The sequence below is a fragment of the Actinorugispora endophytica genome, from assembly GCF_004363075.1.
GTDB lineage: Bacteria > Actinomycetota > Actinomycetes > Streptosporangiales > Streptosporangiaceae > Actinorugispora > Actinorugispora endophytica.
Map to the genome: position 1 here is coordinate 1 of NZ_SNYN01000019.1, position 57,671 is coordinate 57,671.

Annotated in this window: 50 protein-coding genes (1 of these 50 running past the window's edge); 28 read left to right on the top strand and 22 right to left on the bottom strand. The window is 71.3% G+C overall.

The features are described 5' to 3' along the window. Positions 1-184 precede the first annotated feature (184 nt). The 4 genes from EV190_RS17905 to EV190_RS17920 all read right to left on the bottom strand — a co-directional run bounded on the left by EV190_RS17905 (position 185) and on the right by EV190_RS17920 (position 3,403). Positions 185-709 (bottom strand): DUF6315 family protein, encoded by a 525-nt coding sequence (locus EV190_RS17905; protein WP_133742742.1) that lies wholly within the window; start codon positions 707-709, stop codon positions 185-187. Positions 710-897: 188 nt separating this feature from the next. Further along, positions 898-2,010 carry an AI-2E family transporter gene (locus EV190_RS17910; RefSeq protein ID WP_208113228.1) on the bottom strand — a complete coding sequence of 371 codons (1,113 nt, stop codon included), beginning with the start codon at positions 2,008-2,010 and terminating at the stop codon, positions 898-900. A 136-nt stretch (positions 2,011-2,146) separates the two neighbouring features. Further along, a complete protein-coding gene (locus EV190_RS17915; RefSeq protein WP_133742744.1) occupies positions 2,147-2,497 on the bottom strand; it encodes a hypothetical protein in 351 nt (116 codons plus the stop codon). Between the two features lie 135 nt (positions 2,498-2,632). Continuing rightward, positions 2,633-3,403 (bottom strand): glutamate racemase, encoded by a 771-nt coding sequence (locus EV190_RS17920; protein ID WP_133742745.1) that lies wholly within the window; start codon positions 3,401-3,403, stop codon positions 2,633-2,635. Positions 3,404-3,553: 150 nt separating this feature from the next. On the opposite strand from EV190_RS17920, the gene EV190_RS17925 reads away from it, so the two are divergent. From EV190_RS17925 to EV190_RS17945, 5 genes are all read left to right on the top strand, one after another. Next, positions 3,554-4,987, top strand: coding sequence for an FAD-binding oxidoreductase (locus tag EV190_RS17925; RefSeq protein ID WP_133742746.1), 1,434 nt, complete (start codon positions 3,554-3,556; stop codon positions 4,985-4,987). 13 nt (positions 4,988-5,000) lie between these two features. Continuing rightward, a complete protein-coding gene (locus EV190_RS17930) occupies positions 5,001-6,272 on the top strand; it encodes an SAM-dependent methyltransferase (RefSeq protein ID WP_133742747.1) in 1,272 nt (423 codons plus the stop codon). A gap of 83 nt (positions 6,273-6,355) precedes the next feature. After that, on the top strand, positions 6,356-6,808 hold the full coding sequence (locus EV190_RS17935; protein ID WP_133742748.1) for a hypothetical protein: 453 nt from the start codon (positions 6,356-6,358) through the stop codon (positions 6,806-6,808). A 94-nt stretch (positions 6,809-6,902) separates the two neighbouring features. Continuing rightward, a complete protein-coding gene (locus EV190_RS17940) occupies positions 6,903-8,159 on the top strand; it encodes a cytochrome P450 (RefSeq protein WP_133742749.1) in 1,257 nt (418 codons plus the stop codon). A gap of 528 nt (positions 8,160-8,687) precedes the next feature. Further along, positions 8,688-8,915, top strand: coding sequence for a hypothetical protein (locus tag EV190_RS17945; protein ID WP_133742750.1), 228 nt, complete (start codon positions 8,688-8,690; stop codon positions 8,913-8,915). Between the two features lie 13 nt (positions 8,916-8,928). On the opposite strand, the gene EV190_RS17950 is transcribed toward EV190_RS17945, so the two are convergent. The 3 genes from EV190_RS17950 to EV190_RS17960 form a co-directional block, all read right to left on the bottom strand. Further along, on the bottom strand, positions 8,929-9,414 hold the full coding sequence (locus EV190_RS17950) for a TspO/MBR family protein (RefSeq protein WP_133742751.1): 486 nt from the start codon (positions 9,412-9,414) through the stop codon (positions 8,929-8,931). Positions 9,415-9,547: 133 nt separating this feature from the next. Further along, positions 9,548-11,095: a long-chain-fatty-acid--CoA ligase gene (locus EV190_RS17955; RefSeq protein WP_133742752.1), complete on the bottom strand. Its 1,548-nt coding sequence runs from the start codon at positions 11,093-11,095 to the stop codon at positions 9,548-9,550. A gap of 76 nt (positions 11,096-11,171) precedes the next feature. Beyond that, positions 11,172-11,594: a DUF6406 domain-containing protein gene (locus tag EV190_RS17960; protein ID WP_133742753.1), complete on the bottom strand. Its 423-nt coding sequence runs from the start codon at positions 11,592-11,594 to the stop codon at positions 11,172-11,174. A gap of 462 nt (positions 11,595-12,056) precedes the next feature. Here EV190_RS17960 and leuS point away from each other — a divergent pair, with 462 nt between their 5' ends. The 4 genes from leuS (at position 12,057) to EV190_RS17980 (ending at position 17,223) form a co-directional block, all read left to right on the top strand. Further along, positions 12,057-14,552: a leucine--tRNA ligase gene (gene leuS, locus EV190_RS17965; RefSeq protein WP_133742754.1), complete on the top strand. Its 2,496-nt coding sequence runs from the start codon at positions 12,057-12,059 to the stop codon at positions 14,550-14,552. 95 nt (positions 14,553-14,647) lie between these two features. After that, on the top strand, positions 14,648-15,253 hold the full coding sequence (locus tag EV190_RS17970; RefSeq protein WP_133742755.1) for a hypothetical protein: 606 nt from the start codon (positions 14,648-14,650) through the stop codon (positions 15,251-15,253). Between the two features lie 334 nt (positions 15,254-15,587). After that, positions 15,588-16,241 (top strand): hypothetical protein, encoded by a 654-nt coding sequence (locus EV190_RS17975; RefSeq protein WP_133742756.1) that lies wholly within the window; start codon positions 15,588-15,590, stop codon positions 16,239-16,241. Positions 16,242-16,347: 106 nt separating this feature from the next. Next, positions 16,348-17,223, top strand: coding sequence for a hypothetical protein (locus EV190_RS17980; RefSeq protein WP_133742757.1), 876 nt, complete (start codon positions 16,348-16,350; stop codon positions 17,221-17,223). Between the two features lie 7 nt (positions 17,224-17,230). Here the strand turns inward: EV190_RS17980 and EV190_RS17985 are convergent, their stop codons facing one another. Together EV190_RS17985 and lexA are read right to left on the bottom strand one after the other, a co-directional pair. Continuing rightward, the gene (locus EV190_RS17985) at positions 17,231-18,283 is read right to left on the bottom strand and encodes an alpha/beta hydrolase family protein (RefSeq protein ID WP_133742758.1); all 1,053 of its coding nucleotides are present in this window, start codon (positions 18,281-18,283) and stop codon (positions 17,231-17,233) included. Positions 18,284-18,386: 103 nt separating this feature from the next. Continuing rightward, on the bottom strand, positions 18,387-19,154 hold the full coding sequence (lexA, locus tag EV190_RS17990; protein WP_133742759.1) for a transcriptional repressor LexA: 768 nt from the start codon (positions 19,152-19,154) through the stop codon (positions 18,387-18,389). Between the two features lie 257 nt (positions 19,155-19,411). Between lexA and EV190_RS17995 the strand changes: the two genes are divergently transcribed. The 7 genes from EV190_RS17995 to EV190_RS18025 all read left to right on the top strand — a co-directional run bounded on the left by EV190_RS17995 (position 19,412) and on the right by EV190_RS18025 (position 27,999). After that, on the top strand, positions 19,412-19,975 hold the full coding sequence (locus EV190_RS17995) for a LysM peptidoglycan-binding domain-containing protein (RefSeq protein WP_133742760.1): 564 nt from the start codon (positions 19,412-19,414) through the stop codon (positions 19,973-19,975). Positions 19,976-20,192: 217 nt separating this feature from the next. After that, positions 20,193-20,663 carry a transcriptional regulator NrdR gene (nrdR, locus tag EV190_RS18000; RefSeq protein WP_133742761.1) on the top strand — a complete coding sequence of 157 codons (471 nt, stop codon included), beginning with the start codon at positions 20,193-20,195 and terminating at the stop codon, positions 20,661-20,663. A 107-nt stretch (positions 20,664-20,770) separates the two neighbouring features. Then, on the top strand, positions 20,771-23,596 hold the full coding sequence (locus tag EV190_RS18005; RefSeq protein WP_133742762.1) for a vitamin B12-dependent ribonucleotide reductase: 2,826 nt from the start codon (positions 20,771-20,773) through the stop codon (positions 23,594-23,596). Positions 23,597-23,979: 383 nt separating this feature from the next. Further along, entirely contained in the window at positions 23,980-24,198 is a 219-nt protein-coding gene (locus tag EV190_RS24155) for a hypothetical protein (protein ID WP_243742649.1), read from the top strand. 275 nt (positions 24,199-24,473) lie between these two features. Beyond that, a complete protein-coding gene (locus EV190_RS24160) occupies positions 24,474-24,620 on the top strand; it encodes a hypothetical protein (RefSeq protein WP_243742650.1) in 147 nt (48 codons plus the stop codon). 223 nt (positions 24,621-24,843) lie between these two features. Beyond that, entirely contained in the window at positions 24,844-26,544 is a 1,701-nt protein-coding gene (locus EV190_RS18020) for an SPFH domain-containing protein (RefSeq protein ID WP_133742764.1), read from the top strand. Beyond that, a complete protein-coding gene (locus tag EV190_RS18025) occupies positions 26,545-27,999 on the top strand; it encodes an SPFH domain-containing protein (RefSeq protein ID WP_133742765.1) in 1,455 nt (484 codons plus the stop codon). A gap of 147 nt (positions 28,000-28,146) precedes the next feature. On the opposite strand, the gene EV190_RS18030 is transcribed toward EV190_RS18025, so the two are convergent. Then, positions 28,147-28,338: a hypothetical protein gene (locus EV190_RS18030; protein WP_133742766.1), complete on the bottom strand. Its 192-nt coding sequence runs from the start codon at positions 28,336-28,338 to the stop codon at positions 28,147-28,149. Between the two features lie 91 nt (positions 28,339-28,429). Further along, positions 28,430-29,119, bottom strand: a complete 690-nt coding sequence (locus EV190_RS18035; RefSeq protein WP_133742767.1) for a hypothetical protein — start codon at positions 29,117-29,119, stop codon at positions 28,430-28,432. 218 nt (positions 29,120-29,337) lie between these two features. Here EV190_RS18035 and EV190_RS18040 point away from each other — a divergent pair, with 218 nt between their 5' ends. The 4 genes from EV190_RS18040 (at position 29,338) to EV190_RS18055 (ending at position 34,288) form a co-directional block, all read left to right on the top strand. Beyond that, positions 29,338-30,027, top strand: coding sequence for a ribonuclease HII (locus EV190_RS18040; protein WP_133742768.1), 690 nt, complete (start codon positions 29,338-29,340; stop codon positions 30,025-30,027). A gap of 216 nt (positions 30,028-30,243) precedes the next feature. After that, a complete protein-coding gene (locus tag EV190_RS18045) occupies positions 30,244-32,646 on the top strand; it encodes an AAA family ATPase (protein ID WP_133742769.1) in 2,403 nt (800 codons plus the stop codon). A 104-nt stretch (positions 32,647-32,750) separates the two neighbouring features. Continuing rightward, complete coding sequence (locus EV190_RS18050; RefSeq protein ID WP_133742770.1) at positions 32,751-33,512, top strand: nucleotidyltransferase family protein; 762 nt, start codon at positions 32,751-32,753, stop codon at positions 33,510-33,512. Continuing rightward, the gene (locus tag EV190_RS18055) at positions 33,509-34,288 is read left to right on the top strand and encodes a tyrosine-protein phosphatase (protein WP_243742651.1); all 780 of its coding nucleotides are present in this window, start codon (positions 33,509-33,511) and stop codon (positions 34,286-34,288) included. The genes EV190_RS18050 and EV190_RS18055 overlap by 4 nt, the downstream gene beginning before the upstream one ends. A gap of 45 nt (positions 34,289-34,333) precedes the next feature. Here the strand turns inward: EV190_RS18055 and EV190_RS18060 are convergent, their stop codons facing one another. After that, positions 34,334-35,878 (bottom strand): hypothetical protein, encoded by a 1,545-nt coding sequence (locus EV190_RS18060; RefSeq protein WP_133742810.1) that lies wholly within the window; start codon positions 35,876-35,878, stop codon positions 34,334-34,336. A gap of 176 nt (positions 35,879-36,054) precedes the next feature. After that, positions 36,055-36,306, bottom strand: a complete 252-nt coding sequence (locus EV190_RS24165) for a hypothetical protein (RefSeq protein ID WP_133742771.1) — start codon at positions 36,304-36,306, stop codon at positions 36,055-36,057. A 673-nt stretch (positions 36,307-36,979) separates the two neighbouring features. Here EV190_RS24165 and EV190_RS18070 point away from each other — a divergent pair. The 4 genes from EV190_RS18070 to EV190_RS18085 all read left to right on the top strand — a co-directional run bounded on the left by EV190_RS18070 (position 36,980) and on the right by EV190_RS18085 (position 43,596). Further along, positions 36,980-39,058, top strand: coding sequence for a SpoIIE family protein phosphatase (locus tag EV190_RS18070; protein ID WP_133742772.1), 2,079 nt, complete (start codon positions 36,980-36,982; stop codon positions 39,056-39,058). A 393-nt stretch (positions 39,059-39,451) separates the two neighbouring features. Further along, positions 39,452-41,068: an RNA polymerase sigma factor gene (locus EV190_RS18075; protein ID WP_243742657.1), complete on the top strand. Its 1,617-nt coding sequence runs from the start codon at positions 39,452-39,454 to the stop codon at positions 41,066-41,068. A 475-nt stretch (positions 41,069-41,543) separates the two neighbouring features. Beyond that, complete coding sequence (locus tag EV190_RS18080) at positions 41,544-42,533, top strand: hypothetical protein (protein WP_133742774.1); 990 nt, start codon at positions 41,544-41,546, stop codon at positions 42,531-42,533. 58 nt (positions 42,534-42,591) lie between these two features. Then, positions 42,592-43,596, top strand: a complete 1,005-nt coding sequence (locus EV190_RS18085) for a hypothetical protein (RefSeq protein WP_243742652.1) — start codon at positions 42,592-42,594, stop codon at positions 43,594-43,596. A gap of 27 nt (positions 43,597-43,623) precedes the next feature. On the opposite strand, the gene EV190_RS18090 is transcribed toward EV190_RS18085, so the two are convergent. Beyond that, entirely contained in the window at positions 43,624-43,974 is a 351-nt protein-coding gene (locus tag EV190_RS18090) for a hypothetical protein (protein ID WP_133742775.1), read from the bottom strand. 40 nt (positions 43,975-44,014) lie between these two features. Then, positions 44,015-44,812, bottom strand: a complete 798-nt coding sequence (yaaA, locus tag EV190_RS18095) for a peroxide stress protein YaaA (protein WP_133742776.1) — start codon at positions 44,810-44,812, stop codon at positions 44,015-44,017. Positions 44,813-45,003: 191 nt separating this feature from the next. On the opposite strand from yaaA, the gene EV190_RS18100 reads away from it, so the two are divergent. Continuing rightward, entirely contained in the window at positions 45,004-45,705 is a 702-nt protein-coding gene (locus EV190_RS18100) for a GNAT family N-acetyltransferase (RefSeq protein ID WP_243742653.1), read from the top strand. 81 nt (positions 45,706-45,786) lie between these two features. On the opposite strand, the gene EV190_RS18105 is transcribed toward EV190_RS18100, so the two are convergent. Further along, on the bottom strand, positions 45,787-46,011 hold the full coding sequence (locus EV190_RS18105; RefSeq protein ID WP_133742778.1) for a DUF7455 domain-containing protein: 225 nt from the start codon (positions 46,009-46,011) through the stop codon (positions 45,787-45,789). 360 nt (positions 46,012-46,371) lie between these two features. On the opposite strand from EV190_RS18105, the gene EV190_RS18110 reads away from it, so the two are divergent. Then, on the top strand, positions 46,372-48,477 hold the full coding sequence (locus EV190_RS18110; RefSeq protein WP_133742779.1) for a DNA gyrase/topoisomerase IV subunit B: 2,106 nt from the start codon (positions 46,372-46,374) through the stop codon (positions 48,475-48,477). A gap of 69 nt (positions 48,478-48,546) precedes the next feature. Here the strand turns inward: EV190_RS18110 and EV190_RS18115 are convergent, their stop codons facing one another. Beyond that, the gene (locus EV190_RS18115) at positions 48,547-49,125 is read right to left on the bottom strand and encodes a MarR family winged helix-turn-helix transcriptional regulator (RefSeq protein ID WP_243742654.1); all 579 of its coding nucleotides are present in this window, start codon (positions 49,123-49,125) and stop codon (positions 48,547-48,549) included. Between the two features lie 86 nt (positions 49,126-49,211). After that, a complete protein-coding gene (gene fes, locus EV190_RS18120; protein ID WP_133742780.1) occupies positions 49,212-50,567 on the bottom strand; it encodes an enterochelin esterase in 1,356 nt (451 codons plus the stop codon). A 35-nt stretch (positions 50,568-50,602) separates the two neighbouring features. Between fes and fepB the strand changes: the two genes are divergently transcribed. After that, positions 50,603-51,595 carry a Fe2+-enterobactin ABC transporter substrate-binding protein gene (gene fepB, locus EV190_RS18125; protein ID WP_133742781.1) on the top strand — a complete coding sequence of 331 codons (993 nt, stop codon included), beginning with the start codon at positions 50,603-50,605 and terminating at the stop codon, positions 51,593-51,595. 27 nt (positions 51,596-51,622) lie between these two features. Here fepB and EV190_RS18130 read toward each other — a convergent pair whose 3' ends face one another. The 4 genes from EV190_RS18130 to EV190_RS18145 all read right to left on the bottom strand — a co-directional run bounded on the left by EV190_RS18130 (position 51,623) and on the right by EV190_RS18145 (position 56,329). After that, positions 51,623-52,741, bottom strand: a complete 1,119-nt coding sequence (locus EV190_RS18130) for a PLP-dependent cysteine synthase family protein (protein ID WP_133742782.1) — start codon at positions 52,739-52,741, stop codon at positions 51,623-51,625. Positions 52,742-52,823: 82 nt separating this feature from the next. Further along, entirely contained in the window at positions 52,824-53,150 is a 327-nt protein-coding gene (locus EV190_RS18135; RefSeq protein WP_133742783.1) for a tetratricopeptide repeat protein, read from the bottom strand. A gap of 88 nt (positions 53,151-53,238) precedes the next feature. After that, positions 53,239-53,742, bottom strand: a complete 504-nt coding sequence (locus EV190_RS18140) for a beta-class carbonic anhydrase (protein ID WP_208113225.1) — start codon at positions 53,740-53,742, stop codon at positions 53,239-53,241. A gap of 97 nt (positions 53,743-53,839) precedes the next feature. After that, entirely contained in the window at positions 53,840-56,329 is a 2,490-nt protein-coding gene (locus tag EV190_RS18145) for a DNA gyrase/topoisomerase IV subunit A (protein WP_133742784.1), read from the bottom strand. Positions 56,330-56,908: 579 nt separating this feature from the next. Here EV190_RS18145 and mbhE point away from each other — a divergent pair. Further along, positions 56,909-57,671, top strand: partial view of a hydrogen gas-evolving membrane-bound hydrogenase subunit E gene (gene mbhE, locus EV190_RS18150; RefSeq protein WP_133742785.1) — the 5' portion only. The gene runs 1,724 nt beyond the window's last position; the window shows 763 of its 2,487 coding nt (coding positions 1-763); its start codon is at positions 56,909-56,911; its stop codon lies beyond the right edge, outside the window.

The window sequence follows — 57,671 nt, forward strand, 5'->3', positions numbered from 1 at the left end:
GGCGCGGGGGGGGGGGGGGGGGGGGGGGGGGGGGGGGGGGCGCCCGCGGGGGGGGGGGGGGGGGGGGGGGGGGGCCCCCCCCCCCCCCCCCCGGGGGGGGGGGGGGGGGGGGGGGTTTGGGGGGGGGGGGGGGGGGGCCCCCCCCCGGGGGGCCCCCCCCCCCCACACCACCACCGGCGAGAGGTCAGCGCTTGGCCCTGAACCCGAACAGCCGGACCGCGTAGCCCGGGTTCTCGTTGTCGGCGGGCTGGATGTACCAGCGGTCGTCGTGGTCGCCGATGGACAACTCGTTCCACACCAGGTCGATGAGTTTGAGGCGGGCCACCACCGAGGCGTTGGGGTCCAGCACGATCGAGTAGGCCTGGTCGGACAGGCGCTGAGTGACCATGCCCACCGGCTGCCCGTTCCAGATCGCGGGGACCGGCGCGTGGCCGATCTCGACGCCGCACAGCCGCAGCTGCTCGACCTCCTCGTCCAGGGCCTCGGCGGCGAGCGCGTCGTCCAGGCGCAGGGCTTCCTCGAGCTCGTCGCGATCCTCGTCGGTCCGCATGTACGCGTGGTAGGTCCGGTGGCCGCAGGCGCGGCACAAGCGCCACACCACGCATCTGGCCAGGCCGTACGCGGACTGCGCCTCCCCGATTCCCCGGTAGGCGCTGACCTGGCGAATCGCTCCGCAGTCGCAGCACAGAGCGGTCAACTCCTGTTTCATCCTCACAATCCCCCTCCCACGTGTGAGTATGCGATGCGTACCCCCGCTTAGGGAACCGATTCGCCGAACCAGTTCCTACAAACTGTCCCCAGCAACGCCCAAAACTCTGCCCTCTTGTACCTTGTCTGTCCGTTTTGGTAGAAGCATGGCTTTGTGCTGAGCTAGGTTGCCGTCCGTCCGATTCGGGGTTATTTCCCATCGGTGTCGGAACCGGACTCCGGGACCGCGGCCGGGGCCGTGGGGACGTCCGGTTCCTCGTCCGTCTCGGGGTCGAGGTCGTCCAGGAGCGGGTGCTCCTCCACCTTGTAGCGCCTGATGTAAAGACTGAGGAAAGTCTGCAGGCTCGCCCCGACCGGAAGCGCGAGAAGGGCTCCCGGGGCGCCCAGGATCGCCGCCCCCGCCAGCACCGAGGCGAAGGCCACGGCGGGGTGCATGTCCAGGGTCTTGGCGGTGATGCGCGGCTGCAGCACGTAGTTCTCGAACTGCTGGTAGACGGTGATGAAGACCAGGATCCACAGCGCCGGCCACGGCCCCTCGATGAGCGCGACCAGCACGGGGAGCGCGCCGCCGATGTAGGTGCCCACGGTGGGGATGAACTGCGACAGCACCCCCACCCACAGGGCGAGGGCGAACGCGAACGGCACGTCCAGCACGGTCAGCGCCACGTAGTGCGCCGCGGCGCAGATCAGCGCCAGCAGCGCGCGCGAGTAGATGTAGCCGCCCGTCTTGTGGATGGCGATCTCCCAGGCCCGCAGCACCTCGCGCTGGGTGCGCGGCGGCAGCACCGAGCAGATCGCGCGCCGGAACCGGGGGCCGTCCGCGCACAGGTAGAAGGTGAACAGCGCGACCGTCAGGCCGTTGAACAGCAGTGCCAGCACGGTCGACCCGGCGCCCACCACGTTGCCCGCGACGCTGGAGGCGTACTGCTCGACGAACCCGCTCACCCCCGAGAGCTCGCTCAGCAGGGTGGTGGGGGAGAAGGACGTGTTGAACGTGCCGTTGACCCAGCGCAGGGCGGCACGCGTCATCGCGGGGAGCTCCTCCACGAACGAGACGACCTGGCCGACCAGCATCGACCCCAGCACCGTCAGGAACAGCACCAGCACCCCGAAGGCCGCCAGCATCACCGCCCCGGTGGCCGGCCCGCGCGGCCACCGGCGCCGGTTCAGCCAGTTCACCGCGGGCTCCAGCGCCAAGGCCAGGAACAGCGAGATCAGCAGCAGAAGGAGCAGCCCCTGGAGCTGGACGAACATCCACCAGGCGATGCCGAAGGCGGCCACGGTCCACACCGCCAACACCATGGCGCGGGGAAGCCACGGCGGTATCTGGCTCCTGGGGTCGGTGTGGCGGCGGGCCGCGTCCTTCCGGACCGGACGCTGCTGCCGCCGGGAGTCGGAGGTGCTCATCAGACGGCGCGACTTCCCGTTCGTTGCGAGGCTACCCCTCCAGGGACCGTCCGCGCTTGTTGCGGGCGGTCCACTCGCGCATGCGCTTGGGGTAGCCGACGATGTTCACGTCGTAGGCGGGTGCGGCGAGGCGGCGCGCGACCTTGCGCAGCACGTCCGGCGAGCCCACCCTGCGGCGGATCCACTCCCCGTCGTGGGCCACGGCCACCGCGGTGGTCCCGGTGGCGAAGGTTTCGGGTTCGACGTAGAACTCCACGCCGACCCGGTTCTTGGCGAACTCGATCAAGGCCTTGACGTCGGTGTCCTCGGCCGCGCGGTCATAGCGGACCCTGCCGCCTTTGCGCTGGGCCTTGCGCAGCCCGAACCGGTCCCGCCATCCCATTCCGCAATGCTCCCATCGATTCCGGCGGTTCCCCCGAAGCACCTGAGCCTCCCCGGTGCCGACGAGTCTATAGGCCCGACTACGAAAGCACTTCGGATTCCCCCTCCGCGCGTGAGCGCAGCGGGGCCGACGGGATCATCCCACGGGTTCCGCGGCCAGAAGCGCCCCCGCCGGGTAGCGCAGCGCGGCCTCGGGCATCTCCGCGGGCCGGCCGCTGGCGTACACCCTCAGGGCGCCGGTCCGGGGCGCGCCGGGACGCGCCTCGGCACCCAGCCGGCGCAGGGTCTGGGCGGCGACCGCGCCCGCGGCGGTGAACAGGGCGACGCCGTCGCCCAGCACCGCCGAGATCCACTCCTCCACCAGGTCGTAGTGGGTGCAGCCGAGCACGACGGCCGACGTGTCGGCGGGGGTGCGCTCGGCGGCGCGGGCCACGGCGTCGCGCACCGAGGAGGAGTCGGCGCGTTCGACCGCGTCGGCCAGCCCCGGGCAGGCCACCGGGGTCACCGCCGTGCCCCGTGCGAACCGTTCGACGAGGCCGCGCTGGTAGGGGCTGCCGGTGGTGGCCGGGGTCGCCCAGATCGCGAACGGCCCGCCGCGGTCCGCGGCCGGTTTGACCGCGGGGACCGTGCCGACCACCGGGATCCGCGGCTCCAACTCCGCGCGGAGCGGCTCCAGCGCGTGCACCGAGGCGGTGTTGCAGGCCACGACGACGGCGTCGGGCCCCTCCGCGAGCGCGGCCCGCGCCCCGGCCAGGACACGCCGGGTGATCTCGGCCGTGCTGCGCGGCCCCCACGGCATGTGGTCGGGGTCCATGGACAGGATCAGATCCGCGTCGGGACGGGCCTCCCGCAACGCCGCGGCGGTGGAGAGCAGCCCGATCCCGGAGTCGACTAAGACGATGCGCACGACAGCCGATGATATGCGGAATGCGGGAAACCGCCGATTATCTCCGTGCGGTTACCCGCGCGTAGGGCTAGTGTGGCCCAAGGCCGCGCCAGTACCGGTCCTCCCGGTTCGGCGAGGCCCGGAAACGACAGACTCCTTGTGCCAGAGCGGGTGAGCGCGATCCGTCAGCCTTCCACGTCCAGTCCCGCCGAGCACGCGAACGCGGTGCGAGAACTGCGCCAGGCGTACGCGCGTCTGCCCGAGAACGCCCCGGTGCGCCTGGCCAAACCGACGTCCAACCTCTTCCGCTTCCGGGAGCCCTCGTCCGCGCCCGGGCTGGACGTCGGCGCCTTCGGGTCGGTGATCAGCGTCGACCCCGACTCCCGGACCGCCGAGGTCGGCGGGATGACCACGTACGAGGACCTGGTCGCCGCGACCCTGCGGCACGGGCTCATGCCGCTGGTGGTGCCGCAGCTGCGCACCATCACGCTGGGCGGCGCCGTCACGGGCATGGGGATCGAGTCGAGCTCCTTCCGCAACGGGCTGCCGCACGAGTCGGTCGAGGAGATGGAGATCCTCACCGGAGCGGGCGACGTCGTGGTGGCCCGGCGCGACAACGAGCACGGCGACCTGTTTCGCGGCTTCCCCAACTCCTACGGGACCCTCGGCTACAGCCTGCGCCTGCGCATCGGGCTGGAGCCGGTCAAGCCGTACGTGCACCTGCGCCACCTGCGCTTCTCCAGCGGGGAGGCGGCGATGGCGGCGCTCGGGGAGATCTGCGCGGACCGCGTGCACGGCGGCGAGGCCGTGGACTTCGTGGACGGCGTCGCCTTCGCCCGCGACGAGCTCTACCTGACACTGGCGAGCTTCACCGACCGCGCGCCGTGGACCAGCGACTACACCGGTTCGGACATCTACTACACGTCGATCCGGCGCTACGCGGCCCCCGGCCCCGGCGACTACCTGACCGTGCACGACTACCTGTGGCGCTGGGACACCGACTGGTTCTGGTGCTCGCGCGCGTTCGGCGTGCAGAACCCCGTCGTGCGCCGGTTCTGGCCGCGCTCGCTCAAACGCTCGGACGTGTACCGCAGACTCGTCGCGCTGGACCGGCGCACCGACTTCAGCCGGCTGCTCGCCTACTACCGGGGGGCTCCGCCCCCCGAGCCGCTCATCCAGGACATCGAGGTGGAGGTCGGGCGGGGCGCGGAGTTCCTCGACTTCTTCCACGACGAGGTCGGCATGACCCCGGTGTGGATGTGCCCGCTGCGGCTGCGCGAGGGGGCGGGGACCGGGGGAGCCGACAGGGCGGACGGCCACACCTGGCCGCTCTACCCCCTCGAACCGGACCGGTTGTACGTGAACTTCGGGTTCTGGGGGATGGTCCCCGTGCGCCCGGGCGGAGGAAGGAACTACCACAACCGGCTGATCGAGGACGAGGTGTCCCGCCTGGGCGGGCACAAGTCGCTCTACTCCGACGCCTTCTACGACGAGGACGACTTCTGGCGCCTCTACAACGGCGACGCCTACCGGAAGCTCAAGGCCGTCTACGACCCTGGGGAGCGACTGCTCGACCTGTACGCCAAGTGCGTCGGGAACGGATGAGAAGGGAAGCGCAATGCGGTTGGCGGAGATGTTCGAAAGGGTGGTCGGAGCGGGCGCGCCTATTCGGTTCCGCGCCTACGACGGCAGTACCGCGGGGGACCCGGACAGCGAGTTCGGCCTCGTCGTCCGAGGTCCCGCGGCGCTGAACTACCTGGCCCAGTCCCCCGGCCCGCTCGGCCTGACGAGGGCGTACGTCGCGGGACACCTCGACGTCGAGGGCGACATGTACGCCGTGCTCAGGGCCATGGCCGACACCGCGCTCAGCGACGGGACCACCGTCTCGCCCGGTGAGCTGGTCCGGATCGCCAAGGGCATCGGCTGGGTCAAGTTCGTCAACCGGCTCCCGCCGCCGCCGCAGGAGGTGCGCGGATCCCGGATGTCGTACCTGGGCACGCGCCACTCCAAGAACCGCGACGCCGAGGCCATCCACCACCACTACGACGTCTCCAACGCCTTCTACGAGCTGGTGCTGGGCGACTCGATGACCTACACCTGCGCGGTCTACCCGACCCCCGAGGCCACCCTGGAGCAGGCCCAGTTCCACAAGTACGAGCTGGTCTCGCGCAAGCTCGGGCTCGCCGAGGGCATGCGCCTGCTCGACGTGGGCTGCGGCTGGGGCGGCATGGTCATGCACGCCGCCCGGGAGCACGGCGTCAAGGCCCTGGGCGTGACCCTGTCCAAGGAGCAGGCCGAATGGGCGCAGAAGCGGATCGCCCAGGAGGGGCTGGGAGACCTCGCCGAGGTGCGCCACATGGACTACCGGGACGTGGCCGACGGCGAGTACGACCGGATCAGCTCCCTCGGCCTGACCGAGCACATCGGCGCGAAGAACGTCCCCGGCTACTTCGCGTCGCTGCACGCCAAGCTCAAACCGGGCGGCCGGCTGCTCAACCACGCCATCACCCGGCCCCGCAACGATCTGCCGCCGTTCAAGCGCAACGGGGTCATCAACCGGTACGTCTTCCCCGACGGGGAGCTGGAGGGGCCGGGCTGGCTGCAGACCAGGATGAACGACGCCGGTTTCGAGATCCGACACCAGGAGAACCTGCGCGAGCACTACGCGCTGACGCTGCGGCACTGGTCCGCCAACCTGGACCGGAACTGGGACGCCGCGGTGCGGGAGGTCGGTGAGGGCACCGCGCGGGTGTGGCGGCTGTACATCGCGGGCTGCGTCCTGGGGTTCGAGCAGAACGTGGTCCAACTGCACCAGATCCTCGGCGTCAAGCTCGACGGAACCGACGCGCGCATGCCGCTGCGCCCGGACTTCGAGCCGTCCCCGCGTTAGGAAGCGCTCCCGTCCCCCTTCGGGGGCGGTCCGCCGCGGGCGGTGGGACTTTTCCACCGTCCGCGGTTGGGCATGATGGGGGCATGCCAGCGACAGACGACGCCCAGCACATCAAGCGCGTTGCCATCGAACTCATCGAGGCGTACGTGAACACCGACCGCGAACGGGTCCGGGAGCTGTCCGGAGGGCTCGGCGGCGCGGTGGGCGAGGAGGTCATCTCCGAACTGAAGGTGTTCGCGGCCTTCCTCACCCGCCGGGTGCAGGAGACGGGGGTGGCGTGGAAGCCCTCGGACTCGCGCGAGGCGGTGGCCCGCGCGGTCGCGAACCTGGTGGAGCCGGAGGTGGAGTTCGCGGTCATCTCCGCCTGGGAGGCCTACTCCGTGGGAGAGCACGAGGCGGCCGAGACCGTGGCGCAGGGGGACCCCCTCGTCTTCGTGCACATGCTGGCCGCGTTCTCCGCGGCCATCGGGAAAGCGGTCTACGACCCCCTCGAACTGCTCGCCACCCTGCGTATCGCCGCCGGTCTCGCCGAGTGACCGGAGGTCCGCACCCCACTCGCCCTTGACACGAAATGACTTCGTGTCAAGAGTGGGTGGGGTGCAGGGCCGTACCGATCCGGAGGGACCCCCCATGGTGCAGGCGCCCCAGCCCGTCGACGTTTCCGACATCGATCTCTCGGACCTGAGGTTCTGGGGGCGGCCGCCCGGTGAGAGGTACGAGGCGTTCGCCCGGCTGCGCCGCCGCGGCCCCGTCTTCTTCGCCGAGGCCGGGTGGGGACCGATCCCGCCGGGCCCCGGGTACTGGGCGCTGACGCGCCACGCGGACGTGGTCGAGGCCAGCCGCACGCCGGCGGTCTTCGCCTCCGAGCCCAGCGCGATCTCCGTCCCGGACCTGCCCCGGGACTTCAACGAGTTCTTCGGCTCGATGATCAGCATGGACGACCCCCGGCACGCCCGCATGCGCCGCATCGTCAGCCGCGGCTTCACCCCGCGCATGCTCGGCAAGCTGGACGACGACATCAACCGCACGGCGGCGCGCATCGTGGACGGGCTCCTGGACGCGGGGCCCTGCGACTTCGTCTCGACGGTGTCGGCGCGGCTGCCGCTGACGATCATCTGCGAGATGATGGGCATCCCGCGCGACCAGCACCGGACGGTCTTCGAGAGCTCCAACGTCGTCCTCGCCGGAGCCGACCCGGACTACCTGGGAGAGGACGCCGACACCGCCCTGCACCAGCTGCTCACCGCGGGCGGGAACCTGGCGGCGCTGCTCGCCGAACTGGCCGAGGACCGCCGCTCCGCGCCCCGCGACGACCTCACCTCCGCGCTCGTCAACGCCGACGTCGACGGCGAGGCGCTCACCGGCCAGGAGATCGGCTCCTTCTTCATCCTGCTGGCCGTGGCCGGCAACGAGACCACGCGCAACGCCATCACCCACGCGCTGGACCTGCTGACCCGCCACCCCGACCAGCGGGAACTGTGGTGGTCCGACTTCGAGGCGCACGCGGGGACCGCCGTGGAGGAGGTCGTCCGCCACGCCTCCCCGGTGGTCTGGATGCGCCGGACCCTCACCGAGGACCACGAGATGAACGGGCACCGGTATCGCGCGGGGGACAAGGTCCTGCTCTACTACGCCTCGGCCAACCGGGACGAGACCGTCTTCGCCGACCCCGACCGCTTCGATGTCACCCGGTCGCCCAATCCGCACGTGGGCTTCGGCGGGCCGGGCCCGCACTTCTGCCTGGGCGCCCACCTGGCCCGCCGCGAGATCACCGCGATACTGCGCGAACTCCACCGCCGGGTGCCGACCATCCACGCCACGGCGCCGCCGCGGCGGCTGCTGTCGAACTTCGTCAACGGCGTCAAGGAGCTGCCCTGCGCGTTCTAGGGAAGCCCCGGCGCGGGGGTGAATTCGGGCACCGGTGGTTTCGTTGGCGATCTTGGGCTTTCTGCCCGTTTCGGGGTCTGGAAGGGCGGAAAGCCCAAGATCATTCCGGATGGGGGCGGGACCGGCCCTCGAATGTCCGGTGATCTTGCTGTTTTCCCCCGAAAAACCTTGGTTTCAGGGGGAAACAGCAAGATCACCAACGGAAACCACGCGAAACGGACACCTTCCCGCAGCCCGGGGCCCCGCCCGCCGTCGCCGCCTTGCCACCGCGCCGCACACGAGGCTCCCCGACGATCCGGCCGACGGGTTCCCGACGCCGAACCACCCCCGCGCCGGAGGTTCCCGAGTGCCCCGCGTCCGATGTCCGTTCTTCTCCCTGACCGTGACCTTTCCGGGGTCTCGGAGGCGGTTGAGACCCCGGAAAGGTCACGATCGACGACAGAGGGACGGTGCCGGAGCGCTTGACCGTGGGGGAGGAGGCGGGGATCGTGTCTTGCGTGCCCATCCTGCGGCGCGGAGGGAGCAGCCGTGCGGACGCAGTTCGACGACCACGCCATCGAACCGGACGATCCCTGGCCCCGGAGCCCGACGAATGTGCCGATCCGATGCAACGTGTGCCTGGACGTGCGCTTCTTCGAGGACCGGCACGCCGTGCACCCGGACGACCACAGCCCGGGGCCGCACTGCAAGACCTGCGGCAAGCGGATCGAGTTCCGCTGCACGGTGTGCGGCGAGCAGTGGCGCCCGTCCTCCTGACGGGGCGGCCGCGTCAGTTCAGTCGCCAGATCGCCAGGTTCAGCGAGCCCGCGTAGGTCACCCAGGCCAGATACGGCAGCAGCAGGGCCGCCGCGACCGCGCTGTGCCGGCGGAACAGCGCGACCAGGGCCCCGATCACGGCCCACAGCAGGCAGAGCTCGGCGAACGCCAGGCCGTACCGTCCGGCGGAGAAGAACAGCGGGGGCCACAGGGCGTTCAGCACCAGTTGGACGGCGTACAGCGCGAGGGGGGCCGCGGCGCCCCTCCATCCGGAGGAGCGCCACACCAGCCAGCCCGCCACGGCGATGAGCACGTACAGGACCGTCCAGGCGGGGGCGAAGAGCCATCCGGGCGGCGCCCACGCGGGGAGGGCCAGCCGGTCGTAGACCGAACCGGCGCGGGCCGAGGCCAGGCCGCCGATCAGTGCGGTGGCGAGCACGGCCGCGGCGAACACCGCCCCCGCCACGAGCCCGCTGTGCGGAGCCGACCGTGGAACCATGCCGCCCCCTCGGAAATCCGGTGCAGGTGGAGGCGGCACTGCCCGGGGAGCCGGGACGCAAACGCGGCCGGGCCCCTCCCGGCACCCCACCGGTGCCGGGACCGACGGGGGAGCGGCCGGCCGGGGCGGCCCGTCAGCGCAGTTCGCGCTTGAGGATCTTGCCGGTGGCGGTCATCGGAAGCTCGGTGCGGAAGTCCACGACGCGCGGGTACTTGTAGGCGGCCAGGCGCTCCTTGGCCCACGCCACGATCTCGGCCTCGGTGGCGGTGGCGCCCTCGGCCGGGATGACGTACGCCTTGATCTCCTCGCCGTGCGTCTCGTGCGGGACGCCCACGACGGCGGCCAGGCTCACCTCGGGGTGCGTCATCAGCACCTCCTCGATCTCGCGCGGGTAGACGTTGTAGCCGCCGCGGATGATCATGTCCTTGGAGCGGTCGACGATGAAGTAGAAGCCCTCCTCGTCGCGGCGGGCGATGTCGCCGGTGCGGAACCAGCCGTCGCGCATCACCAGTTCGGTGGCGTCGGGCCGCCCGTGGTATCCCTTCATCACGCAGTGGCCGCGCACCGCGATCTCGCCGGGCCCCTCGCCCTCGACGGGGTTGAAGTCCCCGTCGACGAGCCGCATCTCCACGCCCCAGAGCGGAAGGCCGATCGAACCGGGCTTGGCCTTGCGCCTGGGGTTGTTGAAGGACACCACCGGGGAGGTCTCGGACAGGCCGTACCCCTCCATGACGCCGATGCCGAACCTGTCCCTGACCTGCCTGGCGAGCTCGGCGGGCAGTGCCGAGCCGCCGGAGACCGCGGTGTTCAGGTTCCCGGCGATCCTCGCCAGGTCGTGCTCGCCCTTGGCGCCCAGCAACCCCCAGTACATGGTGGGCACACCGGCGAAGATCGTCACGCCCTCCTTCTCCATGAGCGCGAGGGCCTCGTCGCCCTCGAAGCGGGCCTGGAGCACCATCGTGGCGTGCCGGTACAGGGCGCAGTTCATCATCGTGGTCTGCCCGAAGATGTGGAACAGCGGCAGCACCGTCAGGAACACGTCGCGGCCGTCGGGGGCGCGGCCGAACAGCGCGTCCGAGCAGACCGCGTTGAACAGCAGGTTGTTGTGCGAGAGCTGCGCGCCCTTGGGCTGACCGGTGGTCCCGCTGGTGTAGATGATCACCGCGGTGTCGTCGGCCTCGGTGCGCACCGTCTCGAACTCGCCCGGCTGGCCGTCCAGCGCAGCCCAGAAGGTCTCGGCTCCCTCGATCGCGGACTCGGTGGCCCCGGCGGAGGCGGGCAGGTCGATGTAGGTCCGGCAGTCGGGGACCTCGTTGAAGGCCTTCCAGGCGCGTTCGCCCAGCGGCAGATCGGGGGTGCCGCTGAAGGCGAACAGCGCCTTGGCGCCGGAGTCGCGCAGGTGGTACTCGATCTCGCGCGGGGTCAGCAGGACGTTCAACGGGACCACGACCGCGCCGGCCTTGAGCGCCCCGAAGTAGACGAACGGGAAGTAGGGGAGGTTGGGGCAGGCGATCGCGACCTTGTCCCCGGGCTCAACCCCCCGCGACACGAGCAGGTTCGCGACCTGGTTGGCGATCATGTCCACCAGGGCGTAGTTCAGGCGCAGGTCACCGAAGACGACGGCCTCGCGTTCGGGCTGGTTCCGCGCGCCGTCCTCCAGCAGTACCGACAGGTTGAGCATCCCGCCTCCTCGACGTGTTGTCCATCACTGTTCTACCGCACAGTAACTTCAGGGGGGAGGGGGCGCTCCGCCAGGGTCACTCCTCCCGGGTCAGGGTCACCGAACCGGGCATCGAGTCGCTGAACCCCATTTCGGAGACGCGCCACGACGCCTCGTCCAGCTCCACGACGTCCCCGTGCGCCAGCGTGATCTCCTCGCCCTGGCCCTCCTCGGGGGTCACCGACAGGACCACGTTCGACGTGTCGCCGTCGTCGTGGCCGGTGATCTCCAGCGAGACGGTGCCGCCGCTCCCGGTCAGCAGGGCGTAGGGGGTCCCCTCGACCAGCTGGATGCGGTCGTCGTACTCGCCCAGGACCGGAGCGGGGCTCTGCTCCGCGGCGGTGTCCGCGGGGGCCTCGGCCTCGGACGAGCACGCGGCCAGCGCCGTACTCGCGGACAGGGCCAGCGCGAGCAGGGCGGCTGCGCGGACCGAGCCGCGGGAGCGGTCGAAGAAGGTCATATCGGTCGGTCTCCAAGGTAGGGAGCAGGGGCGGTCCAGCGCTGTGTATTGTCGCACCGGCGCGGCCCCCGATGACGTGTCGGACACCGCGGGGTGCACCCATCGGCGCGCCTCCGCCCAGCCCCCGCGCGTCCCGTGCGGCGGCCCCGCCCACGGGTACATCCTGGAGCGCCACTCCCGAAAAACCAAAGAGAAACGCGTCACCGGCCACCCCCGCCCCACCGGCGCCGGACAAACCCGGCGCGCGACCGTTCCGTCGACCCGGACCCGGACTCCGGCGGCCCTACCGGGGACTTCGTACCCGTGGTACAAGGGGAGGCGCCGGTGCCGTCAGCGTTTCGGCGGCGGCGCGCTAACCTTGAGGTTCAGACACCCGGCCGGCGGCACGTCCCTCGTGCGACACCGCCGGACCCGCAAGTCCGGTCTGCCCCAGGATGAACCCGGTAGAGGAACCTTCCAACGATGACAGCGGTTAGCGGCGAGCAAGCGGTGAGCGACTCCTACGACGCCCGCGCTCTCCAGGACAAGTGGCAGGCCCGGTGGGCCGAGGAGAACCCCTTCACCGCGAGTGAGGACCCGAGCGACCCGCGCCCACGCAGTTTCATCGTGGACATGTTCCCCTATCCGTCGGGCGACCTCCACATGGGCCACGCGGAGGCGTTCGCCATCGGGGATGTCATCGCGCGCTACCGCTTCGGGCGGGGAGAGAACGTCCTGCACCCGATCGGCTGGGACTCCTTCGGCCTGCCCGCCGAGAACGCGGCCATCAAGCGCGACTCCCACCCGGCGGAGTGGACCTACGCCAACATCGAGACCCAGGCCGAGTCGTTCAAGCGCTACGGCATCGCCCTGGACTGGTCCCGGCGGCTGCACACCAGCGACCCCGAGTACTACCGCTGGAACCAGTGGCTGTTCACCCGGTTCTTCGAGCGCGGCCTGGCCTACCGCAAGGACGGCCGGGTCAACTGGTGTCCCAACGACCAGACCGTGCTGGCCAACGAGCAGGTCGTGCAGGGCAAGTGCGAACGCTGCGGTGCCGAGGTCGAACGCCGCGCCCTGAACCAGTGGTACTTCAAGATCACCGACTACGCGGACCGGCTGCTGGACGACATGCGGGAGCTGGAGGGCAAGTGGCCCGAGCGCGTGCTCCTGATGCAGCGCAACTGGATCGGCCGCTCCCAGGGCGCGGACGTGCACTTCGCGGTCGAGGGCCGCGACGAGCCGGTCACCGTCTTCACCACCCGCCCCGACACCCTGTACGGGGCGACCTTCTTCGTGGTCGCCGCCGACGCGCCGCTGGCCGAGGAGCTGTGCGCGCCCGAGCAGCGCGAGGCCTTCGAGGCGTACCGCGTCCAGGTGGGCAGGCTCACCGACATCGAGCGCCAGTCCACCGAGCGTGAGAAGACCGGCGTCTTCCTGGGCCGGTACGCGGTCAACCCGGTCAACGGCGAGCGCATCCCGGTGTGGGCCGCCGACTACGTGCTGGCCGACTACGGGCACGGCGCGATCATGGCGGTCCCCGCGCACGACCAGCGCGACCTGGACTTCGCCCGGACCTTCGACCTGCCGGTGCGGGTCGTGGTGGAGACCGGCGAGGCCGACCCCGCCGAGAGCGGCACCGCCACCGCGGGCGAGGGGACCCTGGTCAACTCCGGTCCGCTGGACGGCCTGACCAAGACCGACGCCATCCCCCGGATCGTCGACGTCCTGGCCGAGCGCGGCACCGGCGAGGGCACCGTCAACTACCGGCTGCGCGACTGGCTGCTGTCCCGCCAGCGCTTCTGGGGCACCCCGATCCCGATCATCCACTGCCCCGGCTGCGGCGAGGTCCCCGTCCCCGACGAGGACCTGCCCGTGCGGCTGCCCGACAACCTGCGTGGCGCGGACCTGGCGCCCAAGGGCGTCTCCCCGCTGGCCGCGGCCGCCGACTGGGTGAACGTGGACTGCCCCCGGTGCGCGGGCCCCGCCAAGCGGGACACCGACACCATGGACACCTTCGTCGACTCGTCGTGGTACTACCTGCGCTACTGCTCGCCGGACCTGGACACCGCCCCCTTCGACGCCGGGCAGGTCGGAAAGTGGGGACCGGTCGACCAGTACGTCGGCGGAGTCGAACACGCGATCCTGCACCTGCTGTACAGCCGGTTCTTCACCAAGGTGCTGTACGACATGGGCATGGTCTCCTTCACCGAGCCCTTCACCCGGCTGCTCAACCAGGGCCAGGTCATCAACCAGGGCAAGGCGATGTCCAAGTCCCTGGGCAACGGGGTGGACCTGGGCAAGGAGATCGACCTGTACGGCGTGGACGCCGTCCGCCTCACCGTGGTCTTCGCCGGACCGCCGGAGGAGGACATCGACTGGGCCGACGTCTCCCCGGCCGCGTCGCTGAAGTTCCTCAACCGTGCCTACCGGGTGATGTCCCAGGCCGCCGCGGCCTCCGAGCCGGGAACGGACCCGGCCTCGGGCGACCTCGAACTGCGCCGGGCCACCCACCGGACCCTGGCCAAGGTGACCGAGGCCGTGGAGGCCCAGCGGTTCAACGTCGCCATCGCGCGGATCATGGAGCTGGTCACCGCCACCCGCAAGGCGATCGAGACGGGCCCCGGCGCCGCCGACCCGGCGGTGCGCGAGGCGGCCGAGGCCGTCGCCGTCACGCTGTCGCTGTTCGCGCCTTACGTCGCCGAGGAGGGCTGGGAGCTGCTGGGCCACACCGGTTCGGTCGCCGTGGGCAACTGGCGCGTCCCCGATCCCGCCCTGCTGGTCCAGGAGACCGTGACCTGCGTGGTCCAGGTGGCCAGCAAGGTCCGGGACAAGCTGGAGGTGTCCCCCGACATCTCCGCCGAGGAGCTGGAGAGCCTGGCGCTGGCCTCGGAGAAGGTGCGGAACTCCATCGGGGAGCGGCAGGTCCGCAAGGTCGTCGTGCGCCAGCCCAAGCTGGTCAACATCGTGGTGGGCTGACCTTCGGGCGGCCCCTTCCCGGGTGGCGGGCCGTTCGGCCCGCCACCCGGTTGTCACAGGCGCGGTGAGCGGCCCAAAGGACGGGACGGACGAGCATGATCGAGGCTGGACGGCGGCGCGGCCCCCTGGTCTGGCTGGCGGCGGCGGGCGGGTTCGCCGCGGTGACCGCGGCCGCGATCACCGGCGGCCTGCTGTGGGGCGAGCGCGGCCCCGCGGCCTCCGCCGCTCCCGACGACGCGCACGCCACCGCGCCCGCCTGCGCCGAGCTCCCGGCCGGGGCCGTCGAGGCGGCGGTCCCCTCCGGGGTGCTGGAGACCGACACCACCGGCCCGCTGCCCGGAGCGGCCTCGGGTTCGTGCGCCTGGTCCTCGGTGGACGTGCCCGGCGCAGAGCCCAGGGTGCTCACCGTCGACTTCCGCGTCCACTACAGCGACGGGGGCGGTGAGGAGAGCGGGGAGGCGCGGGCCCGCGAGGAACTGGGCGACCTGGCCCGCGTGAGCGAGGCGGACGCGGCGGTCCCGCTGCCCTCCCTGGGAGAGGACGCCCTGGTGCGCCAGGGAGCGGTCGAGCCCGGCGCGGCGGAGGCGCTCTTCCGGGACGGCAACCTCGTGGTCCGCGTCTGGTACGGCGGCCCGGCCGACGACCAGGCCCGCGACGGCGCGATCGCGGTCGCCCGGGAGTTGGCCGCGGCACTCCGGTAGGGCGCGCCCTCGAAGGGCTCCTGGGGCGGAGGGGGTTTCCTGCCGCTCCTGCTCCATGTGACGTCTGGTTTGTGGGTGCTTTCCGTCGGTGCCACGATGCGGCCGTCCGGAACGGACGCACCCGGACGTCGGCGTCGGGACCGCTCAGGGCCGTTCCTCCTTTTGGTCGCGCCGGTCGGGAACCTTATGGCCGAAACCGGCTTCTTATCTGTCGAGCCGTGTCAATCGGGTAACCGGCGCCCCTTTTGGGACGTGTCGACCAGGTTGGCTAGTAGCGTTGATTCGTTACCGGGAGCGCTTCACCAGCGCGCGAAGACAGCCAGGGGAGCAATCCATGACCCATCCGCCGCCCTTCGGGGGGACCGCCACCCCGTTGGACGCACCCCCCGAGAGCAGACGCGGCTGCGCCACGGCCGTCCTGGTCAGCGCGGCGCTCGTCCTGGTGCTCCTGGGCGGCGGCGGGGTCGGGCTCTTCGTCTGGCTCGGCGGTTCCGGTGGCGACTACGACGCGGCCCCCGACTGCGCGGTCGCCGAGGGCGAGGCCCTCGGCGAACTGGTCAAGGGGAACCGGCCCGACCTCGCCGATTCCATCGACACCCAGGGCCAGGGGTGGTGGGACGGGAACCAGTGCCGTTGGACCACCACCGAGGAGTCCGCCGGAATGCCCTCCAGCGTGAGCGTGGTGTTCATCCGCAGCGGAAACCGCCTGGGCGTCGCCGGGGAGACCGCGGCCCGGACCGACCTGGAGCGCGAGCCCTCGGGAAACGACACCAGCGCGGTCGAGGACCTCGGAGACGAGGCCGTCCGCTGGTACGACGCGAACACCCTGCACGGCTGCGTGGCGGTGCGGATGTCCAACCTCATGATCTCCACCTGCTACGAGGCCAGCACCGACTTCGCCGCGACCCGGGAGATTCCCGAGGACGAGGCGACCGAAGGCGCCCTGACCATGGCACGCGACATCGTGGCCTCCCTCGAAGGGAGCTGACCGTGCCGCTCCGCATGCGGCCGGCCCGCTCCACCACGGGGACGCCGACCGCGTCCAGTACCGACCACCGCGGTCTTTCCGCCCTTACTCCTGACAGAGGACTCTCATGACCCAGCCCCCCAGCGGCCCCCAGCCGCCGTACGGTTCCCAGCCCCCCAGCGGCCCCCAGCCGCCGTACGGCTCCCAGCCGTACCCCCCGCAGGACGGTGGCGCCGGAGCCCAGCAGCCCTACGGGCAGCAGTACGCCCAGCCGTACGGGCAGCAGCCCGGCTACGGGGCCGGCGGCCCGGGCTACCAGCAGCCCCAGCCCGAGAAGGGCAACGGCTGCCTCATCGCCGGAATCATCGCGGCGGCCGTCGCCGTCCTGGCCACGGCCGGCCTCGTCGTGCTGTTCCTCGTCGTGCTCGACGAGGAGGAGGCGCCCGATCCCGGTCCCGGCACCGCTGCCGAGAGCCCCGAGGGCGGGGAGACGACGGAGCAGACGCCCCAGAGCGGTCCCTACACGGTGCTCCCGGAGTGCGCTGTCGGGGAGCACGGGGAGCTGAGCACGTTCGTGCCCGACTACCGGGCGGACATCAACGAGCCCATCGACACCGACGACCAGGCCTGGTGGGAGGGCACCAGCTGCAGCTGGACGAACGCCGGGGTGACCGGTGACGGCGACTACGCCACCCTGACGATCCTGCTCAACGACGTCGAGGCCCTGCAGGACGGCACGTACTCGATCTCCGACGACCTGGACTGGCACTCCGAGTCGTACCTGACCGAGACGGTTCCGGGCCTCGGGGAAGACGCCGTGTCCTGGTACGACAGCGAGAACGAGTTCGGCTGCGTCGCCGCGTACGACGAGAACCTCTCCTTCTCCGCCTGCTACGACACGCTCAGCGGCGGCGAGCCCCTGCCCGAGGCCGAGGCGATCGCCAACGCCGAGCAGCTGGCCCGCGCCTCCCTTGAGGCGATCCAGAACGGCGACTACCGCTGAGCCCTGCTCAGTAGTCGGCCAGGAAGCGGCTGACGGCCTCGGCCGCCTCGGGGGAGAAGGGCCGGTCCTCGTCCAGGACCGGCGCCCCCGGGGCGGTGGAGGTCTCCCGGAAGACGTGGTCGGCGTCCTCGACGTCCACACGCTCGACGCCGTCGAGGGCGGCGGCGAGGCGGTCCACCTCGGCCCCGGTCACCTGCGAGTCCGCCGTCCCCCACAGCATCAGGGTCCGGGTCCCCTCGGGAAGGCCGGCCGCGAGGTCGACCGGGTCCAGCCGGTCGATCTCGCGTAGGAACGGCTCCACGCCCGGGTAGAACAGCCCGCTCAACGGGTTCTCCGGGTCAAGGCCGGTGTCGTGGCCCGCGCGGATCCGCGCGATGGAGGCCCGGCTGTCGCTCATGAAGCCGTTGACCTCACCGGCGTCCAACTGGCCCTGGCTCTCGGCGAGCCGGGCCTGCTCGGTCAGCTGCCGGTCCAGCACGTCGAGGTAGCGCTCGCCCACCGGGGCGGCCAGGATCAGCGCGCCGGGGGCGGGGCCCGCGACGACCTCGGGGGCGCGCAGCGCGAAAAGGCTGCCCTCGCTGTGCCCCAGCACGATCAGCCGGGCCGGGTCGACCTCGGGCTGGGCGAGGAGCTCAGCGTAGGCGGCGGCCATCTCCTCCTCGAACACCCCCATGCCGATCGGGTCGCCCTCGGATCGGCCGGCCATCCCGGTCTCGCCCGATCCCAGCTTGTCGTAGCGCAGTGAGGCGACGCCGGCGTCGGCCAGGGCCGCGGCGAAGTTGAGGTTGGTGTCGGCGTAGGGCCGCATCGGCCCGTTGCCGTCGCGGTCGGTGGGCCCGCTCCCCGAGATGATGAGCGCGGCGGGCACCCTCCCGGTGGTTCCTTCGGGAACGGCGAACGTGCCGAAGAGCGTGTCGGGGCCGCTGGTGAACTCCACCTCGCGTTCGGTCGCGGCGATGGCGGGGGGCTCGGTCGCGGGCTCGGGTCCCGCGCAGGCGGAGGAGAGCAGGAGCGCGGCGCACGCGGCGGGTGCGCCGAGCGCTCGGGCGAGAGAAGGCATGTTCCCTACCGTATTGGGCCCCGTCCGGCGGTGCTCCGCAGGACGCGTACGGGCCCGCGATCCGGTGGGGATCACGGGCCCGTACCAAACCGAGGCGAAGTCGTTACACCTTGCGCAGAACCGCGACGACCTTGCCGAGGATGGTCGCCGAGTCGCCGTTGATGGGCCGGTAGTCGCCGTTGCGGGGGAGCAGCCACACGTGGTCGCCGTCGCGCTTGAAGACCTTGACGGTGGCCTCGTCGTCCAGCAGCGCGGCCACGATGTCGCCGTTGTTCGCGTCGGGCTGCTGGCGGACAACCACCAGGTCACCATTGGTGATGGCGGCGTCGATCATCGAGTCGCCGACGACGGTGAGCATGAACAGCTTGCCCTCGCCGACGATCTGGCGGGGCAGTGTGAGGACGTCCTCGACGGCTTCCTCGGCCAGGATCGGTCCGCCCGCGGCGATGCGTCCGACGACCGGGACGTCGGCCGCGCGGGACGCGGCCGGCCCCCGGTCGCCGTCCAACTCGTCCCAGGACCGGACCGGCGGTTGGCCGGGAATGCGTATTTCGACCGCTCGTGGGCGATTCGGGTCGCGGTGGAGGTACCCCTTGCGTTGCAACACCTTGAGTTGGTGCGCGACACTGGAGGGGCTGGACAGTCCTACCGCGTCACCGATCTCTCGGATGGACGGAGGGTATCCGCGTTGCCGCACGTAGCGGTGGATGACGTTCAGGACGCTCTGCTGACGGGCCGTGAGTTTCGGGGCCGTGTCTGCCTTATCCGCGGGGGACTGCGTGGCACCAGACTCCGTGCGGGTGGATCGGAGCGCGGAAACGGCCTTCCCCCCCGCGCGAGGTTCCTGCGCTCCGTGGTTCTCCTCCGGCACGTCCGGCCTCCTCGGCGGTCGGTGATCTCGGGTGTGGTGCTGTTGGCTTGATGTGACGCCGATACTTGTTCCGTACGGTGTAGCACGACGGTGTGACATGAGTGACGCCGCCGCTATACCGCAGCGAAACATGTCCAACGTTAGTCCCTGCTCAAGGCAATATCAAACAAGCGTTCGAGATGGTGCTGAAAAATTCCCTGGAATGCGGTAGTAGTCGAACGTCGGTTCTAGCGAACGGAAGTTCGAAGGGGAAGACGATGTCAGAACCCGCCCTGCCGCTCGCCCCCGTGCCCCCCGCCCCCCGATCCTTCTGGCGCCCCGAGACGACCGCGCAGGCCCGCGGCGCGGGCTCCAGGCCGAGCCTCTACGACTGGTCCCGGGAGATCCCCGAGTGGCGCGCCCGTTCCGCTCGCACCGCCGGCCGGCCGTGTCCGGTCCTCGCGGGCCTCCCGGACCTCGGCGCCGCCGTCCCCGCGAAGCCGGTCCGCTCGGCCCTCGGCGGTCCGCCGCGGTTGACCCGCCGCGGCCGCGTGGTCCTGGTCTCCCTTCTGGGATCGGCCGCCGCCACCTCCTTCGTCTTCGTTGCGCTGGCCGCCATGGCGATGGGCGCCTCCAGTGCCGGAGCCTCCACCGAGAGCTTCTTCCAGCTGCCCGAATCCCCCACGGTCGTCGTGGGAGAGGGCGATACGCTGTGGGAGATCGCCGAACGGGCGCGCCCCTTCGAGGACCCGCGCAAGACCGTGGACGAGATCGTCGAGATCAACGAACTCCCGGGACCGGTGCTCAAGCCCGGACAGGAACTCCTGCTGCCCGCCTCCTGACATCCGGAGGCCGCGGACACCACGACGCGGACCGGGACGCCAGACGCGTCCCGGTCCGCGTCGTCGTGTCCGTCCGGCGATGTCCGGCCCGGCTGCCTGGCGATTTGCGACTTGATCGGCTCGGTCATAGGTTAACCACTACATCTGGTGCCTGCATTGGCGATCCGGTCCACAATTTGTGGTTTTGGCGACATTCGAGTAGGAGGGGCGAGCGGACATGCGTTGTCCCTTCTGTCAGAACCAGGACACCCGGGTGATCGACAGCCGCGCCGCGGAAGAGGGCGCGGCGATCCGCCGCCGCCGCTCGTGCCCGGCGTGCGAGCGGCGGTTCACCACGCAGGAGACGGTGCTGCTGATGGTGGCCAAGCGGTCCGGCGTCACCGAGCCCTTCTCCCGGAGCAAGATCATCGCGGGAGTGCGCCGGGCGTGCCAGGGCCGTCCGGTCACCGAGGACGCGCTGGCGGTCCTCGGGCAGCGGGTCGAGGAGGCCGTCCGCGGACGAGGCGCGGCCGAGGTTCCCGCGCACGAGATCGGACTGGCCATCCTGGGGCCGCTGCGGGAGCTCGACGAGGTCGCCTACCTGCGCTTCGCGAGCGTCTACCGCAGCTTCGAGTCCGTGGAGGACTTCGAGCACGAGATCGCGGGCCTGAGGGCGGACCGGATCGCCTCGCGCGAACCGGGCGAGTAGCGTCCGGAGCGTCGCGTCCGGCGGTCGGGGACGAGAGGCGCCGCGGGCACGGAACAGACGGGCCTGCAGGGCGCGGACTGGGTACACATCCACACAGGGGAAGCGAAATGACTGAGACGGTGAGCGGCTCTACCACGCGCAGGGGAAAGGGGGCCCGAAAAGGGCTGAAGATGCGGCGCGTCTTCACCTCGCCCGGAGCGCACCCCTATGACGGGGTCGAGTGGGAGCGCCGGGACGTCGTCATGACGAACTGGCGCGACGGCTCGGTCAACTTCGAGCAGCGCGGTGTCGAGTTCCCCGCCTCCTGGTCGATGAACGCCACCCAGATCGTCGCCAGCAAGTACTTCCGCGGCGCGCTGGGCACCTCTCAGCGCGAGTGGAGTCTCAAGCAGCTCGTCGACCGGGTCGTGGGCAAGTACACCGAGACCGGCCGCGAGCAGGGCTACTTCGCCTCCGACGAGGACGCCGAGGTCTTCGACCACGAGCTCAAGCACGCCCTCGTCCACCAGCTGTTCAGCTTCAACTCGCCGGTCTGGTTCAACGTCGGCACCGCATCGAAGCAGCAGGTCAGCGCGTGCTTCATCCTCTCCGTGGACGACACCATGGAGTCGATCCTGGACTGGTACAAGGAAGAGGGGATCATCTTCAAGGGCGGCTCCGGCGCGGGGGTGAACCTCTCGCGGATCCGCTCCAGCAAGGAGCTGCTCTCCTCCGGCGGCGCCGCCTCCGGGCCGGTCTCGTTCATGCGCGGCGCAGACGCCTCGGCCGGGACCATCAAGTCCGGCGGCGCCACCCGGCGCGCGGCCAAGATGGTCGTCCTGGACGTGGACCACCCCGACATCGAGGAGTTCGTGCAGGCCAAGGCGCGCGAGGAGCACAAGATCCGCGCCCTGCGCGACGCGGGCTTCGACGTGGACCTGGGCGGCGCCGACATCGTCAGCGTCCAGTACCAGAACGCCAACAACTCCGTGCGCGTCTCGGACGCCTTCATGCGCGCGGTGGAGACCGGCTCGGACTTCGGCCTGACCTCCAGGATGACCGGCGAGGTCATCGCCACGGTGGACGCCAAGAAGCTCTTCCGCGACATGGCCACGGCCGCCTGGGAGTGCGCCGACCCCGGCATCCAGTACGACGGCACCATCCAGGACTGGCACACCAACCCCGAGTCCGGCCGGATCAGCGCGAGCAACCCGTGCAGTGAGTACATGTCGCTGGACGACTCCTCCTGCAACCTGGCCTCCATCAACCTGATGAAGTTCCTGGCCGACGACAACTCCTTCGACGTGGAGCGGTTCGAGAGGCTCACCGAGCTGATCATCACGGCGATGGACATCTCCATCACCTTCGCCGACTTCCCCACCGAGAAGATCGGCGAGACCACCCGGGCCTACCGCCAGCTCGGCATCGGCTACGCCAACCTGGGCGCCCTGCTGATGGCCACCGGACACGCCTACGACTCCGACGGCGGCCGCGCCGTCGCGGCGGCCGTCACCTCCCTGATGACCGGCACCGCCTACCGGCGCAGCGCCGAACTGGCCGGGGTGGTCGGCCCCTACGACGGCTACGCCAAGAACGCCGACGCCCACAAGCGCGTCATGCGCAAGCACGCCGCGGCCAACGACGACCTGCGCGTCGTCGGGGCGATGGAGAAGCCCATCCACCAGGCCGCCACCCGCGCCTGGCAGGAGGGCCTCGGGATCGGCGAGAAGAACGGCTGGCGCAACGCCCAGGCGTCGCTCCTGGCCCCCACCGGAACCATCGGCTTCATGATGGACTGCGACACCACCGGCATCGAACCGGACTTCTCGCTGGTCAAGTTCAAGAAGCTGGTCGGCGGCGGATCCATGCAGATCGTCAACCAGGGCGTCCCCCGGGCGCTGCGCAACCTCGGGTACCACGACGAGCAGGTCGAGGCGATCGTCGAGTACGTGTCCGAGCACGGCCACGTGGTGGACGCGCCGGGGCTCAAGAGCGAGCACTACGAGGTCTTCGACTGCGCGATGGGCAAGCGCTACATCAAGCCCATGGGCCACGTGGAGATGATGGCGGCGGTCCAGCCGTTCCTGTCCGGGGCGATCTCCAAGACCGTGAACGTCCCCGAAGAGGCCACCGTCGAGGACTTCGAGCACATCTACTTCCAGGGCTGGAAGCTGGGGCTCAAGGCGCTCGCGGTGTACCGGGACAACTGCAAGGTCGGCCAGCCGCTGTCCACCGGCAAGTCCGAGGAGAAGAAGGAGCCGGCGGCCGCGCCCGAGCCCAAGGTGATCGAGACCAACCGCCCGGTCCGGCGCCGGCTGCCCAAGAAGCGGCCGAGCCAGACGGTGTCCTTCGCCGTCGGCGGCGCCGAGGGGTACATCACCGCCGGGTCCTACCCCGACGACGGCCTCGGCGAGGTCTTCATGAAGCTGGGCAAGCAGGGGTCGACCCTGGCCGGGATCATGGACGCCTTCTCCATCGCGATCTCCATCGCCCTGCAGTACGGGGTGCCGCTGGAGACCTACGTCGAGAAGTTCACCAACATGCGGTTCGAGCCGGCCGGGATGACCGACGACCCCGACATCCGGATGGCCCAGTCGGTGGTGGACTACATCTTCCGCCGCCTGGCGCTGGACTACCTGCCCTACGAGGAGCGCGCGGCCCTGGGCGTGTTCTCCGCGGAGGAGCGCGCCGGCCAGGTCTCGGGCGAGGACTCCACCCAGGTCGCGGCCCAGGTCGAGTCCTACGCCCAGTCCGCCCCGGTCACCGAGGGCGAGGCCGGGAGCGGGGCCGGGGCCGCTCCGGCCGGGACGGCGCACGACACCGTCGAGCTGATCGAGCTCAAGCAGGGCTTCGTCGCGGACGCCCCGCTGTGCGTCAACTGCGGGACCAAGATGCGCCCGTCGGGCAGCTGCTACGCCTGCGAGGGCTGCGGCTCGACCAGCGGCTGCAGCTAGTCGCGGACGCCCGTCCCCGAGAGGGCGGTTCCGGAGCGAGGGCCCGCTGTGCGGGCCCTCGCCTTCCGAGTCGGTGGACGACGTGCCGCCTCGACACGGTGTCGCCGCGGCTCCGCCAACAGTGAAAGTACGTGACGTACTTCTCCCTCGGTGGCAGGGTGGTGGTACGCCCCTGTGGAGGTATCGCCATGACGGCCGTGCACTATGACAGTTACACCGAAGCGCGCGCATCTCAAGGCGCTCCTGGACGCGGCGGAAAGAGGCCGGGTCGCCACGGTGCGCCGCGATTCGGCCAGAACCGCCGTGGTGGACGTCGAGAGGCTGCGCCACTATCTCGCAATGGTCAGCCCGTCCCGCGCGCAGGTGGTAGCCGAGGCCGGGGGATGGTCCGTCTTCGTCCCGGGTTTCCCGTTGCCGCGGACGGAGCGTCCTTCGACGGGGCGCTCACCGAAATGGTCGACGCCCTGCGGGAATACGCGGAGGACTGGCAGGACCGCCTGCTCGACGCGCCCAACCACCGCGAGAACTGGGGACTGGTCCAGCTGATCAGCCTCAGCAGCGATGAGCAGCTGCGGGACTGGCTGGTGAGGAAGGCGCGGTGACCTGGCCGCGACCCACACGCGAGGATCACCACCGTTTCTGTGAGGTGGAAGGATGGCGGCCGGTGCGCGATGCCCGTGGTCGTACGGGCACTCATCACATCACTTACCAGTCGGATCTACCGGACGGTCGGATCCTGGGGACCCGGGTGTCCCGGCCCGCGGATCGAACCGACTACGGCAGGCGTATGTGGGCGCCTGTCCTCCGGGACCAACTCGACGTCGACGAAGCCGCGTTCTGGGCGTGTGTCCGGGACGGAACCGCTCCTGACCGAGGAGTGCCCGTCCCGCCTGCGGACGCCCTGCCCGCCGACCTGGTCCACCTGCTGATCTCCAGGCTCGGTCTCCGCGAGACCGAGGTCGCGGGGATGAGCAGGGAGGAGGCGGTCGGCAGGCTCCAACGGCACTGGTCGGGGGGCGGTTGAGCCGGAGAGCCCGGGAAACGAGGGCGGGAGGGGTGCCCCTCCCGCCCTTTCCGCTGTCGGAGGGAGGCGGACGGGCAACGGACGTCCGTTTTCGGGCCCTCCAAATGTCCGTATTGGTGTGGGAGGATTCCAGGACTTCCGGCCAGGGGCGACGGAACCGCGGCTCGGCGGGGCGCGTCCGACTGGCAGGCAATGAGTGCTGGAACGTAAGGAGTCCTCGCCTATGTCCTTTGCGCAGACCGTGCGCGGGGCCGCGAGCGCGGTCGCCCAGGGTGGCGATCCGCGCCAGGCGGTCACCGACGCCGTCGGACGGGCCACGAACGAGTTCGGGCTCGACCCGGGCGACTTCCTGGCCGCACGCGACCAGGGTGCCTCGGTGGGCACCCGGATCGAGCAGCAGACCTCCTCGCTGAACAGCGCGGGCGAGGTCCTGAACCGGAGCAAGTTCGAGCAGGACCGGGGCGGGCCGGTGCACGTCATCTCGCCGATGGTGATCCCGCGCGGGCGCACCGCCGCGGCGATGCTCCCCGTGATCCTGCTGGTGGTCCTGGGCGTGCTCGGCACGGCCTTCACGTGGCTGATCCCCGGAGCCACGATGATGTTCTTCGGACCGCACTACTGGGTGCTGGTCGCGCTCATCGCGGCCTTCCTGTGGTGGCGCCAGGGCATGGTCATGGTCCCCGACGGCTGCCAGGCGCTGATCACCAAGTTCGGCAAGCTGGAGCAGGTCGTCGGCCCGGGCCGGGTCACCCTGTTCAACCCGTGGAAGCGGGTCTCCTACATCGTCAACACGACCCGGGAGTACCCGTTCAACGCGCCGATCCGCGAGGCGCCGACCAAGAGCGGCGTCCAGGCCTCGGTGGACCTGTTCCTGCAGTTCCGGATCGAGCACCCGCAGGAGTTCATCTTCACGCTGGGCGCGGTGCAGGGCTTCCAGGACAAGCTGAACAACGCCATCAGCGAGACCACCCGGAGCCTCATCTACGACCAGCAGGCGTCGGACATCTACGACCTGGTGGGCGAGAACACCGCCCGGCTGCTGGACCAGCTCAACCAGCAGTTCCTCCCCGCGGTGCGGCTGACCAACGCCAACATCACGCACGCCGAGCCGTCCAGCCAGGAGTACCGCATGGACCTGGCGGCCCCCGAGATGGTGCGGGTGGCCAAGGAGGCCTACACGTACGAGTACCAGCTCCAGCTGCGCAAGGAGCAGAACGAGGGCGACCTCAACAAGGAGCTCGCCTCCCTGAACGAGACGCTCTCGGCGATCCAGGCCGACATCGCCCAGTACCAGGCGCAGATGGACACGGCCCTGGAGCGCGAGACCAACCGGGCCAACGCGCTGGCCCGCCAGCGCTTCGTCGAGGCCGAGAGCACCGCGCAGGCCAACGCCGCGCTGCTGGAGGCGCAGGCGCTGGACATCAGGGCGGTCAGCGCCGCCGACGCGCCCGAGATCCTCAACTACCGCTTCCAGCAGGACCTGCTGGACAAGCTGGAGTCGGTGGCGGACAGCCTGCCCCAGGTGGTGCAGATCGGCGACGGCGCCGAGAGCATCAACTTCCTGGAGGTGGCCCGCCAGATCATCGGCAGCACCGACGAGGAGCTGTTCTCCGACCAGGACATGGCGGCCGTCCGCGCGCGGCTGTCCGAGATCGAGGCGCGCATCCTCTCCCGGGAGGCCGAGATCACCGCGCTGCTGGAGGAGGAGGACGGGGCGCCCGACCGGTCCGAGCACGACGAGGACCCCGGCGCGGACCGGATCGAGGAGATCCGCCAGTCGGTCTCGGACGAGGCCATCGACCAGCGGCTCAACGAGGCGGCGGAGCAGTCCGCCTCCCAGGCGCAGGCGGAACCCCCGCAGCCGTGGCCCGACGCGCCGACCCGGAGCGGTCAGGCCGGACCCTACGAGCAGGGAGGACAGTAGATGAGCCAGCCGGTACCCGGCCGCGGTTCCTCCAACATCAAGGAGTCGCTCGCCTCGTGGGGCGACATCGCCCAGCTGCTGCGCGGCGGTGACCAGGGCTCCCTGGTCCCCGTCGTCATCCCCAAGGACAGCCGCGGCCTCAAGTGGATGACCCTGGTCTGGATCGGGCTGTACCTGATCCTGACCGCGCTCGTCTCGGTGCTGGTGGCGGACGGCGTCATGGGCGCGATCGTCGCGGTCCCGGCGCTGCTGTTCGGCGTCGTCGCCATGCTGCTGGCGCTGCTGTGGTGGTGGCGCTCGGCCATCGTGGAGATCGAGCAGGGCACCACCGGGGTGCTCACCAAGTTCGGCGCCGTGGTCGACGAGCTCGGCCCGGGGCGGCACTACCTGTGGCACCCGTGGACGCGGGTGGACTTCGTGGTGGACACCTCGACCGAGATCCCCTACAACGCTCCTGTGCTGGCCTGCCCGACCAAGGAGAACGTGCCGCTCAAGTCGATCGAGTTCTTCCTCAAGTTCAAGATCACGAACGCGGTCTCCTTCGTGCGCGCCATCGGCGCCAGCAACTTCGACCTGGTGCTGTCCAACGCGGTGCAGGACGCCATCCGCCAGCGCAGCCGCATGGTGCAGACCGAGAACGCCTACGACCTGCGCGGCTCGGACGTCGCCGACATGCAGACGCTGCTGAACCGCCAGCTCAGCCGGTACGGCGTGCAGATCATGGGCTGCAACATCCCCGACGTGCAGCTGCCCAACCAGTACCAGCAGCACCTGTCCACCCGCGAGCGGGTGGCCAAGGAGCTGGTCGCCTACGAGCAGGAGTGGGAGCTCACCCGCAAGCGCCGCATCGACACGCTCCTGATGGACATCGAGCGGTCCAAGAAGACCCGCGACGCCAAGATCGTCGAGGTCAGCGCGGCCCTGAACCGGGCCCGCAAGGACGTCGCGCAGATGCTGGAGGAGCAGGAGACCGAGGCGCAGCGGGTGCGCTACGAGATCGAGACGCAGGGCCGGGCCGACCTGGTGGCCGCCACCAACGAGGCCACCGCCCAGCGCCGGCTCGCCACCTCCTACCGTGACAACCGCGCGATGCTCCAGTACGAGCTGGCCCGTCGCAGGCTGGACGTGGGGGCCAAGCTCGCCGAGCACGCGCCGCCCCCGGTGGTGGTGCGCACCGACTCGGGGTCGGGGGACACCTCGGCGCTGTCGACGCTGCTGCTCGCGCAGCTGCTGCCCGGGATCGGGGACCGGCGCTCGCGGGGCGGGGCCGACGGCGGCAGGGCCGCTCTCGCGGGCGGTGCCGCGGACGCGTTCCAGCAGGCCCAGGGCGCGGTGGCCGCCGCGGCCCAGCGCCAGCAGGAGCTTCAGGAGCAGTACGCCGACGACCAGCGCCAGGCGATGCAGCAGCAGTTCCAGCAGGGGGAGGGGTACGGCGGCCGCAAGGGTCGCCGCTGATCCCCGCCGGACACGATGAGGGGGCCGCCCGTGCCGGGCGGCCCCCTCATCCCTGCTCGTCCCTGCGGTTTCCCCGTTGATCTTGACCTTTCCGGGGTCTCGGAGACGGCTGAGACCCCGGAAAGGTCAAGATCAACGGGATGCGCCCTAGGCGACGCGCACCAGATCCCGGTAGCCCGAGTCGATGTCCACACCGTGGCGGGCGGCGATCTCCACCAGGTCCTCGATCTCCCCGGCCTGGGTGATGGCCAGGTCGCCGTCGCCGTTCCGGCGGGCGCGGCGCAGTGACTCCACCGCGTCGTAGATCCGCAGGTGCAGGGTGCGCATGAATTCGGTCATCTCGTAATCCCCTGTTCGTGCCGCCCGCCAATGACCCCTCAGGTCTATCGGTAGGAGGTTAAGGGAGGGTGAGGGGACGGCCGACGGACGGTCAGTAGTTCGTCCAGGAGTACCAGTCGCCGGAGATGTGCTCGTAGACGAAGTTTCCGTGGCCGGGCACGAACACGTCGGTCGGCAGCGTTTCAGGGCTGTAGGCCAGTCCGGAGTCCTTGAGCAGTCCCGCGCCCTCGACGGTGAACAGGGTGACGCCCTCCTGGACGGCGGCCGTCTTGAGGGGGTAGAAGCCCGCCCACTCGCCGTCCAGCGGGACGTCGGCGGAGCCGTCCACGGTCTCGCGCACGCTCAGCAGGTCCGAGGCCGAGGCGTCGACCCTGGCCTGCAGGGGGACGTCGGTGAGGGACAGGACGACGGCGGCGAGCGCGATCAGCGGCGGGGTGAGCCAGCGCAGCCAGTGGTAGCGGATCACCGACCGGGCCGTGGTCAGCGCGATGCCCAGGCGCAGGGCGCCCATCGCGGCCAGGACCGCGCCGCCGCCCATGCCCAGCAGGAAGCTGGGCAGGTGGCCGCCCGGCACGCTGTCCTCGTAGAGCAGGACCAGGGCGACGATGGCGCAGCTGGGCAGGTAGAGGGCTCCCGGTGGACGGGAGGCCCAGGAGATGAGCCGCTGTGCGGGGGACGGCTTGGGCGCGATGGCGATGAGCTTGGCGACCGAGTCCTCCCCCGTCCGCGGCGGTCCGCCGTTCGGCGGAGGGCCACTGGGTCCGGGATTGGCTGCGGACATGAGGAGAGAGCTCCCAACGAAGAAGAGACGCTCGGATGGTGTCTTGGCGGGCGGCCGCTTCCGTGGCGCGGCACCGCCTCACAGGGAAGGAGGCCCGCGCCCGGCAGAGGCCCGCCTCTCAGGATAGAGGAGCGGCGGAGCGTGTTCGGGCCGCTTCGTCGAAGCGTCGCGCACACCACGGGCCCCCGGACGTCCCGGCCACCACTACCCTTGGCCGAATGGCGAAGGCATCGGCATCCGTCCCCCCGCCCACCGACGAACTGGAGCGCGAGCTCGCGGCGGCCGGGGCGCGGCTCGTCGCGGGCGTCGACGAGGTGGGGCGCGGGGCCTGGGCGGGGCCGGTCCTGGTGTGCGCGGCGGTCACCGACGGCTCACCGGCGCCCGAAGGGCTCACCGACTCCAAGAGGCTCAGCCCCAAGCGCCGCGTCGCCATGGCGGACCTGGTCCGCCCCTGGGTGCGAGACCACGCGTTCGGGCAGGCGGAGCCCGGTGAGATCGACGAGTTCGGGATGACCGAGGCGCTGCGGCTGGCGGCCGGCCGCGCCCTGGCCGGTCTCGCGAAGCGGCCCGACGCGGTCATCCTGGACGGCAAGCACGACTACCTCGGTCGGCCCTGGGCGGTGCGCACCCAGGTCAAGGCGGACCTGACCTGCGTCAGCGTCGCGGCGGCCTCGGTCCTGGCGAAGGTGCGCCGGGACGCCGCGATGGCCGCGCTGGACGCCGAGCACCCGGGCTACGGGTTCGACACCGCCGCGGGGTATCCGTCCCCGGCGCACCGGGCCGCGCTCGCCGAGCACGGCCCCACCCCGCACCACCGGATGTCCTGGTCCTACCTCGACGACCTGCCCCGCTGGCGGCACCTGCGCGTGCGCCGCCCCGCGCCGGGCGGCCAGCTGAGCATCCTGTAGCCGGGCGGAACCCGGTGACCGGCCCGTCTTCCCGGCAGAAGGGATGAAGGGCCGTGTTCCCCGGCGGGGCAGCGGGAGGCGGGAGGGGGCGGTCCGCGCGCGACACGCGGAGCGCTCCTTACGAAACCCGCACCGCAACCGGCAGTATGGGACGGGACCAGGTCGAGCGAACGCAAGCCGGATGCATCGGGTCGTACCACGAAGGGGGCAGCCAAATTGGGTCGTGGGAACGGACCCCGGGTCGCACAGCGGCCCAAGGCGTCCTCGCTGGAGAGGCTGCGCACCGCCTACTACCGCGTCCCCTTCCGGTCCAGGCTCCTGGCCGGGGTCGGAACGGTCACCGTGGCGGCCGTGGCGGCCTTCGTGGTGGACGTCCCGGTCATGGGGGCCGTCGCGGTCACGGTGGTGATCCTCGGGCTCCTGGCCGCGCTGATGCGGTCGGCCGCGGCCGTGGCCACCGCCGCGGTCTGCGTGGTGTGGGCGGTCCTGGCCTACGCGTTGTTCCTCATCCCGCTGGGCGGCGACCCCGTTCTGCTGGTGCTGCCGTTCCTGCCGCCGCTGGTGTCGCTCGCCGCCACCAGGATCACCGCGTTCCCCGTCTGGCACACCACCCTGCTGGCGCTGCTGGTCGGCTTGATCCTGGGGTTCGGGGTGGCGCTGGCCGGGATGGTCACCGACGCGGTCCCGCCGGGGACGGGGGTGGCCGTCACCGCCGCGGCCGCCGGGGCCGCGCTGCTGTGGCGCGCGGTGGCCGGGCGCCGGCTCGCCAAGGAGATGAGCCGCTACCAGCCGAACCGCGCCGCCGTCCCGGAGCAGCGCGGCACGCCTCCCGACCGGCTGCGCTCGCGGGGGGGACGCGACGGCGGCCCCAGGGGGGAGGCCGACAGCGCCGAGCCGGTCCCGGTGGACGAGGCGCTGGCCGAACTCGAGAGCATGATCGGCCTGGACCCGGTCAAGCAGCAGGTCCGCGCGATCGCCGCCTCCATCGAGGCGGCCCGGCTGCGCGCGGACGCCGGGTACAGCGTGGACAAGCCGCTGCGCCACCTGGTGTTCTCCGGGCCGCCGGGAACCGGGAAGACCAGCGTCGCGCGCACCCTGGCCACGATCTTCCACTCCTTCGGGCTGCTGCCGTCGGCGCGCGTGGTGGAGGCCCAGCGCGCGGACCTGGTGGGGGAGTACCTGGGCGCCACGGCCATCAAGACCAACGAGCTGGTGGACCGGGCGCTGGGCGGAGTGCTGTTCATCGACGAGGCGTACGCGCTGGTCAACGACGGGGACGGGCAGCCCGACCGGTTCGGCAACGAGGCCGTGCAGACGCTGCTGAAGCGGGCCGAGGACGACCGCGACCAGCTGGTCGTCATCCTCGCCGGGTACGAGGACGAGATGGACCGCTTCCTGGCCTCCAACCCAGGCCTGGCCTCGCGCTTCGCCACCCGTATCACCTTTCCCAGCTACACCCCCGACGAGCTCCGGCGCATCGCCGAGGCGTTGTTCGCCCAGCGCGGCGACATCCTGGAGGCGGAGGCCGCCCCGGCGCTGCGGCTGCGCCTGGACCAGGTGGCCCAGCGGGGCGCCGTCGACGAGCTCGGCAACGGCCGGTTCGCCCGGTCCCTGGTGGAGAAGGCGGCCGAGGCCCGTGACGTGCGGGTGGTCACCCGGGGCGAGACCGGGAAGCGGCCCGGGGCCGAGGACCTGGTGACGGTGCGCCGGGCCGATATCGCCGCCGCCTACGACGCCCTCACCCGCCGCCTGCCCGGATTCGCGAAGACGCCCGACGTGACCGAGGCGCTGGCCGAACTGGACGCGATGATCGGCCTGGACCCGGTCAAACAGCAGGTCAAGGCGATCGCCGCGCAGCTGCAGGTGGCCAGGCTCCGCGAGGGGCAGGGGCTGCGCGCCCAGCCGCCGATGCGGCACTTCGTCTTCGTCGGCCCGCCGGGGACCGGTAAGACGACGGTCGCGCGCATCCTGGGCCGGGTCTTCGCCTCCCTGGGGCTGCTCAACCGGCCGGACGTGGTCGAGGCGGGCCGCGCGGACCTGGTAGGCGAGCACCTGGGAGCGACGGCGGTCAAGACCAACAAGCTGGTGGACCGGGCGCTGGGCGGCGTCCTGTTCATCGACGAGGCGTACGCGCTGGCCAACCCGGGGTACAGCGGTGGCGACGCGTTCGGTTCGGAGGCGATCCAGACGCTGCTCAAGCGGGCCGAGGACGACCGCTCCCGGCTGGTCATCGTGCTCGCCGGCTACCCGGCCGACATGGACCGCTTCCTGGGCAGCAACGCGGGGCTGTCCTCGCGCTTCAACGTGCGGGTGGCCTTCCCCAGCTACTCTCCCGACGAGCTCACCGAGATCGCCGAACGGGTGGCCGCGGGGGCCGGAGACTCCTTCGACGGGGAGGCGCGCGAGGACCTGCGCCGCATCTTCGGCTACGTCTGCGACGAGGGGTGGATCGACGAGTTCGGCAACGGCCGGTTCGCCCGGTCGCTGTTCGAGAAGGCGTGCTCCCAGCGGGACCTGCGGGTGTCCGAGGACCTGGGCGAGGGCGCCAGCGCAGCCGAGCTCACCACGATCACCAGCGCGGACCTGCGCGGCGCGTACGCGGAGATCACCCAGAGGTAGCGGGCCCGGCCGGTTCCCCGTAGGGGACAAATCAGGGTGGGCCGGCGAGGAAAGCCCCTGAGGACGGGGGTGCGGGGAAGGCCGCCCCTGCTAGGGTCCGGCTCATGAGTCGTTCCAGCGAACCCATTCGCCAGGCCGTCATCCTCGCCGGGGGGCAGGCGACCCGCCTCCGCCCCTACACCGACACCCGCCCCAAGGCGATGGTCGAGGTCGCCGACCGGCCGATCATCGACTACCAGTTGGAATGGCTCGGTCGGCACGGAGTGGAGCACGTGGTGGTCTCCTGCGGCTACAAGGCCGAGGTACTGCGCGAACACCTCTCGGCGCGCGCCCAGGGCCCGGAGGTCACGCTCCTGGTCGAGGACGAGCCGCTGGGCCGCGGCGGCGCGCTGCGGTTCGCGGCCTCGGGGCTCAGGGACGCCGGCGCCGCCTACTTCGCCCTCAACGGCGACGTCCTGACCTGGTTCCCGCTGGACGAGTTCACCGCCTACCACCGGGACAAGGGCGGCCTGATCACCCTGGCGCTGGCCCAGTACCGAACCAGCTGGGGCATCGTGGACGTCACCGACAGCGGCCTGATCGAGGGCTTCACGCAGAGCCCGCTGCTGCCGTTCTGGATCAACGCGGGCGTCTACGTCTTCGAGCCGGAGGCCACCCCGCTGCTGCCGGTCAAGGGGGACCACGAGTCCAGCACCTTCCCGGACCTGGCCGGTCGGGGAAAGCTGTTCGGCTACCGGATCGACGGTTTCTGGCGGGGCGTGGACACCGTCAAGGACGTCAAGGAGGCCGGCGAGCAGATCCCCGAACTCCTGGACGGAACCCTGGGCGCCCCCGCGTCCGGAGGGTCGGTATCGTCGCGTCCGTGACTGGACGTGAGCCGGTGCTCGGCACCGCACCCAACTTCCGCGACCTCGCCGGGTCGACGGCGGGCGGCGGCGCGCGGGTGCGCCGCGGTCTGCTGTACCGCGCGGACTCGCTGGCCCGGCTGGACGACGACGACTTCACCATCCTGTCGGGCCTCGGACTCAGGCAGGTGGTGGACCTGCGGACCGTGTTCGAGCGGGAGCGCGGCGTGGACCGGGTGCCCGACGGGGCGGAGTACGTGGTCCTGGACGTGCAGAGGAACCACTCCACCGGCGCCGACCTCGCGGCGATCCTGTCGGACCCCGACCGGGCCCGCGCGGTCCTGGCCGACGACGGGGCCGAGCGGTTCATGCTCGAGGTGAACCGGATGCTGGTCGGCACCCGGGACGCGTGCGCCGCGTACCGGAAGCTCGTCGAGCGCGCCGCGTACGGGCCGCTGCCGCTGGTCTTCCACTGCAGTGCGGGCAAGGACCGGACCGGATGGGGAGCGGCCCTGCTGCTGGGCCTGCTGGGCGTGCCCAAGGACGACGTCCTGGAGGACTACCTGGCCAGCAACGCCAGGCTCGGCGGGCTGATGGACTGGATCATGGAGCTGGTCGGCGGTCAGGGCCTGGACCCGGCGACGGTCCGGCCGATGATCGAGGTGCGCCCCGAGTACCTGGAGGCCGCCTACGCCGAGATCGACTCGGTCTACGGCGGCTTCGACGGTTACGTGGCCGAGGGCCTGCGCCTGGACCCCGCGACCGTCGACGCCCTGCGCGAGCGGCTGCTCCACTGAGCCGCCCGCCGGTTGTGCGGGGCCCGGACCCCGCACCCCGGGCGGTCAGAGCTCGTCGAGACCCTTGATCAGGGCGGACTCGTCCTCGGTGTCGCCGAGGACGCCCAGCAGCGTCTCCAGGACCGCGGACCGGGTGTGCCCGCGGTCGAGCAGCCGCTGGACCGCGCGCCACAGGTTGGGAGGGTCGCCCTTCCACAGCCGTTCGGCCAGCCGCTCGTGTGCGGCCAGGGCCTCCTCGTCGACCGGGTCGAGGATCTCCTCGGCCGGCTCGGGGACAGCGCTGTGCCGACCCCTGGTCCGGGGCGGGACGTCGTACGCGTCGAAGTGGTCCAGCCGCAGCAGCGCGCGCCGCCCGGCCGCGGTCGTGGGGTCGAACCCGTCCTCGTCCAGCCCCGTCGTCACGTCCACCAGCGGGAAGGCGAACATCCGGCGGGGCAGCGCGGACAGGTCCCCGTCGGGCAGCAACCGGTTCAGCACCTCGCGGCGCAGCCCGAACGTGGACGAGGGGTCCCAGTAGGACTCGGTGAACACGGCCGTGGCCTCCCACACCGCGTCGACCGTCGCGTGCAGCGCGATCTCGGGCAGGCCCTGGAACGGCCCGGCCCAGCGGATCCACGCGGCCAGGACGTGCGGCATCGCCTCCTGCTCCTCGGGCAGCAGCACCACCCGCCGCGGCAGCCACTCCAGCATGAACGTCTCCACCTTGCGCGGGCTCACCCGCAGCGGGCGGCCGAAGTCGGCGTCGCAGCCGTAGTCGATGATGTGCTCGGCGCAGCGTCCGGCGGCGTAGCTGTCGGACAGGTCGGCGGCGGCGTCAGAGGCGAGGAAGCGCGCGGCCAGGGTGGCGCGGCGGTCCCGCCGCCACGATCCCGCCCTGCCCGGCTCCTCCCGGGGCAGCACGCGTGCCCGCGCGCGGATGAACGCCAGCAGCGAGGTCAGGGCGCGGCCCGGTTCGTACCCCGGGTCCTCCTCCGCGGTGGCGGCCACCAGCCGGTCGGTCCGTTCGATCGCCGCGTTCAGCAGGGTGTGCGCCCGCTCGAGGGAGAGCGGGGCGAAGGACGCCATCGGGTTGGCGTCGGCCTCCTCGGTGCAGTGCCGCAGCAGCCGGTCGACCTTGGTACTGACCCACGCGTCGCGCAGGATGCCTCCGGAGTTGTGGTCGATGACGGTGATCAGCGCGTGCTCGGTGTCCTCGGCGTCGTAGTCGCGCTCGTAGCGGTAGGTGCACACGAGTTCGTCGGTGTCGCCGAACCTGGACCGGGACACGTAGGCCTCGACGGGGCGGGCGGTGTTGGGGGAGGACGCCCACCGGGGACGGGCGATACCGCGCTCCACCAGTTCTCGCGCGCCGCGTCCGGCCTTCATCCGGTGCCGGTGGCTGGCGCCCAGAGAGGCGACGCCGGTGAGAAGGGCCAGCGCCGCGGGGGTGGCGTCGCGGCGGGCGTAGTCGAGCAGGCCTTCGCCGATCAGGCGGTTGGCGTCGATCCCGTGGACGCGCGGCCCCTGCCAGGAGCCCAGGAGTTCACTGACGACGAGCTCGGCGTCGAGCGCGTGCCGCATCGCCAGCAGGGCCCGGGACGTGCGCAGCATCCCGGCGAACACCTCGTCGGGCGGCGGCGCGGAGCCCGGTTCGAGAGGAGGGGACGGTAGTGACACCCAACGAGGGTATGACAAGGCATGTGGAAGCCAGGGCGATTCGGCCGGGTCGCGCGGTTCGGGCTCGCGGCCGGGCCCGCCCCGTCGGCCAGGGGCGGGCCAGGCCGGGTTCAGCTCAAGCGGTCATGGTCGCCTGGACGGGGCCGTGCCGCGGACGGGGGTTCGGATTTGACCAGTGCCCGGAGGTGCTCCCGGGCGACGCGTTCGACGAGACGGGGAGTGACCTCGAACCCGAGATGCTCGGCGCATCTCCAGGTGTCGGTGACGCAGCGCTCCACCGACCGCTGCGGAAGCGACTTGAACTCCATTCGCAATCGAATGATTACTCTCTGTAAGTCGACGGGCTGATAGGTCCTGAGCATCCGCGCACGCCCCCTCTGGAATCGGCCTCGACGGTGACCACCATCCATTTCACAACGTCGAAACAGGGTGTCAAGGCCTGACTGCACAGGTCTTACTCTGCCTTTGTGTCACCATGGGTGCTTCCAGGCCGTTTCGTGCCCCGGACGCGATCGAAGTGTGCTCTTCGGCGGAGCCGCGTCCGTTCCGGGGGGTGGTGGAGAGGCGGGGGAAGGAGAAAGGACGTGTTTCGGTTTTCGGTCGGATCCGAATCCGCTGCCGAGCGCGTCCCCAATGGGGCGTTCATCCTGGTGAAGGTGCGGTTTTCCAGGAAAGAGATGACCGAAATGGTCGAACCTTCCATATCCTGGTGAGTTAACGCATATTATTTACTTTCCGCGAGCGCCGTGGGCCGGACGCCTCGGCCGGACCGGCGTGATCAGGCCGTGGTGTCCTATGCTGAGGCGGTGCGGTGGCAGGCGAGAGCGCAGTCCGGTCCGGTCCCCGGCGCCAGGCGGTCTCCCGTCCGGACCGTGCGGAACGAGGGGATGGTCACCGCGATCGCCGGCCGGACGCGTGCGTGGTCGGACGTATGCAGTGCTTCCGGCATATGCGGTGGCCGCCGGCGCGCCGTATGCGTTCAACAGTCATAAATCCCCCTATGGCCACGGGGAAAGGACCCCGGAGGTGTCACCGATGAGCACCGAGACGTCCGTTCCGTTTCCCCGGGTCGCCCCCATGAACCCAGTCGACGCCGCACTACTGGAGACCCTTCTCAAAGAGGCGCCGATCGGCTTCGCCTTCTTCACCCCTGATCTGTGCTTCCAGCGCGTCAACCGCACACTCGCGACCATCTACGCCCGCTCCGCCGTCGACTGCCACGGCCGAACCCCGTCGGAGGTGCTGGACCCCTCCGACGCCGCTGCCCACGAGAGCGCGCTCTCGGCGGTCCTGGCGGGGGAGCCGGTGGTCTACAGCGACCACCACCTCATCGGCGGAACACCGCACCAGCCCGACGACGACCGGCACTGGGCGATGTCGTGGTTCCCGGCCTACGGAATCGAGGGCGACATCACCGGAGCAGCGTTGATCGCCGTGGACATCAGCGAGCGCCACAAGGCGGAGCTGACCCTGCGCCGCAGCGAGGAGCGCTACCGCGCGCTGCTCAAGGCCGGCAACCAGATCGTCTGGGCCGCCGCGCCGGACGGGCGCACGCACGAGGACTGCCGCGAGTGGCGCTCCCTCACCGGCCAGTCCGAACAGGAGTACCTGGACGGCGGGTGGCTCGCCGCGGTGCATCCCGACGATCGCGAGCGGGCCAGGCTCGCCTGGGGCGACGCCGTCGAGGACGGTACGCCCTTCGAGGCCACCCTCCGGATCCGGGTCCGCTCGGGCGAGTACCGGTACTACCGCTCCCACGCGGTACCGCTGCTGCGCGGCGAGCAGGTGCTGGAGTGGGTCGGCACGCACGCCGACGTCACCAACCAGCACAACACCGCGGAGGTGCGCCAGCGCCTGACCCAGCAGCTGGAGAAGGCCGCGATGCGCACGGTCCGGCTGCAGAAGGCCACCGCCGACCTCGCCGAGGCGCTCACGGTCGACCAGGTCGTGCACGTCATGACCCAGATCGGGGACACCGCGGTCGGGGTCTACCGCACCGCGGTCGCGCAGCTCGACCGGGAGCGGCTCCGCCTGCACGTGCTCAACCCCGAGAGCATCCCCGACGTGCCCGGGGCCCCGCCCCGCGAGATGGGGCTGGAGTTCCTCAGCACGATGACCCTGGCGGTCCGGCAGGGGAAGCCGGTCATCGCGGGTTCGCCCGAGGCGCTGCTGGAGCTGCTGGACGAGCACGAGAACGCCGCGGCCTACCTCCGGCACGCGGACGAGCGGGCGTGGGTGGCGCTGCCGCTGATGAGCGCCGGGCGTCCGATCGGGGCGCTGCGGTTCTCCTTCCAGGAGCCCCGCGAGGTCTCCGAGGACGAGAAGACCTTCCTGGAGGCCCTGGCCGGGCAGTGCGCCCTGGCCCTGGAGCGCGCGCTGCTGTACGAGCGCGAGCACAGCACCGCCGAGGCCCTGCAGAAGAGCCTGCTGCCCGAGGACCTGCCCGAGGTGCAGGGCATCCGGCTCGCCAAGCTCTACAACCCCGGCACCAAGTACGTGCAGGTCGGCGGCGACTGGTACGACGCGTTCCGGCTGCCCGACGGCAGGATCTCGGGGGTGCTGGGCGACGTCATGGGCAAGGGGATCAAGGCCGCGACCGGTATGAGCCGGGTGCGCAACGCCCTGCGCGCCCTGGCCTTCAGCATGCCCGAGCCGGCCGACGTGCTCACCGGTCTGGACAACATGTTCGGGGCCACCGAGAGCGACGACCAGATCACCACGCTGATCTACTTCGTCCTGGAGCCCGGGAGCGGGCACGGCTACCTCGCCAACGCGGGGCACCTCCCGCCGCTGCTCATCGCCCCGGACGGGGAGCCCTCACTGCTGGAGACCGACCCCTCGACCCCGCTGGGGATGCCCCTTCCCAGAGAGCACCACAAATTTTTCGTCCCACCCGGTAACACCCTCGTGCTCTACTCCGATGGACTAGTAGAGAACCGCAGGCGTTCCGCGGGAGCGGGTCTCGAGGAACTTGTTACCGTAGCGTCGCAAGCACCGGCGGAGGTGGTGGGCGATCCACAGAAAATCCTGAAGTACCTTGTGGAGAGGATGCTCGCGGGGTATGAGCAGGATGACGACGTAACCCTGCTCGCCGTTCACGTTCCCGCAGCGTGAGCCCGAACCGCGCGAGCAGTCAGCAGTGCGAAGAACCCGTCCGCCTTGTCTAAGGTGGGAAAAGATCCACAGTGGTCCCCGCTCCGCGCGGGGATGATCCGAACCCGTCCATTGAACGTTTCAACCGCGAACCTGTCGGGTCTGCGGTGAAAATCTTAGTGGGCAGATGTGCCGGAACGCTAGAGAAGGCACATACGCTCGACCAAGAAAACTCAGTGGTCCCCGCGCCCGCGGGGTGCTCTCGGGCTTGAGCCAGGAAAGCGAAGCACCTTCCTTCCCGACTCCTCGGGTCGTCGAGTCCAGCAATCTCGCCACACGTCCGTTCGAGAGGTGTTTGTGTCACCTGCCAGTTCGACCCGCTCTAAGCAGCCGGAGTCGCTGCAAGAGCCAGTCATCCAGCAGCTGATCGAGCGTGGGCGGTCCCAGGGGTACCTTGAGCCCGAGGACGTGCGCCGTGCCTTCGAAGAGGCCGACATTCCGATGTCGCAGGCTCAAGCCGTGCTCCGCAGCCTGACCAAGGAAGGCGTGACGCTCGTCGTCGGCGCGGCCGAGTCCGCACCGACCCGGCGCAAGTCCACGCGACGCAAGACGTCCACCGCTCCCCGGGCGGCGGCGCAGACCGGTACCACCCGCGCCAAGCGCGCGGCCGCGGCTCAGGAGCAGCCGGAGACCGTGACCGCCGTGGTCGACGCGGGAGAGGCTCCGGCCAAGTCGGCCGCGCCCAAGAAGCGGGTGGCCAAGGCCACCACCGCCAAGGCCGCGCCGGCAAAGCGGGCCACCGCGAAGAAGACCGCGGCCAAGGCCGCTCCGGCGCAGAAGGGCGCGTCCAAGGGGGCCGGGGACGAGGTCCCCATCGAGGCGGACGACGAGGTCGAGATCGGCCTCGAGGCGGCCGACGAGGAGTTCGAGGACGGCGGCGCCGACCTCGAGCTGGTCGAGGACACCGAGGAGAAGCCCGAGGTGGTCGTCGCCGGGCCGGTCGGCAAGACCGGCAAGGGCGGTACCCCCGAGAAGACGGGGTCGAGCTCCGAGGACGAGTCCTTCGTCCTGTACGACGACGACGACGACGCGCCCGCCGCCCAGGTCGTCGCGGCCGGGGCCACCGCGGACCCGGTCAAGGACTACCTCAAGCAGATCGGAAAGGTCCCCCTGCTCAACGCCGAGCAGGAGGTGGAGCTCGCCAAGCGCATCGAGGCGGGCCTCTTCGCCGAGGAGAAGCTCGCGGACGAGGGCGACGTCCTCTCCTTCGACGCGCGCGACGAGCTGGAGTGGATCGCCGAGGACGGCGGCCGGGCCAAGAAGCACCTGCTGGAGGCGAACCTGCGCCTGGTGGTGTCGCTGGCCAAGCGCTACACCGGCCGCGGAATGCTCTTCCTGGACCTGATCCAGGAGGGCAACCTGGGGCTGATCCGCGCGGTCGAGAAGTTCGACTACACCAAGGGATACAAGTTCTCCACGTACGCGACCTGGTGGATTCGCCAGGCCATCACGCGTGCGATGGCGGACCAGGCGCGCACCATCCGCATCCCGGTGCACATGGTCGAGGTGATCAACAAGCTCGCCCGCGTCCAGCGCCAGATGCTCCAGGACCTGGGGCGCGAGCCCACTCCGGAAGAGCTCGCCAAGGAGCTCGACATGACCCCGGAGAAGGTCGTGGAGGTGCAGAAGTACGGTCGCGAGCCGATTTCCCTGCACACCCCGCTGGGCGAGGACGGCGACAGCGAGTTCGGCGACCTCATCGAGGACTCCGAGGCGATCCAGCCGGGCGAGGCCGTCAGCTTCACCCTGCTGCAGGAGCAGCTGCACTCGGTGCTCGACACCCTGTCCGAGCGCGAGGCGGGCGTGGTCTCGATGCGCTTCGGCCTCACCGACGGCCAGCCCAAGACGCTGGACGAGATCGGCAAGGTCTACGGCGTGACCCGGGAGCGGATCCGGCAGATCGAGTCCAAGACGATGTCCAAGCTGCGGCATCCGTCACGCTCTCAGGTGCTCAGGGACTACCTGGACTAGGGGCTGGGCGCCGGAGACGGACGGCGTTGCCGGGCCGACCCCCCGTCTCGTCGAGAGGGGGTCGGCCCGTTCACGTCGGCTCCGGCGGTCGTGTGCCGCTCGCGCGGGTGTGGCGAAGCCCGTGCGTGGCGCCGTCGGAACTCTGTCTGATGATCCCCTTCACCGGACACCCCCGATGATGCCGTCGAGGGTGTATGACGGGGATAAAAATCGAGACCAGTTCGTGACCTGTGCGGCGTTCCCGGCCGGGAACGGCGGACGCCGGAGGTTTCCCCCTCCTGGGGCGTCCGCCATGCCGTGTTCCAGGGGTCTTGGGGGCCGGATCCGCGTGGGCCCTCCGCCGCTCCGCGGTGGGCCGTCCCGAGCGGGTCTCGGAGAGCCGAAAGCCCCCGGCGGCGCGGACCGCGGCGCCTCCCGGGCGCAAAACCCTCTACTCTCAGTTGCCATGGGGCTTTTCGGACGGCGTGGCCGCGCCGTGAACAAGAACGCCGTCCCCGACTACATCGTCGACCGGACCTGGCATGACATGGCGCTGGACGTGGGCGTCGAGGCGGTCGGCGAGGGCTACCTCGCCGCCGGGACGGCGCTGTTGGGCGAGACCCGCAAGGACCCGGAGCTGCGGGCCCAGCGGGTCGAGGCGCTGGGGCGGGCCGCGGTCGGGCGAAGCGACGCGATCGCCGCGCTGCTCACCGAGGAGACCGCCGACGCCGCGGCCGCCGACCTCCTGCTGTGGCTGGGCCGCACCGTCATCGAGGAGGCCTGGCGGATCCGGGGCGACGGCTGGGCCGACAGCGTCAGCCCGGACCGGTTCAAGCTCTTCCACGCGAACCTGCTCAACGCCCGCGACCCGCTGCTGGCCGCCGCCGAGCTCAAACCCGAGGACCCGGTGCCGTGGGAGGCGCTGCAGTGGATGGCGCTGGGGCTGGAGCTCGGCCGCGACGCCAAGGACTCCATCTGGCGGGAGATCGGCAAGCGCGTTCCGACGCTCTTCCCGGCCCACTGGGGGCGGCTGCAGATCCTGAGTGAGAAGTGGGGCGGCTCGCACGAGGAGATGTTCGCGTTCGCCCGCTCGTCGGTGGAGGCCGCGCCCCACGGGCATCCGCTGACGGCGATGCTGCCCCTGGCGCACGCCGAGTATCTGCTGTGCGAGCGCCAGCCCCTGCTGGAGCGGCGGTTCTCCCGCGCGTACGTGAGGTTCTCCGTCGCCCACTACGACTCCGGGACCGTCCGGGAGCTCCAGGCGGCCTCGGACAAGTGGGAGAACGGGATGCTCCCGCACCCCCGCGACCTGGAGGCGCACCACCTGTTCGGCGCGATCCTGGCCGACTGCGGCGACGACGAGCGCGCCCGCCGCCACCTGGCCGGGGTGGGCGACCGGGTGCACGGCGTCCCGTGGGAGTACATGGGCGGCGGCAGCGCGGGACAGGAGTTCCACGGGACGCTGGAGCGGCTGCGGCTGGCCTGATCGGGCGGGACGCGGGGCCGTTCTGCCCGAACGGTTCGGTCGGTACGCTTCTGTGTCCATGGGGCAGAACGGGCGCGGTGGCGCCGGAGAGACGCGGGATCCCGACGTCGAGAGCATCGTCGTCGGCCGCTGCTGGAACGATCCGGCGCTGGACGCCGGGGTCGACGCGGTCCGGGAGGGACACCTCACCGCCGGGCTGACCCTGCTCGGGGAGTCGCGCGCCGACCCCGAGCTGCGGGCGCTGTACGTGGGTGCCCTGGGCGACGCGGCGGTCGGCCGCAGCGGCCGGATCCACGCCCTGCTCACGCGGGACACCGCGAAGGAGGACGCCGCCGACATCCTGCTCTGGCTGGGGCGCACCCTCATCGACGAGGCGTGGAAGATCCGCGGCGACGGACTGGCCAGGACGGTCGGCCAGGACCGGTTCAAGATGTTCTTCGCGATACTGGCCAGGGCCCGCGACCCGCTTCTGGCCGCGGCCGAGATCGCCCCCGACGACCCGGTGCCGTGGGAGTGCCTGCAGTGGTTCGCCCTCGGCCTGCAGTTGGACCGCGAGGAGAAGGACCGCATCTGGCAGCACGTCGTCGAGCGCTGCCCAACTCTGTACCCCGCGCACTGGGGGCGGGTCCAGGTGCTCGCGGCCAAATGGGGCGGCTCGCACGAGGAGATGCTGGAGTTCGCGCGCGGTTCGGTGGACCTGGCGCCCCCGGGGCACCCGCTGACCTCGATGATCGCCCTCGCTCACTACGAGAGGGCCGCAGGGGTGATCGGAGACCTGGTGGACCGCAAGCGGTTCTTCTCCGCGGTCAGGGCCCCCGCCAGGTACTACGAGGGAGAGGTCGCCGCGGAGCTGCGGACCGCCGCCCACAAGTGGTGCGCCGCGCCCGTCGCGCACCCCCGCGACCTGGAGGCGAACCACCTGTTCGGCTGGGCCTTCAACAACACCTCGGACAAGAACCGGGCCCGCTGGCACCTGTACCAGGTGGGGAACCGGACGCACCCACTGACGTGGGACGATCCGAAGGCCTTCCTGAACGTCCTGCGTGGCCTCGGCCTGGCCTGAGCGGGGCCGCGCCCGCCCCGCGGGGGGTCATCCCCCCGTGACCGCGAGCACGACGGCCGTCGCCGCCGCCCCGAGCGCGCCCGTGAGGAGGCCGCTCCCCAGCGCCTTGTCGGTCCGCTGGCCCCTGGCGAACACCAGGCGGAGGCCGACGCCGACCAGGCCGAGGAACAGGACGTGGAACATGATGTGGCCCTCGCCGATCCCGAGGGCCGACATCAGCGTCATGACCAGCATGGCGCCCAGTCCGCCGAGGTAGTGCAGCACCACCGTGCCGGTCGCGGTCCGGACGGGAGCGCGCGGGGTCAGCGCGGGCGGGGCGTTGGTGTAGGGATTGGGCGGAGGCGGGATGTTCGGGTTGTAGGGCGCGACGGGGGGCATCGGTCACCACCTCGGGCGAGTAGGGGGACGGGGATCCGGCTCATCCGGGTACGACGACGTCCAGCGTGTACGGTCGGCCCCCGCGGGTCGGAGGGGTGAGTTCGACGGTGCGGCCCAGGCCGGTCAGGGCCTCGGCCAGTTCCCCGGGGGTCGCCGGGGACAGCCCGGCGGCCAGCAGGGAGTGCGCGATCGCCCCCCGGGTGGCCTTGGCCATGTGGCTCACCACGGACCGCCGGACCACGCCGTCCACAACGGTCTCGCTCAACACCCGCACCGTGGCGGTGCGCGCGGCGGTCGCGGCGTCGGGGCGGAAGGCCGCGGCATAGGCGGCCGAGCGGCAGTCCACCACCAGCCGGCCGGCGGCGCGCTTGGTCAGCGCGTCGGTCAGGCGCGCGCGCCAGAACGCGCCCAGGGCGCCCAGCGGCGGCAGCTTGACTCCCATGGAAAGCCGGTACGGAGGGACGGCGTCGGTGGGCTCCAGGACACCCCACAGGCCGGAGAAGACGAGTACGGACTCGGCTGTCAGCGCGGCGGAGCCGCCGGCCAGCAGCTCGGGCAGCCGGAGCGCGTCGTAGAGCACCCCGGTGTACAGCTCGGCCGCGGGCAGGGCCGGCGCGGTCCGCAGCCGCCGGTTCCGCTCGACGGCCGTGGCCTGGCCGGGGGTGAGGCCCAGAACCGCGCGGGCCTCCTCCGGCGGCCGCGCGCAGACCTCCTCCAGCGCCGCCAGGACGGCCTTTCGCGCGGGGTTGGCCTCGGCCAGCCCCAGCGCCGCCAGGTCCAACGGGGGGCCGCCGCCGGAGGCGGCCTTGCCCTCGGAGGGCGGCAGGAGGATGAGCATGAGGGGACCTTACGGTGCGACCGTCTCGGAGTCACGATCGTAGTGGAACGGCGCGGGTCTTCCCCGCGGTCCGCTCGAGTGCCTGGTCGTCGATGTCGATCAGTACGTTGGTCGACGGAAGCGGCTTTCCGCGCGGTACCCGCGAGGCGGCCGGGGAACGGCTTGTCCGAGGGAAACAGGGGGCTCGTGGCGTGACCGACGGTGGTGGCGGGTGGGCGCGGGCGGTGGCGCGGGACTGGCCCGCGCTGGAGGTGGCCGAGCGGTCCGGGTGGCGGCTGGGGTACAGCCACGGGGTGACCAAGAGGGCGAACTCGGCGGTCGCGCTGGCGCCCGACGCGGACCCGGACGAGCCCGGGCGGTTCTACCGGGAGCGGGGCCTGAGCGCCGTCGTCCAGGTGTGGCCGGGTGACGAAGGACTCGACGGGCGGCTCGCCGAGCGGGGCTACCGGGTGGTGGAGCCGAGCCTGGTCCTGGCCCGGGACCTCCCGGGGCGGCCTGGAAGCGGGACGGGCGCGGTCGTGGTGGGGAAGGGGCCGGAGTACGGCCCCGGCGGGGACGGGACGCGTGAGACCGATGTCACCGCGCGGATCATGGCCCGGGCGGGGATGGCGCACGCCGTGCGCGAGGACGGCTCCGCGCGCGGCTGCGCGGCGCTGACGGGGGACCTGATGGGCGTCTACGGCATGGCCACACGCCCCGACGCGCGCAGGCGCGGGTACGCCTCGCAGATCCTCGCGGCCCTGCTCGGATGGGGTCACGCCAACGGCGCCCGGCGCGCCTACCTGCTCGTCGTGGCGGCCAACGCGGGGGCGCGGGCGCTGTACGAGGGAGCGGGCTTCGCGGAGGCGGGGCGGTACCACTACCGGGTCCTGGACACCGCTGGTCCGCGGTGACCCCGGGGCCGTGCCCGGCCCTGAACACATCGACGGCGGCCCCTGGGGTGGGGCCGCCGTCGGACGTCTTCCTGGAGAGGGCTAACGCTCGCTCGTGTCCGCCTTCTCCGCGTGGAGCCGGTCGGTCTCGTCGTGGATCTCCACGGCGATCTTGCGAACGGAATCGCCGTGCTGGCGCATGTGGTGAGCGCAGAACAGCAGCTCGCCACCGGAGCTGAGAGCCACTCGGACGTACGCCTGGGCGCCGCAACGGTCACAACGGTCAGCAGCCGTCAGCGGCCTGGTGGGGGCAAGAGTTCCAGTCACTTCGCCTTCCTCAATACTCGGCGTTAGTCACTCAGGACAACATCTAACCGGACGAAGAGCTTCCCGACCAGCTCTTCTGTACGCCGACAGCGGAATCGGCCTGGTTTGTGACCTACCTCTCTGCTCTGTTCGGTTGTCTGACCCGGGTTCTACCCTGCGACACGTCCCGTTATCCCAGCGGTCCGGAATGCGGCCCGGGGCAACTGCGGATACCCTGCAAACCGAACTACTGTGCTATCGCACCCCAAACCGAGCGCGCGTCACCGCTTCCGGCCCACGCGCTCGACCATGACCGCCCAGCCCGCCCGTGCCCCCGCACGGCCGTGTGCGCTCGAAACCCCAGATCGCAGGAGAGTCCACGTGACCGCCCTCACAGCCGCCGTCCACGACCCCGAGGACTATTCAGCTCGGCACCTTTCGGTCCTGGAAGGCCTCGAGGCGGTCCGCAAGCGGCCGGGTATGTACATCGGGTCCACCGACAGCCGAGGCCTCACCCACTGCATGTGGGAGATCATCGACAACTCCGTCGACGAGGCCCTTGGTGGCTACTGCACCCGCATCGACGTGGTCCTGCACGCGGACGGGTCGGTGGAGGTCCGCGACAACGGGCGCGGCATCCCGGTGGACATCGAGCCCAAGTCCGGGCTGAGCGGTGTCGAGCTGGTCATGACCAAGCTGCACGCCGGAGGCAAGTTCGGCTCGGGCTCCTACACCGCCTCGGGCGGCCTGCACGGCGTGGGCGCCTCCGTGGTGAACGCCCTCTCGGCCCGCCTGGACGTCGAGGTGGACCGGCAGGGGCACACCCACGCGCTCAGCTTCCGGCGCGGCATCCCCGGCTCCTTCGACGGCGCGGGCCCCGACGCCGGGTTCTCCCCCGGCACGGGCCTGGAGCAGACCCGGAGGGTGGCCAAGAAGGTGACCGGGACCAGGGTCCGCTTCTGGGCGGACCGGCAGATCTTCCTCAAGGAAGCCGACATCACCCGCGAGGCGCTGCTGGACCGCGCGCGCCAGACCACCTTCCTCATCCCGGGCCTGACGATCTCGGTGCGCGACGAGCGCGTCGAGGGCGGGGAGGTCTACGAGGAGGAGTTCCGCTTCGACGGCGGCATCGGCGAGTTCTGCACCTACCTCGCCCCCGACCAGGGGTTGAGCGAGGTGCTGCGGATCGAGGGCAGCGGCCAGTTCACCGAGACCGTCCCGGTCCTGGACGACCAGGGCCACATGACCCCCACCAACGTGGAACGGCGCCTCGAGGTGGACGTCGCGCTGCGCTGGGGAACCGGTTACGACACCACCGTGCGCTCCTTCGTGAACGTGATCGCCACCCCCAAGGGCGGCACGCACATGGCGGGCTTCGAGCGGGCGCTGGTCCGCGTCGTCAACGACCAGCTGCGCACCACCAAGCTGCTCAGGGCCAGCGACGACCCGGTGGTCAAGGAGGACGTCCTCGAGGGCCTCACCGCGGTGGTCACGGTACGCCTGCCCGAGCCGCAGTTCGAGGGCCAGACCAAGGAGATCCTCGGCACCTCCGCGGCCAGCCGGATCGTCTCCCAGGTCGTGGGCAAGGAGCTGCGCACCTTCCTGACCACGACCAAGAGGGCCGAGAAGCAGCAGGCCCGCACGATCCTGGAGAAGATCGCCAACGCGGCGAAGGCCCGCCTGGCGGCGCGCCAGCAGCGCGAGACCCAGCGCCGCAAGAACGCCCTGGAGAGCTCGGCGCTGCCCGCCAAGCTGGTGGACTGCCGCAGCGAGGGCCTGGAGCGCAGCGAGCTGTTCATCGTCGAGGGGGACTCGGCGCTGGGCACCGCCAAGCTCGCCCGGGACTCGGAGTTCCAGGCGCTGCTGCCCATCCGCGGCAAGATCCTCAACGTGCAGAAGTCCTCGGTGGCGGACATGCTCAAGAACGCCGAGTGCGCAGCGATCCTGCAGGTCATCGGCGCCGGGTCGGGCCGGACCTTCGACCTGGACGCCGCCCGCTACGGCAGGGTCATCCTGATGGCCGACGCCGACGTGGACGGCGCGCACATCCGCTGCCTGCTGCTGACGCTGTTCTACCGCTACATGCGCCCCATGCTGGAGGCCGGCCGCGTCTTCGCCGCGGTGCCGCCGCTGCACCGCATCGAGCTGACCAACGTGCGCAAGAAGCGCGGCGCCAAGCCCGAGGACCGCTACGTGTACACGTACTCCGACGCCGAGCTGCACCGCAAGCTGCTCGAACTGGAGAAGAAGGGCGTCAGCTGGAAGGAGCCCGTCCAGCGCTACAAGGGCCTGGGCGAGATGGACGCCGACCAGCTGGCCGAGACCACCATGGACCCGCGCCACCGCACGCTGCGCCGTATCCGCGTCGAGCACGCCGAGGAGGCCGCCTCGGTGTTCGACCTGCTGATGGGCAACGAGGTGGCGCCGCGCCGCGCGTTCATCGCGCGGGGCGCCCAGGAACTGGACCTGGCGCGGATCGACGCCTGAGCCGGATCCGCCCCGGCGGTCCCGCGGTTCCGCCCCCTCCGGGGGCGGTGGGCCGCGGGGCCGCCGTTCTCAGTGCTCCCGGTCGTCCGCTTCCAGCTTGTCCAGGAGGCGGACGAGGACGGTGAGCTCCTCGGGGCTCAGGCGGAGGTCCAGCGGGGACCGCTCCGCGAGCCCCGCCCCGATGGCCGAGACGGCTCGCTCGCCGGCCTCGGTCAGGCGGGTCAGGCGGACGCGCCTGTCGCTGCGCGAGGGTGTCCTGCGGACCAGGCCGCTCTCCTCCAGCTCACCGGTCAGGACCGAGATCCGCGACGGGTCGCAGGCCAGCTGCCGGGCGAGCTCGCCCTGCGAGGGCCGGTCCCTCAGGGCTCTCAGCAGCCGCGCCTGGAGGGGGGTGAGCGACTGCTGCGCGGCGAGGTCGGCCAGGAGCGCGGTGAGCCGCTGCGCGACGCGCAGCAGGGCCTCCCCCGCGACCCGTCCCAGCTGCGGAGGGGGAGGGGTGTCGTTCGTCATCAGGTCGTCGGGCGCGGAGTCCCCGTCCGTCAGGACGGGGAGGAGGACGCCCGCCTCCTTCCCTGGATCGGCTTGCGAATCGGCGACGCTCAGGGCCGGGGGCACCCGCCGCCGCACCTCTGTCGATGATCGTGACATCAGTGTTCCGAAAACCTCGATTTCGGAACGCCGGCGTCACGGCCGGCGCCAGAGCCTCTGTGAGGACCGCGAACCGGAGTCCGCGATCACGGCCGGGCCTGAAGGCCGCGGGGCCGGTCGCGGGTGAGGGAGAGCAGCGCCCCGGGCAGCCCGGCCCGCCAGCACGCCCGGTCGTGTCCGCCGTTGAACTCGACGTAGTCCAGGTCGACGCCGCGCCGCAGCAGGACGTCGCGGATCCTGCGGCTGGGCTCCAGGAGCGTCCACTCGTGCAGGCCGACGCTCAGGTGGACGCGCGAGGGAAGGGCGCCGGAGTCGGCCAGCAGACCGGCCAGCCGCTCGGTCTCTCCGCCGGCGCCCACGGGGTTGGGCCACCAGAACGACCCCGACTGGGCGAGGACGCGGCCGAAGCGTCCCGGCGCGCGGTGCGCCGCGTACAGCGCGGTGAGGCCGCCCAGGCTCTGCCCCGCGATGACGGTGCGGTCGGGGTCGCCGGTGATCGCGTACTCCCCGCCGAGCCAGGGCAGCAGCTCGTCGGTGAGGAAGGCGGTGAAGGAGTCGTCGCAGGCGAGTTCGCGCGTCCGGGTGGCGAAGTCCAGGGCCGGGACCATCACGCACAGCGTCGGCGGGAGCGCGCCGGCCGCGGTCATCCGGTCCAGCAGGGGAGCCACCGGCAGGGCGTGCCAGTCGTCGCCGTCGAGCAGGACCAGCACGGGCCAGGGGGCGCCGCCGGCGGGGCGCTCCGCGGGTTCGTGGACCCAGACGGGGCGGGTGTTGCCGAGCACCGCGCTGGTGAGGGGGTACTCGCGCACGGTTCCGGCGGGGGTCCCGGGCCGGGGGGCCAGCCAGGGCTGGGGCGGGGCGTCGGGGAGCGAGGCCACCGACCACCGCTCGTCCAGGCGTTCCCGGCCCATCGGGTCGGGGCGGGCGTGGCGCAGCGCGTCGAACCAGCGGGCGACCGCGTCGCGGTCGGCGGGGGCGGCCGCCGCCAGCGCCCGGGAGCGCCGCACCTCGACCATCACGTCGGGGGCCGCCGTGGGGGGAGACCCGTCGGCGGGCAGCGGGGCCACGGCGTAGGAGGCGCGCCAGTCCGAGCCCATCCGGTAGCTCATGTGCCACACGTCGGTGCCGGGGAGGCGCTCCATGCGGTTCTGCTCGTAGGAGTGCGGGTCGGCGATCTTGTTGGCGACGAGGATCACATCGGCGAGTTCGTCGCCGCCCCGCCACAGGAAGGTGACCACGCGCAGAGCGGGGTCGCCGCAGTCCTCGACGAGGGGGAGGCCCTGCTCGCCGATCTCCTTCCAGAAGGTGTCGAGGCTGGTCAGGCCAGTTTTGAGGGAGTGGCGCAGCCGTTCCACGGCGGGGCTCGCCACCCGGGGAGGGCGTTCGGGGCGGGGGACCTGGGGCGGGACGGTCATGAGGTTCCGGTTCACGTTGGACGACATTGACATAAGGCTAGGCATGCCTAAATATATTTGCAATGAAGCAAGTAATTTCCTTCCGTGCGGGACGAGCCGCCCTGCTCACCGGAATCGCGTCGACCCTGCTGCTGTCCGGTTGCGCGACCGGGCAGGACGTCGAGGCCGCGTCCGACGGGGACGACGGCACGCGCACGGTCACCCACGTCTACGGTGAGACCGACATCCCCACCGACCCCCAGCGGGTCGTGTCCGTCAGCGTCACCGCCACCGCCCCCCTGCTCAGCCTGGACGCGCCCGTCGTGGCGTCGTTCACGACCGGCCGGTCCGAGCTCACCGACGACAAGGGCTTCTTCGGCCAATGGGCCGGGACGGCCGACGAGCGCGGTGTGGAGGCCCTTCCCGGACCCGAGATCAACGTCGAGGCCGTGGCCAACGCCGCCCCGGACGTCATCGTGGGCAGCGGCTTCGGCGCCGCGGCCGTGGACGAGGCCGTCTACGCGCAGCTCTCCGAGATCGCCCCCACCGTCGTCTACGACAGCTCCGACAGCGCGTGGCAGGACGTCACCGAGGAGATGGGCGCGGCCCTGGGACGGGAGGACCGCGCCGCCGAGATCCTCCAGGAGTACGACGCGCTGACCGAGGAGACGGCGAAGAAGCTGGACGCCGACCACGACGTGGTGATCCTGACGCTCGCGGGGGAGAACTTCAACGTCTTCTCCCCGGTGTCGGCGCAGGGCAGGTTCGCGGACGACCTCGGCCTCACCACGCACGAGATGGACGGGTCGGTGGCCAGGGCCCAGGAGGGGCGCTCCGACATCGCGCAGGTCTCCCTGGAGGACGCCGAGGAGTTCGGCGACAGCACGCTGCTCTTCGTCAACACCAGGGGCGAGGAGGCCGCCGACTACCTCGACGAGGTGCCGGTGCTGTCCTCCCTGCCCGCGGGCGAGGAGGACCGGATCTTCACGCTGGGTCCGGAGTCGTTCCGGATCGACTACTACAGCGCGCCCATCGTGGCCGACCGGCTGGTGGAGCTCCTGGGCAGCGGTTCCTGAGCCCTTCCGGCCCCCCGCCCCGCCGCGTCACGGGGGCGGGGGGACCCAGTCCCCCGTGGCCAGGAAGCGCTCCAGGGTCGCGGTGTAGGGCTCCAGGTCCATGCCCTGGGCCCGCACCCAGGCGTCGTTGTAGTAGCTGTGCCGGTAGCGCTCGCCGCCGTCGCAGATGAGGGTGACGACGCTGCCCTCGCGCCCCTCCTCCAGCATTCTGGCGATGAGCTGCCACACCCCCCACAGGTTGGTCCCGGTGGAGCCGCCCGCGCACCGGCCGGTCGTGTCGTTGAGGTGGCGCATGGCCGCGATGCCGGCGGCGTCGGGGACCGGGATCATCAGGTCGATCACCGACGGCACGAAGCTGGGCTCCATGCGGGGGCGGCCGATGCCCTCGATGCGCGAGGGCATCCCGGTCGCGTAGTCGGACGCGCCGGTGACCCAGCCGGGGAAGAAGGCGGAGTTCTCGGGGTCGACCACGGCCAGGCGCGTGGGATGGCGGCGGTAGCGCAGGTAGCGGCCGATGGTCGCCGACGTGCCGCCGGTGCCCGCGCTCATCACGATCCACTCGGGGACCGGGTGGCGCTCCAGGCTCAGCTGCTCGAAGACCGACTCGGCGATGTTGTTGTTGCCGCGCCAGTCGGTGGCCCGTTCGGCGTAGGTGAACTGGTCCATGTAGTGGCCGCCGGTCTCCGCGGCCAGCCGCTCGGCCTCGGTGTACATCTCGGCCGGGACGTCGACGAAGTGGCAGCGCCCGCCGTACCGCTCGATCAGCGCGACCTTCTCGGGGCTGGTCCCGCGCGGCACCACGGTGATGAAGTCGACCCCGATCAACCGGGCGAAGTACGCCTCGGACACCGCGGTGGACCCCGAACTGGCCTCGACCACCGTGGTGTGCTCGGTGACCCACCCGTTGGCCAGGGCGTACAGGAACAGGGACCGCGCCAACCGGTGCTTGAGGCTGCCGGTGGGGTGCACCGACTCGTCCTTCAGGTAGAGGTCGACGCCCCACTCCTCGGGGAGCGGGAACACGTGCAGGTGCGTGTCGGCGCTGCGGTTGGCGTCCGCGGCCACTCTGCGGATGGCCTCGTCCACCCACGATCGCGTGGTGGAGCAGGAGCGGTCGACCCAGTCGGGCTCTCGGGGCGGCGTCATGGCCAGCAGCGTATACGCGGCGGGCCGCGCCCCTCGGAACAGGGGCGCGGCCCGCGTGCGCCGGCGCGAAGGGCGCCGGCGGTCAGTCCAGCGAACCGCCCGACATGACTCCGTGCATCCTGCGGTGCGGAGCGGCCTCGGAATCGCGGTTCTGCCGCTCCAGCGAACGGGCGAGCGCGATGTGCGCCCACGCGTCGCAGGGGTCGAGTTCGATGAGCCGGCGGAAGACCTGCTCGGCCTTGGCGAGCTGGGCCGAGTGGTAGTAGGACCGCCCCAGCAGTTCGAGGACGGTCCGGTTCCGGGGCTCCGCCTCGGACAGGGGTGCCAGCAGCCGGGCCGCGCCGATCGGGTCGCCCAGGTCGAAGAAGCGTCTGCCGCGCGCGTAGGTGTCGTAGATGGTCTCCGCCATTCGCGCTCCCTTCGTCAGGGATCACAACAGTGGTACGGACCAGGGCATTCCCCCCCCCCGGGGGGAACGCCCGGCACACCTCGCGGGGTCACTCCTCGACGAGGCTGATCCTTCCCGTGTCCACGTCGTAGACCGCTCCGATCACCGGCAGGTCCGCGGGCAGCAGCGGGTGGTGCCGGATCCGCTCCAGGTCGTGCCGGAGCGCGCCGACCTGGTCGTTGTTGGTGTGGAACTCCAGGCTGCGGGTGTCCACGCCGTACTCCTCGGCGATGATTTCGTGCACCTCGTTGTCGCTGGACACCGACGCCATCCTGCACTTGGTGTGCGGAAGCACCATGACCCGGTCCACGCCGAGCAGGTACACCGCCAGCACCAGGGTGCGCAGGGTGTCGTCGGTGACGCGGGCGCCCGCGTTGCGCAGGATCTTGGCGTCGCCGGGCTTGAGGCCCAGCATGTCCAGGGGCTCGATGCGCGAGTCCATGCAGGTGACCACCGCGAGGCCGCGTGCGGCGATCGGAGCCAGTCCGGCGAGGCGGAACTCACGGACGTAGTCCTCGTTCGCGGCGAGGAGATCATCGAAGGCGGTGCTCACAGGGTCCCTCCAAAGACGGTGAAGCGTTCTCGGACACGGCGAGGCCGTGCGGTCCCGACGGTGCGACCGCACGGCCTGCCCGGGCTTTCTCCCGGAATCATCCCCCCGAGAGCGAAGCGGCTACCGCACCAGTATCCGACTGTCCGGTTCCGACCGAGACGACGGGGCGGAGCAGGACCTCGCCCGAGCCGTCCCGGCGCGGTTCGGGGTCGGGCAGCCGGACGGGCCCGCCGTCGGCGCGGAACGCCCGCGCGGGGGCCCGGCCGATCCAGCCGAACAGCAGCACGTCCTCGCCCTTGAGGAAGCGCTGGCAGCGGACCCCGCCGGTGGCGCGGCCCTTCGCGGGGAACGCCGAGAGGGGGGTCGTCTTGGCCGTTCCGGCCTGGGTCCCGGGCAGCGCGGTGCTGCTGCCCGCGATCGTCACGACCATCGAGTCGTCGGGGGAGGTGGCGGCGCCGAACCAGAGCGCGTGCGCGCCGTCGGTCAGGCGCACCCCGGTCACGCCCCCGGCGGGGCGGCCCTGGGGGCGTACCGAGGAGGCGGGGAAGCGCAGCAGCTGCGCGTCGGAGGTGATGAAGACCAGGTCCTCCTCGCCGGTGACGAGCTGGGTGGCGCCGACGAGGCGGTCGCCGTCCTTGAGGTTGATCACCTCGAAGTCGTCCTTGTTCTGCGGGTAGTCCCCGCCGACCCGCTTGACGACGCCCTGGCGGGTGCCCACGACCAGGCCCGGGCCGTCGCTGCCGAGCGAGGCCAGCGCGACCACCCGCTCGTCGCCGTCGAGTTCGACGAACTCGGCGACCGGCAGCCCCGAGGCCATCGCCGGGGCGTCGCCCGCCGCGGCGGGGAGTTCGGGCAGCTCCAGCACCGGCACCTTGATCAGCCGGCCCAGGTCGGTGACCAGCGCGATGTCGCCGCGCACGGTGGCCCGCACGTTGTCGGCCATGGCGTCGTGCCTGGTGCGCAGGCCCTCGAACATCGGGGGCAGCTTCGCCCCGGGGGTGCGGCCCAGCAGTCCGCTGGTGCTCAGCAGCACGTGGCAGGGGTCGTCGCCGACCTCCAGGGGGACCGCCGCGCTGCGGGTGAGGCCGGAGCTCTCCCTGAGCACGGTGCGGCGCGGGGTGGCGAACTCCTTGGCCACCGCGGCCAGCTCCTTGGAGACGAGCCTGCGCAGCCGCGTGTCGGACTCCAGGATCGCGGTGAGCTCGGCGACCTCGGAGTCCAGCTTGTCGCGCTCGGTCTCCAGTTCGAGCTTGTCGTACTTGGTGAGGCGGCGCAGCGGAGTGTCGAGGATGTAGCGCGCCTGGGTGTCCGACAGCTCGTAGGCGGCCATGAGCCGCTGGCGGGCGTCGGCGGTGTCCTCGGAGTCGCGGATGAGCGCGATGACCTCGTCGATGCTGACCAGCGCGACGAGCAGGCCCGCCACCAGGTGCAGGCGCTCCTCGCGCTTGGCGCGGCGGTGCTCGCAGCGGCGGCGCACCACGTCGAGGCGGTGCCTGACGTACACCGACAGCAGCTCGCGCAGCCCCAGGGTCTGCGGCTGGCCGTCCACCAGCGCGACGTTGTTGATGCCGAAGGTCTCCTCCATCGGCGTGAGCCGGTAGAGGTCCTCCAGCACGGCCTCGGGGTTGAAGCCGTTCTTGAGCTCGATCACCAGCCGCAGGCCCTGGTTGCGGTCGGTGAGGTCCTTCAGGTCGGAGATGCCCTGGATCTTCTTGGCCTGGACCAGTTCCTTGATCCGGCTGACGACCTTCTCCGGGCCGACGTTGTAGGGCAGTTCGGTGACGATGAGGCCGGTGCGCCGCGGCGTGATCTTCTCGATGGCCACGGTGGCGCGGGTGCGGAAGGTGCCGCGGCCCTTGGTGTAGGCGTCCCGGATGCCGTCGAGGCCGTTGATGGTGCCGCCGGTGGGCAGGTCGGGGCCCGGGACGAACTCCATGAGCTCTTCGAGGGTGGCCTCGGGGTGTGCGATCAGGTGCCGCGCGGCCCCGATGACCTCGCCGAGGTTGTGCGGGGCCATGTTGGTGGCCATGCCCACCGCGATCCCGGACGCGCCGTTGACCAGCAGGTTCGGGAAGGCGGCCGGGAGCACCTCGGGCTCGGTCTCCTGGCCGTCGTAGTTCGGCCGGAAGTCCACCACGTTCTCGTCGATGGAGGCCACCAGCAGTTCGGCCGCGCGGTCGAGGCGCGCCTCGGTGTACCGCATGGCCGCGGGGGCGTCGTCCCCGCCGAGGGAGCCGAAGTTGCCGTGCCCGTCCACCAGCCGTACGCGCATCGAGAAGGGCTGGCTCAGGCGGACGAGCGCGTCGTAGATCGCGCTGTCGCCGTGCGGGTGCAGCTTTCCCATCACCTCGCCGACCACGCGGGCGCACTTGACGTGGGCGCGGTCGGGGCGCAGCCCCATCTCGTTCATCTGGTAGAGGATGCGCCGCTGGACGGGCTTCATGCCGTCGCGGGCGTCGGGAAGGGCGCGCTGGTAGATGACCGAGTAGGCGTACTCCAGGAAGCTGCCGCGCATTTCCTCGGAGACGTCGATGTCGATGATCTTCTCAGCGGGTTCCTCAGTGGGCGGAGACGTCGTAGGGGCCATGGTCGTAATTGTGGACCGAGTGTGGGACAGGCGCGAACCGGGAAGAGGACAAGGGCGTGTTTTCCGCCCGGTGGTCTCCACGGCCGCGCGGCCCGTTCCGGGCCTCCACGGGGCGGGGTTTCGGCCGGACCGCGCCGTCCCGGTGCGTGCGGGAGGCGGACGTGGGCGGTCCCATGCCCGTCCGGACGCTGGTCCGGGCGGGGACGGGAGGCGGAGTCCCGACGCCGGGTGAGCGGGACGCGCGGTTCCGGGGCCGGAACAGGGCGGGGAGTGAGACGGCTCCGCCCCGTCCGGAACGTCCGGTGAGATCGAACACCGCGATTTCTGTCGGAACGTGTGAACCGCGACGCCGGAGGCGTCCTTCTCTTTCTCTTACCAGTGAGAACACGGAGAGTAACGATATTTGAGGGAGGGAAGTGAAGCGGGGAATGCTACACCCGGTTTCCGTTACGTCAAAGCGGATGCTTGTAGTGCCGGTAACCTTTGGGTGTCCCGTTCGTCCAGACACGCTTCACCCCGCCCAGATTTCCGCCCGGTGGTGAGAAGGCGCGCCTCCGGTCCGACCGTCCATGGACACTCATGCTGCTGCCCTTTCTCATCGCGATCCACGCGCTCACCGCAGTGGCGGTGCCGCCGCTGGTGCGGGTCATGGGCTCCCGCGCTTTCCTGGTGGCGAGCCTGCCCCTGGCGCTGACGGCGGCCTGGGTCCTGGCCCGGACGCCCGGCATCGTCGGAGGCCGTCCGGTCACGGCCTCGGTTCCGTGGGTCCCGTCCCTGGGCATCACCTTCGACTTCCGCGTGGACGCGCTCTCCGCGACGATGGTGCTGCTCGTCTGCGGGGTGGGCGCCGTCGTCTTCTGCTACAGCGCCGCCTACTTCCACGCGGGCGAGCGCGCCCTGGGGCGGCTCGCCGGCGTCCTCGTGCTGTTCGCCGGGTCCATGCTGGGCGTGGTCACCACCGACAACCTCTTCGCGCTGTACGTGTTCTGGGAGCTGACCTCGGTCTCCTCCTTCCTGCTGGTCGCCCATTCGGACCAGCGCGAGAGCGCCCGCCGGGCGGCCACCCAGGCGCTGGTCACCACGGCCGGGTTCGGCCTGCTCATGCTGGTCGGCTTCCTGCTGCTGGGCTCCCTCGGCGGTACCTACCGGATCTCCGAGCTGGTCGCCGACCCGCCCCTGGACAGCCCCTGGCTCCCGGTCGCCCTGGTGCTGGTCCTGGCCGGGGCGTTCGCCAAGTCCGCGCAGGCCCCGCTGCACTACTGGCTGCCCGGCGCGATGGTGGCGCCCACCCCGGTCAGCGCCTACCTGCACGCGGCGGCCATGGTCAAGGGGGGCGTCTACC

Coding starts and splice junctions, on each gene's coding strand:
- EV190_RS18090 (WP_133742775.1), bottom strand. CDS start 43,974: ATGCCCCCCGTCGCGCCCTACAACCCGAACATCCCGCCTCCGCCCAAT.
- EV190_RS17975 (WP_133742756.1), top strand. CDS start 15,588: ATGACCCATCCGCCGCCCTTCGGGGGGACCGCCACCCCGTTGGACGCA.
- EV190_RS24155 (WP_243742649.1), top strand. CDS start 23,980: ATGGTCCGTCTTCGTCCCGGGTTTCCCGTTGCCGCGGACGGAGCGTCC.
- EV190_RS17955 (WP_133742752.1), bottom strand. CDS start 11,095: ATGCTCAACCTGTCGGTACTGCTGGAGGACGGCGCGCGGAACCAGCCC.
- EV190_RS17910 (WP_208113228.1), bottom strand. CDS start 2,010: ATGGTGTTGGCGGTGTGGACCGTGGCCGCCTTCGGCATCGCCTGGTGG.
- EV190_RS18070 (WP_133742772.1), top strand. CDS start 36,980: ATGAGCACCGAGACGTCCGTTCCGTTTCCCCGGGTCGCCCCCATGAAC.
- EV190_RS18050 (WP_133742770.1), top strand. CDS start 32,751: ATGAGTCGTTCCAGCGAACCCATTCGCCAGGCCGTCATCCTCGCCGGG.
- EV190_RS18005 (WP_133742762.1), top strand. CDS start 20,771: ATGACTGAGACGGTGAGCGGCTCTACCACGCGCAGGGGAAAGGGGGCC.
- yaaA (WP_133742776.1), bottom strand. CDS start 44,812: ATGCTCATCCTCCTGCCGCCCTCCGAGGGCAAGGCCGCCTCCGGCGGC.
- EV190_RS18040 (WP_133742768.1), top strand. CDS start 29,338: ATGGCGAAGGCATCGGCATCCGTCCCCCCGCCCACCGACGAACTGGAG.
- EV190_RS17930 (WP_133742747.1), top strand. CDS start 5,001: ATGCGGTTGGCGGAGATGTTCGAAAGGGTGGTCGGAGCGGGCGCGCCT.
- EV190_RS17950 (WP_133742751.1), bottom strand. CDS start 9,414: ATGGTTCCACGGTCGGCTCCGCACAGCGGGCTCGTGGCGGGGGCGGTG.
- EV190_RS18115 (WP_243742654.1), bottom strand. CDS start 49,125: ATGTCACGATCATCGACAGAGGTGCGGCGGCGGGTGCCCCCGGCCCTG.
- nrdR (WP_133742761.1), top strand. CDS start 20,193: ATGCGTTGTCCCTTCTGTCAGAACCAGGACACCCGGGTGATCGACAGC.
- EV190_RS24165 (WP_133742771.1), bottom strand. CDS start 36,306: ATGCTCAGGACCTATCAGCCCGTCGACTTACAGAGAGTAATCATTCGA.
- EV190_RS17960 (WP_133742753.1), bottom strand. CDS start 11,594: ATGACCTTCTTCGACCGCTCCCGCGGCTCGGTCCGCGCAGCCGCCCTG.
- EV190_RS17905 (WP_133742742.1), bottom strand. CDS start 709: ATGAAACAGGAGTTGACCGCTCTGTGCTGCGACTGCGGAGCGATTCGC.
- EV190_RS18020 (WP_133742764.1), top strand. CDS start 24,844: ATGTCCTTTGCGCAGACCGTGCGCGGGGCCGCGAGCGCGGTCGCCCAG.
- EV190_RS18135 (WP_133742783.1), bottom strand. CDS start 53,150: ATGGCGGAGACCATCTACGACACCTACGCGCGCGGCAGACGCTTCTTC.
- EV190_RS17915 (WP_133742744.1), bottom strand. CDS start 2,497: ATGGGATGGCGGGACCGGTTCGGGCTGCGCAAGGCCCAGCGCAAAGGC.
- EV190_RS17995 (WP_133742760.1), top strand. CDS start 19,412: ATGTCAGAACCCGCCCTGCCGCTCGCCCCCGTGCCCCCCGCCCCCCGA.
- leuS (WP_133742754.1), top strand. CDS start 12,057: ATGACAGCGGTTAGCGGCGAGCAAGCGGTGAGCGACTCCTACGACGCC.
- EV190_RS17935 (WP_133742748.1), top strand. CDS start 6,356: ATGCCAGCGACAGACGACGCCCAGCACATCAAGCGCGTTGCCATCGAA.
- EV190_RS17940 (WP_133742749.1), top strand. CDS start 6,903: ATGGTGCAGGCGCCCCAGCCCGTCGACGTTTCCGACATCGATCTCTCG.
- EV190_RS17970 (WP_133742755.1), top strand. CDS start 14,648: ATGATCGAGGCTGGACGGCGGCGCGGCCCCCTGGTCTGGCTGGCGGCG.
- EV190_RS18085 (WP_243742652.1), top strand. CDS start 42,592: ATGGGGCAGAACGGGCGCGGTGGCGCCGGAGAGACGCGGGATCCCGAC.
- fes (WP_133742780.1), bottom strand. CDS start 50,567: ATGTCGTCCAACGTGAACCGGAACCTCATGACCGTCCCGCCCCAGGTC.
- EV190_RS18025 (WP_133742765.1), top strand. CDS start 26,545: ATGAGCCAGCCGGTACCCGGCCGCGGTTCCTCCAACATCAAGGAGTCG.
- EV190_RS18030 (WP_133742766.1), bottom strand. CDS start 28,338: ATGACCGAATTCATGCGCACCCTGCACCTGCGGATCTACGACGCGGTG.
- EV190_RS17985 (WP_133742758.1), bottom strand. CDS start 18,283: ATGCCTTCTCTCGCCCGAGCGCTCGGCGCACCCGCCGCGTGCGCCGCG.
- EV190_RS18145 (WP_133742784.1), bottom strand. CDS start 56,329: ATGGCCCCTACGACGTCTCCGCCCACTGAGGAACCCGCTGAGAAGATC.
- EV190_RS18060 (WP_133742810.1), bottom strand. CDS start 35,878: ATGCTGCGCACGTCCCGGGCCCTGCTGGCGATGCGGCACGCGCTCGAC.
- fepB (WP_133742781.1), top strand. CDS start 50,603: ATGAAGCAAGTAATTTCCTTCCGTGCGGGACGAGCCGCCCTGCTCACC.
- EV190_RS18130 (WP_133742782.1), bottom strand. CDS start 52,741: ATGACGCCGCCCCGAGAGCCCGACTGGGTCGACCGCTCCTGCTCCACC.
- EV190_RS18035 (WP_133742767.1), bottom strand. CDS start 29,119: ATGTCCGCAGCCAATCCCGGACCCAGTGGCCCTCCGCCGAACGGCGGA.
- EV190_RS17980 (WP_133742757.1), top strand. CDS start 16,348: ATGACCCAGCCCCCCAGCGGCCCCCAGCCGCCGTACGGTTCCCAGCCC.